54 protein-coding genes (2 of these 54 running past the window's edge) are annotated in these 56,907 nt (G+C 67.1%); 27 read left to right on the top strand and 27 right to left on the bottom strand.

Translation table 11 applies throughout. The annotated features are described in order from the left end of the window. A protein-coding gene (locus EV646_RS39525; RefSeq protein ID WP_199237201.1) for an AHH domain-containing protein crosses the window boundary here: on the bottom strand, positions 1–342 show its 5' portion. 249 nt of this gene lie to the left of the window's left edge; only the first 342 of its 591 coding nucleotides appear in the window; its start codon is at positions 340–342; the stop codon falls past the left edge of the window. Between the two features lie 1,814 nt (positions 343–2,156). Between EV646_RS39525 and EV646_RS26350 the strand changes: the two genes are divergently transcribed. Together EV646_RS26350 and EV646_RS26345 are read left to right on the top strand one after the other, a co-directional pair. Continuing rightward, positions 2,157–2,720, top strand: a complete 564-nt coding sequence (locus EV646_RS26350) for a TIGR03086 family metal-binding protein (protein ID WP_158291018.1) — start codon at positions 2,157–2,159, stop codon at positions 2,718–2,720. After that, positions 2,717–3,367, top strand: coding sequence for a YybH family protein (locus EV646_RS26345; protein WP_132153051.1), 651 nt, complete (start codon positions 2,717–2,719; stop codon positions 3,365–3,367). Before EV646_RS26350 ends, EV646_RS26345 begins: the two co-directional genes overlap by 4 nt. A 95-nt stretch (positions 3,368–3,462) precedes the next feature. Here EV646_RS26345 and EV646_RS26340 read toward each other — a convergent pair whose 3' ends face one another. After that, a complete protein-coding gene (locus tag EV646_RS26340) occupies positions 3,463–3,621 on the bottom strand; it encodes a MerR family transcriptional regulator (protein WP_199237200.1) in 159 nt (52 codons plus the stop codon). Positions 3,622–3,811: 190 nt separating this feature from the next. On the opposite strand from EV646_RS26340, the gene EV646_RS26335 reads away from it, so the two are divergent. Beyond that, positions 3,812–4,159, top strand: a complete 348-nt coding sequence (locus EV646_RS26335) for a GntR family transcriptional regulator (protein ID WP_132153049.1) — start codon at positions 3,812–3,814, stop codon at positions 4,157–4,159. A 254-nt stretch (positions 4,160–4,413) separates the two neighbouring features. Here EV646_RS26335 and EV646_RS26330 read toward each other — a convergent pair whose 3' ends face one another. Then, positions 4,414–5,556: a hypothetical protein gene (locus EV646_RS26330; protein ID WP_132153047.1), complete on the bottom strand. Its 1,143-nt coding sequence runs from the start codon at positions 5,554–5,556 to the stop codon at positions 4,414–4,416. 426 nt (positions 5,557–5,982) lie between these two features. Between EV646_RS26330 and EV646_RS26325 the strand changes: the two genes are divergently transcribed. From EV646_RS26325 to EV646_RS26300, 6 genes are all read left to right on the top strand, one after another. After that, entirely contained in the window at positions 5,983–6,243 is a 261-nt protein-coding gene (locus EV646_RS26325; RefSeq protein ID WP_132153045.1) for a helix-turn-helix transcriptional regulator, read from the top strand. A gap of 101 nt (positions 6,244–6,344) precedes the next feature. Further along, the gene (locus EV646_RS26320; RefSeq protein ID WP_132153043.1) at positions 6,345–6,485 is read left to right on the top strand and encodes a prevent-host-death family protein; all 141 of its coding nucleotides are present in this window, start codon (positions 6,345–6,347) and stop codon (positions 6,483–6,485) included. A 121-nt stretch (positions 6,486–6,606) separates the two neighbouring features. Beyond that, entirely contained in the window at positions 6,607–6,732 is a 126-nt protein-coding gene (locus EV646_RS39520) for a type II toxin-antitoxin system RelE family toxin (protein ID WP_199237199.1), read from the top strand. A gap of 412 nt (positions 6,733–7,144) precedes the next feature. Then, a complete protein-coding gene (locus EV646_RS26310) occupies positions 7,145–7,606 on the top strand; it encodes a DUF4429 domain-containing protein (RefSeq protein ID WP_132153041.1) in 462 nt (153 codons plus the stop codon). Between the two features lie 48 nt (positions 7,607–7,654). Then, the gene (locus EV646_RS26305) at positions 7,655–8,275 is read left to right on the top strand and encodes a hypothetical protein (protein WP_132153039.1); all 621 of its coding nucleotides are present in this window, start codon (positions 7,655–7,657) and stop codon (positions 8,273–8,275) included. Between the two features lie 480 nt (positions 8,276–8,755). Further along, positions 8,756–9,337 carry a hypothetical protein gene (locus EV646_RS26300; protein ID WP_132153037.1) on the top strand — a complete coding sequence of 194 codons (582 nt, stop codon included), beginning with the start codon at positions 8,756–8,758 and terminating at the stop codon, positions 9,335–9,337. Between the two features lie 54 nt (positions 9,338–9,391). Here the strand turns inward: EV646_RS26300 and dnaG are convergent, their stop codons facing one another. The 5 genes from dnaG to EV646_RS26275 are packed head-to-tail and all read right to left on the bottom strand — an operon-like array spanning position 9,392 to position 15,688. Continuing rightward, complete coding sequence (gene dnaG / locus EV646_RS26295) at positions 9,392–11,299, bottom strand: DNA primase (protein ID WP_132153035.1); 1,908 nt, start codon at positions 11,297–11,299, stop codon at positions 9,392–9,394. 58 nt (positions 11,300–11,357) lie between these two features. Beyond that, positions 11,358–12,599 (bottom strand): NAD(P)/FAD-dependent oxidoreductase, encoded by a 1,242-nt coding sequence (locus tag EV646_RS26290; protein WP_132153033.1) that lies wholly within the window; start codon positions 12,597–12,599, stop codon positions 11,358–11,360. A 10-nt stretch (positions 12,600–12,609) separates the two neighbouring features. Next, on the bottom strand, positions 12,610–13,440 hold the full coding sequence (locus EV646_RS26285) for a carbohydrate ABC transporter permease (RefSeq protein WP_132153031.1): 831 nt from the start codon (positions 13,438–13,440) through the stop codon (positions 12,610–12,612). Continuing rightward, positions 13,437–14,324: a carbohydrate ABC transporter permease gene (locus tag EV646_RS26280; protein ID WP_132153029.1), complete on the bottom strand. Its 888-nt coding sequence runs from the start codon at positions 14,322–14,324 to the stop codon at positions 13,437–13,439. Before EV646_RS26280 ends, EV646_RS26285 begins: the two co-directional genes overlap by 4 nt. Further along, a complete protein-coding gene (locus EV646_RS26275; RefSeq protein WP_241996332.1) occupies positions 14,321–15,688 on the bottom strand; it encodes an ABC transporter substrate-binding protein in 1,368 nt (455 codons plus the stop codon). Before EV646_RS26275 ends, EV646_RS26280 begins: the two co-directional genes overlap by 4 nt. Positions 15,689–15,809: 121 nt before the next feature. Between EV646_RS26275 and EV646_RS26270 the strand changes: the two genes are divergently transcribed. Further along, complete coding sequence (locus EV646_RS26270; RefSeq protein WP_132153027.1) at positions 15,810–16,490, top strand: FadR/GntR family transcriptional regulator; 681 nt, start codon at positions 15,810–15,812, stop codon at positions 16,488–16,490. Positions 16,491–16,570: 80 nt separating this feature from the next. Then, complete coding sequence (locus EV646_RS26265) at positions 16,571–18,544, top strand: sialidase family protein (RefSeq protein ID WP_199237198.1); 1,974 nt, start codon at positions 16,571–16,573, stop codon at positions 18,542–18,544. A 50-nt stretch (positions 18,545–18,594) separates the two neighbouring features. Here EV646_RS26265 and EV646_RS26260 read toward each other — a convergent pair whose 3' ends face one another. Then, positions 18,595–19,821, bottom strand: a complete 1,227-nt coding sequence (locus tag EV646_RS26260; protein WP_132153025.1) for a deoxyguanosinetriphosphate triphosphohydrolase — start codon at positions 19,819–19,821, stop codon at positions 18,595–18,597. Positions 19,822–19,932: 111 nt separating this feature from the next. On the opposite strand from EV646_RS26260, the gene EV646_RS26255 reads away from it, so the two are divergent. Beyond that, positions 19,933–20,700 carry a DUF899 family protein gene (locus EV646_RS26255; RefSeq protein ID WP_132153023.1) on the top strand — a complete coding sequence of 256 codons (768 nt, stop codon included), beginning with the start codon at positions 19,933–19,935 and terminating at the stop codon, positions 20,698–20,700. A 222-nt stretch (positions 20,701–20,922) separates the two neighbouring features. On the opposite strand, the gene EV646_RS26245 is transcribed toward EV646_RS26255, so the two are convergent. Next, positions 20,923–21,540 carry a TetR/AcrR family transcriptional regulator gene (locus EV646_RS26245; RefSeq protein WP_132153021.1) on the bottom strand — a complete coding sequence of 206 codons (618 nt, stop codon included), beginning with the start codon at positions 21,538–21,540 and terminating at the stop codon, positions 20,923–20,925. 85 nt (positions 21,541–21,625) lie between these two features. Between EV646_RS26245 and EV646_RS26240 the strand changes: the two genes are divergently transcribed. Beyond that, on the top strand, positions 21,626–22,462 hold the full coding sequence (locus EV646_RS26240) for an alpha/beta hydrolase family protein (RefSeq protein ID WP_132153019.1): 837 nt from the start codon (positions 21,626–21,628) through the stop codon (positions 22,460–22,462). Here EV646_RS26240 and EV646_RS26235 read toward each other — a convergent pair. Then, on the bottom strand, positions 22,427–23,953 hold the full coding sequence (locus EV646_RS26235; protein ID WP_132153017.1) for a helix-turn-helix domain-containing protein: 1,527 nt from the start codon (positions 23,951–23,953) through the stop codon (positions 22,427–22,429). The genes EV646_RS26240 and EV646_RS26235 overlap by 36 nt on opposite strands. 154 nt (positions 23,954–24,107) lie before the next feature. Between EV646_RS26235 and EV646_RS26230 the strand changes: the two genes are divergently transcribed. Continuing rightward, positions 24,108–25,319 carry a hypothetical protein gene (locus EV646_RS26230; RefSeq protein WP_132153015.1) on the top strand — a complete coding sequence of 404 codons (1,212 nt, stop codon included), beginning with the start codon at positions 24,108–24,110 and terminating at the stop codon, positions 25,317–25,319. Between the two features lie 72 nt (positions 25,320–25,391). On the opposite strand, the gene EV646_RS26225 is transcribed toward EV646_RS26230, so the two are convergent. The 7 genes from EV646_RS26225 to EV646_RS26195 all read right to left on the bottom strand — a co-directional run bounded on the left by EV646_RS26225 (position 25,392) and on the right by EV646_RS26195 (position 34,891). Continuing rightward, positions 25,392–25,670 (bottom strand): YciI family protein, encoded by a 279-nt coding sequence (locus EV646_RS26225; RefSeq protein WP_132153013.1) that lies wholly within the window; start codon positions 25,668–25,670, stop codon positions 25,392–25,394. A 446-nt stretch (positions 25,671–26,116) separates the two neighbouring features. Next, entirely contained in the window at positions 26,117–26,407 is a 291-nt protein-coding gene (locus tag EV646_RS39515) for a class I SAM-dependent methyltransferase (RefSeq protein ID WP_199237197.1), read from the bottom strand. Positions 26,408–26,491: 84 nt separating this feature from the next. Beyond that, on the bottom strand, positions 26,492–29,146 hold the full coding sequence (gene ppdK, locus EV646_RS26215) for a pyruvate, phosphate dikinase (RefSeq protein WP_132153011.1): 2,655 nt from the start codon (positions 29,144–29,146) through the stop codon (positions 26,492–26,494). A 323-nt stretch (positions 29,147–29,469) separates the two neighbouring features. After that, on the bottom strand, positions 29,470–31,431 hold the full coding sequence (locus tag EV646_RS26210) for a vWA domain-containing protein (RefSeq protein ID WP_132153008.1): 1,962 nt from the start codon (positions 31,429–31,431) through the stop codon (positions 29,470–29,472). 1 nt (position 31,432) lies between these two features. Next, positions 31,433–32,830, bottom strand: a complete 1,398-nt coding sequence (locus tag EV646_RS26205) for a sigma 54-interacting transcriptional regulator (protein ID WP_132153006.1) — start codon at positions 32,828–32,830, stop codon at positions 31,433–31,435. A 45-nt stretch (positions 32,831–32,875) separates the two neighbouring features. Then, positions 32,876–34,156 carry a serine hydrolase domain-containing protein gene (locus EV646_RS26200; RefSeq protein ID WP_132153004.1) on the bottom strand — a complete coding sequence of 427 codons (1,281 nt, stop codon included), beginning with the start codon at positions 34,154–34,156 and terminating at the stop codon, positions 32,876–32,878. Between the two features lie 9 nt (positions 34,157–34,165). Further along, positions 34,166–34,891 carry a Clp protease N-terminal domain-containing protein gene (locus EV646_RS26195; RefSeq protein ID WP_132153002.1) on the bottom strand — a complete coding sequence of 242 codons (726 nt, stop codon included), beginning with the start codon at positions 34,889–34,891 and terminating at the stop codon, positions 34,166–34,168. Between the two features lie 64 nt (positions 34,892–34,955). Here EV646_RS26195 and mug point away from each other — a divergent pair, with 64 nt between their 5' ends. Then, a complete protein-coding gene (gene mug, locus EV646_RS26190) occupies positions 34,956–35,468 on the top strand; it encodes a G/U mismatch-specific DNA glycosylase (RefSeq protein ID WP_132153000.1) in 513 nt (170 codons plus the stop codon). Here the strand turns inward: mug and EV646_RS26185 are convergent. Continuing rightward, entirely contained in the window at positions 35,449–36,378 is a 930-nt protein-coding gene (locus EV646_RS26185) for an alpha/beta hydrolase (RefSeq protein WP_132152998.1), read from the bottom strand. The genes mug and EV646_RS26185 overlap by 20 nt on opposite strands. A gap of 108 nt (positions 36,379–36,486) precedes the next feature. Here EV646_RS26185 and EV646_RS26180 point away from each other — a divergent pair, with 108 nt between their 5' ends. Continuing rightward, positions 36,487–37,059 carry a TetR/AcrR family transcriptional regulator gene (locus EV646_RS26180; RefSeq protein WP_132152996.1) on the top strand — a complete coding sequence of 191 codons (573 nt, stop codon included), beginning with the start codon at positions 36,487–36,489 and terminating at the stop codon, positions 37,057–37,059. A gap of 26 nt (positions 37,060–37,085) precedes the next feature. Next, positions 37,086–40,421, top strand: a complete 3,336-nt coding sequence (locus EV646_RS26175; RefSeq protein ID WP_132152994.1) for a hypothetical protein — start codon at positions 37,086–37,088, stop codon at positions 40,419–40,421. Between the two features lie 35 nt (positions 40,422–40,456). Here the strand turns inward: EV646_RS26175 and ligD are convergent, their stop codons facing one another. Further along, positions 40,457–41,437, bottom strand: a complete 981-nt coding sequence (gene ligD / locus EV646_RS26170) for a non-homologous end-joining DNA ligase (protein WP_132152992.1) — start codon at positions 41,435–41,437, stop codon at positions 40,457–40,459. Between the two features lie 166 nt (positions 41,438–41,603). Between ligD and EV646_RS26165 the strand changes: the two genes are divergently transcribed. Together EV646_RS26165 and EV646_RS26160 are read left to right on the top strand one after the other, a co-directional pair. Beyond that, complete coding sequence (locus EV646_RS26165; RefSeq protein ID WP_132152990.1) at positions 41,604–43,406, top strand: HNH endonuclease signature motif containing protein; 1,803 nt, start codon at positions 41,604–41,606, stop codon at positions 43,404–43,406. 317 nt (positions 43,407–43,723) lie between these two features. After that, the gene (locus EV646_RS26160; RefSeq protein ID WP_241996331.1) at positions 43,724–44,227 is read left to right on the top strand and encodes a VOC family protein; all 504 of its coding nucleotides are present in this window, start codon (positions 43,724–43,726) and stop codon (positions 44,225–44,227) included. 320 nt (positions 44,228–44,547) lie between these two features. Here the strand turns inward: EV646_RS26160 and EV646_RS26155 are convergent, their stop codons facing one another. The 5 genes from EV646_RS26155 to EV646_RS26135 all read right to left on the bottom strand — a co-directional run bounded on the left by EV646_RS26155 (position 44,548) and on the right by EV646_RS26135 (position 48,756). Beyond that, the gene (locus EV646_RS26155; RefSeq protein WP_132152988.1) at positions 44,548–44,820 is read right to left on the bottom strand and encodes a hypothetical protein; all 273 of its coding nucleotides are present in this window, start codon (positions 44,818–44,820) and stop codon (positions 44,548–44,550) included. Positions 44,821–45,201: 381 nt separating this feature from the next. Next, on the bottom strand, positions 45,202–46,323 hold the full coding sequence (gene dusB, locus EV646_RS26150; RefSeq protein WP_132152986.1) for a tRNA dihydrouridine synthase DusB: 1,122 nt from the start codon (positions 46,321–46,323) through the stop codon (positions 45,202–45,204). A gap of 1 nt (position 46,324) precedes the next feature. Further along, positions 46,325–46,993, bottom strand: coding sequence for a hypothetical protein (locus EV646_RS26145; RefSeq protein WP_132152984.1), 669 nt, complete (start codon positions 46,991–46,993; stop codon positions 46,325–46,327). A 2-nt stretch (positions 46,994–46,995) separates the two neighbouring features. Continuing rightward, positions 46,996–48,381 (bottom strand): glycine--tRNA ligase, encoded by a 1,386-nt coding sequence (locus tag EV646_RS26140; RefSeq protein ID WP_132152982.1) that lies wholly within the window; start codon positions 48,379–48,381, stop codon positions 46,996–46,998. A 75-nt stretch (positions 48,382–48,456) separates the two neighbouring features. Beyond that, positions 48,457–48,756 carry an antibiotic biosynthesis monooxygenase family protein gene (locus EV646_RS26135; RefSeq protein ID WP_241996330.1) on the bottom strand — a complete coding sequence of 100 codons (300 nt, stop codon included), beginning with the start codon at positions 48,754–48,756 and terminating at the stop codon, positions 48,457–48,459. Between the two features lie 210 nt (positions 48,757–48,966). Between EV646_RS26135 and EV646_RS26130 the strand changes: the two genes are divergently transcribed. Beyond that, positions 48,967–49,269 carry a DUF6703 family protein gene (locus EV646_RS26130; RefSeq protein ID WP_132152980.1) on the top strand — a complete coding sequence of 101 codons (303 nt, stop codon included), beginning with the start codon at positions 48,967–48,969 and terminating at the stop codon, positions 49,267–49,269. Here EV646_RS26130 and EV646_RS26125 read toward each other — a convergent pair. Then, the gene (locus EV646_RS26125; RefSeq protein WP_241996329.1) at positions 49,266–50,528 is read right to left on the bottom strand and encodes a YibE/F family protein; all 1,263 of its coding nucleotides are present in this window, start codon (positions 50,526–50,528) and stop codon (positions 49,266–49,268) included. The two genes, EV646_RS26130 and EV646_RS26125, sit on opposite strands and share 4 nt — an antisense overlap. Before the next feature lie 56 nt (positions 50,529–50,584). Between EV646_RS26125 and EV646_RS26120 the strand changes: the two genes are divergently transcribed. The 7 genes from EV646_RS26120 (at position 50,585) to EV646_RS26090 (ending at position 55,863) form a co-directional block, all read left to right on the top strand. Next, positions 50,585–51,535, top strand: a complete 951-nt coding sequence (locus EV646_RS26120) for a metal ABC transporter substrate-binding protein (protein WP_132152978.1) — start codon at positions 50,585–50,587, stop codon at positions 51,533–51,535. Beyond that, a complete protein-coding gene (locus tag EV646_RS26115; RefSeq protein ID WP_132152976.1) occupies positions 51,532–52,290 on the top strand; it encodes a metal ABC transporter ATP-binding protein in 759 nt (252 codons plus the stop codon). The genes EV646_RS26120 and EV646_RS26115 overlap by 4 nt, the downstream gene beginning before the upstream one ends. Next, positions 52,275–53,291 carry a metal ABC transporter permease gene (locus tag EV646_RS26110; protein WP_241996328.1) on the top strand — a complete coding sequence of 339 codons (1,017 nt, stop codon included), beginning with the start codon at positions 52,275–52,277 and terminating at the stop codon, positions 53,289–53,291. Before EV646_RS26115 ends, EV646_RS26110 begins: the two co-directional genes overlap by 16 nt. Positions 53,292–53,352: 61 nt before the next feature. Further along, positions 53,353–53,745, top strand: a complete 393-nt coding sequence (locus EV646_RS26105) for a Fur family transcriptional regulator (RefSeq protein WP_241996327.1) — start codon at positions 53,353–53,355, stop codon at positions 53,743–53,745. A gap of 50 nt (positions 53,746–53,795) precedes the next feature. Then, the gene (locus EV646_RS26100) at positions 53,796–54,221 is read left to right on the top strand and encodes a MerR family transcriptional regulator (protein WP_132152972.1); all 426 of its coding nucleotides are present in this window, start codon (positions 53,796–53,798) and stop codon (positions 54,219–54,221) included. A gap of 81 nt (positions 54,222–54,302) precedes the next feature. Further along, positions 54,303–55,283, top strand: a complete 981-nt coding sequence (locus EV646_RS26095; protein WP_132152970.1) for an aldo/keto reductase — start codon at positions 54,303–54,305, stop codon at positions 55,281–55,283. A gap of 85 nt (positions 55,284–55,368) precedes the next feature. After that, a complete protein-coding gene (locus tag EV646_RS26090; RefSeq protein WP_132152968.1) occupies positions 55,369–55,863 on the top strand; it encodes a GNAT family N-acetyltransferase in 495 nt (164 codons plus the stop codon). Here the strand turns inward: EV646_RS26090 and EV646_RS26085 are convergent. Then, a protein-coding gene (locus EV646_RS26085; protein WP_132152966.1) for an S-(hydroxymethyl)mycothiol dehydrogenase crosses the window boundary here: on the bottom strand, positions 55,860–56,907 show its 3' portion. It continues 47 nt past the right edge of the window; 1,048 of the gene's 1,095 nt are visible here — the last part of the coding sequence; its start codon lies off the right edge, out of view — the gene reads right to left on this strand; the stop codon is at positions 55,860–55,862. The two genes, EV646_RS26090 and EV646_RS26085, sit on opposite strands and share 4 nt — an antisense overlap.

The following is a 56,907-nucleotide window of genomic DNA, read 5'->3' as shown; positions in this document are numbered from 1 at the left end:
TCGCTCGGTTCGCGACTTGTCAGATGCCAAATGATGGTCCTGGATCGGGAGTCTCTCCAGAAACGCGTGCCAATCGCCGCTCGGCTCGGTAAGTCCCGGCATCCGGCCTTCCCCGGCTCGCTCTGCGGCGACAGCGGCCGCGTGGCACGAGGCACATAGTCCTCCAATGGTTGCGGGACCGTCGTTGTTGGCGCACCGATTGGCGAACTCCTTGTTGAACCGGGTCGCCTCGCTCGCCCGGCGCATCTCTTGGCGAGCAATCTCATCGCGCTCGAGTTGGCGCTGCTGTTCACGGCGCTGCTCATCCCGCATAGACTCGAGCCGCTGTTCATCGTAGTTCATTACTTCATCCCTTCTTGAAGAAACTTGTCTCGGGAGCAGAAAGCTGATGCTCGCCTAGAACCCACCTAGCCAGGGGTGCTCGAACCGCTCGGCCTCGTAAGGGTCGATATTGGCAGAGTACGGCCAACGCCCCCTTGGCCCTCCCACCGGAATGGGATCCAGCCTGGATTCAGATGGGACGATGTACACGGGGTATTGGCCGTATAGGGCGAGTCGCGTGTTCTCGTCAGGAATCAGGTGACGTCGACCATCAGCGACATTGGCTTTCTCGCCGGGTCCGTTCGGTTTCTCCCACAGCCAGATTCGACCGGTGTCATTGCATCTAAAGATCGTCCAAGCCATTGCAGTCTCCTTATCACTGGCGTCCACTTGTCTCCCATGATCAGTTGGTTGGGCGCTTGTGCGCTTCGGGGTGGGGCCCTAGCGTCTGGGCAGAGCCACCGCCCTCGCCTCACTGCCGGCGTCTCTGCCCAGATACCCCTGACCCCGGATCCACCGGCGTCGGCCGTGTGGGCCGGTGACTGGTGCGTCGGTAGGCCGTCGTTTGCCGGGTACGTGGGACCGCCGGCCAGTCCGCCTGTTCACCTTGGCCGGCAGCACGGCGTAGCGTGAGCGCAGGTCCGCATCGAACGAGCCAGACTATGGCGCCCGGGGACTGGTTCGGAGACTGAACTCCAGGTGAAGTACACACTCAGAGAGGTCTCCCGAGCGTGCTGGAGTCGGCCAGAGATCGACGAGCGCAGGCGTGCTGTAGGCACCGGTGCTTTGATGAGGGTTATGGTGCCGTTGTTTCGGGCCCGCCAGCCGGTCGCTGGGCCTGGTGCTGAGCGGGCCGGCTGGGCGGACAGTTCACCGAGGGCGGTGCTGTGCGGCGGCTGCCTGGCTGGGCCGGGTCCAAAGGCGAAGCCAGCTAGCTCGGCGAGCAGGACGAGGGCTAACCGGCGGTCCGCCGCCGAGACTCGGCCTGCGCGGGGGGTCATTCAAGCGACTGCTTCGGCGCCCGCACGGCTGACACAGCGCTGACGCGCCAACGCTCCGATCTGCTCCTGGGAATCTCTCTGGGAATCCAGCGCCGGCTTCTGATCTCAGCCAGAGTCAACAGCAAGCGGGACTGCAGTAGGTCAGAGTTGCGCGATGCGGGGCGTGATGACGAGGTCCGTCCACCTTCTAGTCCGTCGGTCAGCGGTGCGATTCGGTCTCCAACGCTCAGCCTTGGGTTCTGCAGACAAATGTCGGTCCCGCCCTTGCAAGACTGGTGCAGAAGTGCGGGGTCGACCCAGCCGGGTCGGCGCCGGCCGCTCCATAGGTGCACCCGGTAGCCGCGAAGCCGAGCACGACCAGGGCGGCAAGAAGGGTGCTCACGCGACCTTAAGCCACCGCCGAGATCTCGTCCGCCACGCGTAACGGGTCAGCCTCATCTCAGTCGCTCCGAGCTGCACGAGTTGGGCCAACGATCAGCAGTTCAGCGTGGGAACACCGTGGGAACAAAGAGGCGTCGATCCGAGTCAACTCGAGTCAAGACCAGCCGAACTGGAGTTGGCTGCTACGCCTGGAGGGGCCCGTGTCGGTGGAGTGCGTCGGTTTCCTCAGCCGTGCGTCATCTGCTGAGATGCCCGCCGGCAAATGCGCCGGCGGGCAGATGCAGTCTCTTGACCCGATCCGCCAATCACGTACGCATGGATAACCGGGCGACATGCACATCGATCCCGGCCATTCCGGAGGGGTCGTCGCCTGGTGAGGCCACCCTTGTCGGCCGGGCGGCCGGGTGCCACAATCCGGATGTGAGCGCGACGAGAGATCCTCTCGAACTGCTCGTGGCGGCCAACGACGAGTTCGCACAGCGGCTGCGATTCGTCGGACCCGACGACTGGCGGCGACCAACGCCATGTACCGAGTGGGATGTGCGCGCGCTTGTCAACCACGTCGTCGGTGGCAACGTTCGCTACCAGCTGTTATTACGCGGCGCACCGACTGAACAGGTCGAAGCGACGCGCACCATTGATCACCTTGGCGACGACGCGCTGGCGTCGTTTGTCGCGACGGCGGACGGCGTTGTCGCGTGCTTTCACGAGGACGGCGCGCTCGAACGCATCGCACATCACGCGAGGGGCGATCGCACCGGGCGCGAACTGTTGTCGATGCGAATCCTCGACGCCGCGATCCATGCCTGGGATCTCGCCCGGGCGATCGGCGCGGACGAGACCCTCGCTGACGATGTCGTGGCCTTCCTCCTCGCAGACACAGCCGATCTTGATCTCGGCCCTCAGCAACGTGCGTTCGCGCCGGCGGACGGCGACGTTCCGCGTAACGCGTCACCACAAGCTCAGCTGCTCCACCGGCTCGGCCGCCACCCGAGCATCACCCAGGAGGACCAATGAGCGACACCAAGCAATTCCTCGACGAGATGATGCCGCGCATTCATGAGGCCGAGACGGCGCTGCACAACGGCGACGCCGGTCCGCGCTTCGAGATGTGGTCCCACACCGATCCGGTCACCGTCTTCGGCGCTGCTTTCAGTCCGATCGGGTGGGCCGAGGTCGGTCCGATGTTCGAGAGGCTCGCGTCGAACTTCTCGAACTGCAGTTCGTGCGAGTGGGAAGTGGTTGCCGCCGGCGTAGGCGAAGACTTTGCATATCTGCTCGCGATCGAACGGACGACCGCGTCGGTTGGCGGCTCCGAACCGACGCCGTACATGCTCCGCAGCACGACGATCTTCCGGCGCGAGAACGGCGAATGGAAGATCGTGCATCGCCATGCGGATCCGATCGACGACTCCGCAGAGTTGCTCGCCCGTATGCATCTTGGCCACCTCGTCCGCGAACGGGTCATAGGCGGGGAAAAACACGGCTCGGACATCCGGCGCCGGCAGCTCGGGGTGGTCGGCCACGGACGCGGCCAACTCGAACAATCCCCGGATCACCGCCGCGTGCTCCGACGGCAACTCCTCCAACATCCCGAATCGCGGCACCCACTCCGTGCCGCCATGTACTGCGTCAGTCATGCTGTAGACCTCTCGAACTCGTAGCTGAGTGATGGGAGAACCGGCCCTGTTCTGGTTGGCGCCCGTGCGGGGCCGGTCCGAAGTTGATTGCTCGTCGCTGGTGCGGTTGGTGGTAGCGGTCACGACGCTTCGCCACAGAATTCGGCCGCCGTAACCACACGTCCGGTCGAGATGGCGGCCTCCCCCATGCGATCCAGGACCCTGGCGGGGATGACCAGACGCCGCCCGATCCGTACGGCCGGGAACTCCCCTGCGGCGATCGCCCGGTACAGAGTCATCTCGGCCATCCCAGCTCTGCGGCCACATCTGCGACGTTCAGCCACTGACGCTTGCCCTCGTAGGACTCCTGCATTTCCGTTCTCCTCTCGAACAACTCTAGTTTAGTCTAGCCTAGACTAGACTGTTGTTCTCAACAACACCTCGCGGGTAGACATGACTAGCTGATCTAGCCCGGACTACCGTTCGGGTATGAAGTTGGATGACAAACTTGCCGGTCCGGCGTACCTCCAGGTCGCGTCCGGCATTCGCGAAGCGATCACGAGCGGCGAGCTAACGCCCGGCGAGAAGCTGCCGGCCGGACCGAAGCTCGCGTCAACCTTCGGCGTTGCCCTGATGACCGTCCGGCGCGCTATCGAGACGCTCCAATCGGAGGGGCTTCTCCGATCCGCGCCAGGCGTCGGCGTGTTCGTCGCTGCCGCAGGTACCGACGATTCAGACCTCGCGACTTTGCGGGCTGACTTCGAGGCACTCCAGCGGCGCGTCGAGCAGCTTGAGCAGCTGGTGCTCGACGCTTCCCAGCGGTCGGGAGCCGAGTGATTCACCGAAGATTCGTCACCTCTGGTTGCCATGTGAACCAGTGGACACTGGAGTTGTCTCCGCGACCCGGACAAACTGTCCGGGTAGTCCGCACACCCGCTGACCTATCGTCTTCTGACGCCTAGAGAGGCTGGTTGCTAGGGCATCATTGCCCCTTTTAATCCGCAGGCATCTGCCCTTAGGTAGCCATGCCAGCAAGGACGCGCCCACCAGGCTGCGATACGCCCGCCACGAGCTGACCTGCAGGATTCGAATCAGTCAGTCTCCAGTAGCGCGGCGACGACAGAGCGGACGGCCGCCTCCAGGTGTACGGCGTTGCTGACGACGGCGCCCGGCGCGAGGGTCCATCCGCGGATGACGGCGGGCTTTGCCTCGCTAGCACCAGGGAGTGCAGCCAGCCGTCGGGAGTAGTCATCGAGGGCAGCGCGGCCTGATCCGGAGAGGTCGAGTCCGCTCGCATCTTCGTACCAGCCGAGTGTTACGTCGGTGAGCCCCATCCATCGTGGCGGGCCTGGGGGAAAGATCCAACCGACGGATAGCGGGCTCCGATTGGGTATGGCCACCCGCAGTGAGCACCCGGTGGTACCCCAGTAGACGGTGAGCCCATCAAGATTCAGCAGTGCCTCGAAGAGGTCTTGTAGGCAGTGTCGATACTCGTCGTCGATGATTGAGGCGAGCAGCTCGTCCACGCCGGCCAGCGCGGTCTTGCTGGTGCCAGTGGGGCCCTTCACCGGTTCGGCGCCGGCCATGAATCGTGCCTCGAACGCGGCATGGTCGGCTCCTTTGAACCGTACGAGCTCGACTGCGGAGAACCGCGACGACTTCATCGCCGAGTTGAGGTACTGCAGAGTTCTGAGCACAGACGGTGTGAAGCGTTGCGCCACCGCCACATAGTGAAAGGCGCCATCACGTAGCTGCGCTTGCAGACGCTCACGCCAGTCCACGGGGTCGTCGACTGCGGTGCCCCATGCACTAGTCAGCACTTGCTCGAGGGAAGCGTCGATCGGCACAGTCCCTTGCGGGCAATATGGACCGTTGAAGTATTGCTGGGCGACGCGAGTCTCGAAGTCCTCCAGGGACATGCCCCAGAGGTCAGAACCGTAGTCCAGGAGTTGCGCCAGGCATTCTCGGAAGTCTGGATTCTGGGGGCCTGTCTTGAATTCGACGAGCGCCAGATCGCCTCCGTTGCCTAGCAGAACAAGATCAACTCGCCCGGAATCGAGACTCGATTCGCGCCCTACAACGACGGCTGGGCCTACCAGCCCCAGCTCTCCCAATGGCAGCAGCTCGGGATATCGCTTCAGCTGCTCCTGAAGCTGAAGCTCGTTGTCGGCTGGAACCTGTTCAAGGAACTGTCGGGTCCCGTCGGCTAGCTCCACCACCAACTTGCGCCCCATGCACCGCAGCGTTTCATCTGCCCGGCGTGATTGCGACACCAGAGGGCTCGAGACGCGTCGATAGTTGACAAGCGCGGACTCCGGTCGCTGGGCCCGAAGCGCGGTTGCGTATCGCGACGGTGAGTTGGTTCGGACGTCCCGCGGAGCGGTTGCCGGGACGGTGGATGGCGGGGGCAGCGCGAGTCGCACGCCACGCTCACGTACCGGCCGTTTCCGAGGCTGTCCGCCTTCACCACGCTCCTGTGCTCGACGCACATCTCGCCCGCGCGCGGGTCCGCCCACCACTCGCTGCCCATGACTGATCTCCTGACTTGGCGCTCTGAAATCAAGCATAAGGCGCATTATCGGAGTGAGTAGAAGGTTTGGACTACACGACGCCTGATTTCGCGCCATGACGACCGATCACTGAGCAGGCAGGATGCGGGCGTGAAGCCGGAGGATCTGGACGCTTTGATCGCGGGCAACGTGCGCGCAGCGCGAGCTCGCGCTCGGATGCGCCAGGAGGACCTCGCCGACGAGCTCGGCTGGTCCAGGCCTGTGGTCGGGACACTCGAGGCCGGCAAACGCAGGGTCACCCTGGCGGACGCCGTACTGCTCTGCCGAGCCCTCGACATCACCCTCAATGAGCTGCTGCAAGGAGTGCCGAACGAGGTATTCCGTTCACTGGGCCTGACTGAGGCTCAGTGACGACCTGAGGCACCGCAACGGTCCCCTCACGGGTTACCGGATGGCACAGGCCGAGTCGATCTGGTGATTTGACGGTCCGGGCCGAACTCGCGGGAGCCGCGGTGATCATCAACGCCCAGGAGCTGGCCGACCTCGAAGACGACCTCGCGGTCGCCCAGTACCGCGCGGAGCAGGCGGAGGGGACGCTGCGGACGGTCCCGAATCGGGAGGTTCGCCAGCGGTTGGGCCTGACTGAGGCGTGACGTACGAAGTCATCTGGAGCGAACGCGCGCTCGACCAAGCCGCCGGCTTCCTCAAAGAGGACCCAGCAGGGTTGGAACAGCTCCTCAGCACGGCGACCTCCTCGCCGACGATCCTCGACCGGTGGGCACAACCGAATACGGCTCACCAGACCTACGGCGCCTTCACGTGGGCCGGTACCGCGTCCTGTACGACGTCAATGACGCCATCGTCACAGTGGTCGTGATCCACGCCGGCCGGGTCGGGTAGCACCTCTCAGCCCAGCTCAGCTCGACATCAGATCTTGGGCGCCTGTGGAACAGATTGTGGAACGAACTGGCGAGTAGCAGAGTTTCTGGAGTCGATTAGGTTCGGACTCAGGACGGCTCTTGAGGCTCAAGTCGGCTCCTGCCCACCTGGTCCGGCGGCCTTCTAATCCGGGCGTCGCTCCGACGCTGCATCCCACCGGCATCTCGCCAACACAGCGAGGTGTCCACGTGTTCCAGACCGTGCTTGATTGCGGTTCCTGAACCTGTATTCGAAACATCTGACACGACCCGTAGCCACAGCGCTTTGTGGCGGCCGACAGGCCGTCGTAACGCCGGCCGCCGCGGGCGCGATAGACCAGCGAAGGGGCACTGTGTAGTGCGGCGGCTCCAGCTCTGGTGAAGGGAAAGGTTCTATGGAGGTTAAGGGGCACAACGGGACGGTGGTCTGGGACGGTGCCTTCGTGACGATCAGGAGGACTGGATTCCTGGCTCGGGCCAGTATCGGCAAGGGCGAGAAGCGCATCCCCATGACGTCCATCTCCGCAGTTCAGTGGAAGCCCGCCGGCGCACTGGTAAACGGCTTCATCCAGTTCACGGTGGGGGGCGGCAATGAGTCGCGGTCGAAGTTCGGATCGCAGACTACGGATGCCGCCAAAGATGAGAACAGCGTGATCTTCCTCAAGAAGCAGATGGCCGAGTTCGATGCCCTTCGGACGGCAATCGAGTCCGCGATCGTGCAGCGCAGCAATCCGCCGGTATCCCCTGCTCCGGACAACCTCGCGCAACTGAAGCAGCTGGGCGAACTGCGCGACGCAGGCGTCCTATCGGACGACGAGTTCAATGCCAAGAAGTCAGAAATCCTAGGGCGCATGTAACGCCTTCGACGCGGGTGTCCGAACGTGACGAGGTGAGGGACTCGGACCATGACGACGAGTAGCACGCCAAGCGGAGCCGGGAGTCGCGATCGGTTTCACGACGATTTGATGGCGGAGTATTGCCGCCTTGCTGACACGGTCGCCGCCTTCGACCAGCGCCTTCTGACGATCAAGAGCTGGGGCGTCACGTTCTCGTTCGCCACGCTGGCCCTTGGATTCCAGCAGAATCACTACGGTCTCTTCCTGGCAGCTGCTGCCGGCGCGCTGGGATTCTGGTTCATCGAGGTATCTACCAAGGTGCACCAGATGCGTTACTACCCCCGCATGGGCGACATCGAGGCGCTCGCATACGAGCTCTTCGGTGAGAAGACCGCCGGCGGTCTCGCGTCCTCGCCGCTCATCGACTGGGCCTGGTCGTCTGCGGCGCAGCGGATCTGGGGCGTTGATCCGAAACGCAATCGAACCGCGGTGCTCCTGAGCCTGAAGCCGACAAGAATCAGGCAGAAGGAGCCGCAAGTTCCGAAGCGCTGGGATGTTGTGAACGGGGACCCTGGAGTCATGAACTACATTTTGCTCTGGCCGCCCATTGCGCTACCTCATGCCATTGCGGTCGTGCTTGGGCTGGTCTTGTTCGCGCTCGGTTTGTTTGGCGTCTTTGGGTCCATCTGAACACCTTGGACCCGATTCCGGCCGCGCTGGACAGCTTCTCGCACGTAGAGATCGCTTGAGCGAACCGCGGCGGCGAGCGAACCTCCCCTAGCCGCAGACGGCCTCCGCGTGACATGACTCGTGACATGAAATCGCGTCAAACAGAGTGGATTCAGTCAGCTAGAGCTGCCGAATCCCGAACTCACGCAGCCTGAAGTTGACCAGCGTGGCAAGTGGCGTGGCGCTCATAATCCTGGGCCGCGGGTTCGAGTCCCGCCAGCCCTCCCCGCATCACCGCAGGTTACGAGGTGCTTCTACCTCTTGACCTGCGCCACAGCCGCGTGCGGACCATGCGGCCCCCATTTGCACGTCACGGCTCAGCCCAATGCTCGGCAGTTCAGCTTGGGAGCGCACTCTGGGAACCAAGACGGGTCTATTCGAGGCAACTCGCGTGCGACCGGCACCAGCTAACCGGAGGCCCGCAGCAGATCAGGAGACAGCATGCCCGAGGTCATCACGCAGCGCGGCATCAAGATCGCCGGCGAGAATCCGATGATCATTCTCTATCGCCCAGGCAGCAACGACATCGTCGTCCTGGTGAGCATGTGGACAGCGCGATACTCGCCCGTCGGCTCCGGTCGCGCGCTGGTGATCTGGACCGATCCCGCCGAGTCCGGACTCGGTTCCGGCGCGCCCATCGGGATCTACACCGACAACCCGGACCTGGCCGCGTACGTCTGGGAGCACTTCTATCGCGACTACGACACGATCCGTGGCCGCGGCATCGAGACCGGGCCGCCGATCCCGGCCAGGTTCGCCGAGCTCCCCGGCGGCGACCAGTTCCACCGGATCACCTGCGTCGCCGCCACCACCACGATCGAACTCGAATGGCGCGACGTGCTCGATTGCTTCCAGGTGACAACCCACCTCACCGGCTTCGAGACCTCAGCCGTCGCCTGCCCATGCGCCGCAGCCGAGGTCCGAATCAACGGCATCACGGCACACGGCGAGATCCACCAACCGGAAGGATGGTTCGGCAGCTCCGCGGCCCTCGCATTCGCCGAAACCTGGCGCGAGACCTGACCCACACCGGTTCGCCTCTTCTCGCGAGTTCCCCGGCGCTAAGGACGGTAGGGGTTAGAGGGCGCCGGAGATGGCTCGTTTGCGGAGTTCGGCGCGGTAGGCCTCGAGGGCTATGAGTTCGCCGAACATGCGGTTGTAGTCGTCGGCTCGGTCGATGGGGTTGGTTCGCTGGAGTTTGGACTTGAGGTCCTGGATGCGGCGGGCGCAGGTCAGCTCTTGCAGTCGCGCCAGCAACGCCAGCGCGTACGACTCGTCCGGCTCGCGACCCAACCGCAACGGATCGACGGCCAGCGCACTGACCACCGCGGCCGCCGGATCGTTGCCAATGGCATCGCGTACGGCGACCACCCACGCCTCACCCGCCGGAGCCGCCGAAGGCCCACCAGCCTTCGCCATTGCAGCCCGTACGGCGGCCAGCCACGGATGGGTGAAGTCGTGATCATCCAGCTCGTCGAAGGCGACACCGACCAGCAGCGGGTGCTGCATCGCGACCTTCAGCACGTCCCACTCGATCACGAACCGCTGGTCCCGCGGCGACGGCACATCAACCTTCGGCGGAGCAGCCGGAGCTTCCGTCTGTACGACGACCGGCCCGCGCTCAGCAGGTCCAGAAGGAGCAGCAGCAGGTCGCGACGCGGCCCGGTGAACCTCCGTGCGTACCTGGTCGACCTCCATCCCCAGATGTCCGGCCAGCTCGCGGGTGAACGCGTCCACCTTCGACCGGTCCCGGATGCTCACCACCAGCCGCGCGGCGTCGCGCAGCGCGTCGATCCGGGTGTCGGCGCGATCCAGGTCGTACTTCGACAGCACGTTCGACAGCACGAACCGGTACAGCGGAACCCGTCGGCCGATCAGTTCCCGGACTGCGGCGTCGCCCTTCTGCAACCGCAGGTCGCACGGATCGAGCCCGTCCGGCTCCACCGCGACGTACGTCTGCGAAGCGAACGCCTGGTCACCGGCGAACGCCTTCAGCGCCGCCCGCTGCCCGGCCTCGTCACCGTCGAAGGTGAAGATCACCTCGCCGCGGAACTGGTCGTGGTCGAGCAGGAGCTGCCGCAGCACTCGCGCGTGGTCGTCGCCGAACGACGTACCACACGTCGCGACAGCCGTCTGCACGCCGGCCAGGTGGCACGCCATCACGTCCGTGTAGCCCTCGACCACCACGGCCTGCCGGCCCTTCGCGATCTCGCGGCGGGCGAGGTCGACGCCGTACAGGACCTTGGACTTCTTGTAGATCGGGGTCTCGGGGGTGTTCAGGTATTTGGCTTCGATCTTGTCGTCGTCGAAGAGCCGCCGGGCGCCGAAGCCGATCACGTCCGACGAGGCGTCCCGGATCGGCCACATCAGCCGGCCGCGGAACCGGTCGTACAGACCGCGCTGCCCCTCCGCCGAGAGCCCGGACGCGACCAGCTCGGCATTGCTGAAGCCGCGACTCCGCAGGTACGACGTCAGCGCCTCACCACCACGTGGAGAGAATCCGACCCCGAAATGTACGGCGGCGTCCCGGTCGAAGCCGCGCTTGTCCAGGAACTGCCTGCCGAGCGTCGCATCGGCCGCGCCGAACAGCTGCTCGACGTAGAACTCGGCCGCGACCTTGTGCGCCTCGACCAGCCGCGGGCGCTGGTTGGAGGGGCCGCGCTGGATCGGGGCGCCGGAGTCCTCGTACCGGAGCTGGATACCGACCTTCGCGGCCAGCGTCTCGACCGCCTCGGAGAAGCTGATCTGGTCGATCTTCTGGATGAAGTCGATGACGTCGCCGCCCTCTTGGCAGCCGAAGCAGTAGAAGAACCCGCGGGCCGGGGTGACGTTGAACGACGGTGACTTCTCGTCGTGGAACGGGCACAGCCCCTTCAGCGATCCCCCGCCGGCGTTCTTCAAGGTCACGTAGGAGCCGACGACGTCGTCGATCCGGGCCCGCTCGCGCACCAGCGCGATGTCCTCGTCCTTGATCCGGCCTGCCACCCCGTGAGTCTACGATCATCGGCAAGGAATCCAGCAAGTGGCAAGGAACCCCGCCGAGCTACACGTCGGACAGCTCCACCGAGGTGTCGGCCAGCCGGGCCGGATCGAGCTGCTTCTGAGCCCGGATCAGCTCCTGTACGGCGTCGATCGCACCCCACGTGTTGACGTGCATCCCCGCCAACAGCCGACGGTCGTCGTCGAGCCAGAAGGCCAGATACGCACCCGAGGCCGGATCACCGCGCAGCACCACCTCGTAGGACGCCCCGCGCGGGACGTAACCGGCGTACTCCATCCCGAGGTCGTACTGGTCGGTGAAGAAGAACGGGATCGCGTCGTGCGCAACCTCCTGCCCGAGCATCGACTTCGCGACAGACTTCCCGGTGTCCTTCGCGTTCTGCCAGTGCTCGACCCGGACAAACCGGCCGAACAGCGGGTGGTCCCACTGCACCACGTCGCCCGCCGCATAGACATGCGAGACAGAGGTCTGCAGGTCCGCTCCGGTGATGATCCCGGAGCCGTTCTCGCGGGTGGCGACCTCGATGCCTGCGTCCGACGCCAACTCGGTGTTCGGCTGTACGCCGACGCCGACGATCACCAGGTCCGCCGGGATCACCTCGCCGCCGGAGGTCCGAACCCCGGTCACCTTGTCGGTTCCCTCGAACCCGTCCACCCCGGTATCGAACCGAAGGTCTACCCCGTGCTGCCGGTGCAGGTCGGCGAACAGCTCCCCCACCTGCTCACCCAGTACGGCGGCCAGCGCCGTCGACTGCGGCTCGACAACCGTCACCTCACAACCACGCTCACGCGCGGCCGCCCCAGCCTCCAGACCGATCCAGCCCGCGCCGACCACGACCACCCTCGGCTTGGCGGCGTACGCCTCCGTCAGCGCCTGCGACTCCTCGATCGTGCGCAGGTAGTTGATGCCGGCGAGGTCACCACCCGGTACGTCGAGACGACGCACCCGGCTGCCGGTCGCAATCAGCAGCTTGCCGTAGGACACAGTCGAGCCGTCGTCCAGCGTGATCGTGTGCGTGGCGCTGTCGATCGCGGTGACGGTTGTCCCGAGCCGGAGCTCGATGCTGTTGTCGTCGTACCACTGCTGGTCGTGCAGTTGCGCGACGTCGGGCTGGTCCTTGCCGAGCAGGACACCCTTGGACAGCGGTGGTCGCTCGTACGGCAACTGATTCTCGCTGCCGATGAGCACGATGCCGCCGGTCCATCCCTCCGACCGGAGCGTCTCGGCCGCGGTCGCACCCGCGAGGCTCGCGCCGACGATGACGATCTGCTCTGCATCAGTCATGCCACCGAGATTAGACCTTCAAGCTTCCTTGAGTCAGGCCGGAGCGCCAGTACCGCTGCAGAACGACCATCAGGATCATCAGCGGGATCACGGACAGCAGAGCGCCGCCGACAGTGAGCTGGTAGAGGATCGGCGCCCGGTCGGTGTACCCGTGCCACGAGGTCAGCCCCAGCGTCACCGGATAGAGCTTCTGATCCGACAACATCACCAACGGCAGGAAGAAGTTGTTCCAGATGCCGACGAACTGGAACAGAAAGACGGTCACCAGCGCCGGCGTCATCACCCGCAGCACGATCCGCCCGAAGATCGCCAATTCCCCCGCTCCGTCGATCCGCGCCGCCTCCAGCAGGCCGTCGGGTACGGCGGCAGCGGCATAGATCCGGCACAGATACACCCCGAACGGCGACACCATGCACGGGATCAGCACCGCGGCGTACGAGTTGGTCAGCCCGATCTTGTTGAACAGCAGGTAGAGCGGCAGCGCCAGCGCGGTCGCCGGAATCAGCACCCCGGCCAGTACGACGTTGAACACCGTCTCGCGACCGGGGAAGCTGAACTTGGCCAGCGCGTAACCGGCGGCCGAGGAGAGCAACGTCGCCGCGGTCGCACCGACTCCGGCGTACAGGATGCTGTTCAGGATCCAGCGGCCGTAGATGCCGTTGTCATAGTCAAGCACCATCCGCAGGTAGCGGATCGGATGCGGATCGGCGAACCAGAAACCGTTCGACCCGAACAGTCCGGTCGTGTCCTTGGTTGCCGCCAGCACCAACCAGTAGACCGGGACAAGGAAGTAGACGGCCGCTACGGCGAGCAAGGAGGCGACGATGATGCGGTACTTCATTCGTCCTCCTGCCGTCCGACCAGGCGGAGGAATCCGAACGAGAGCACGCAGGCGACCAGCGCGAGGAGGACGGCCTCAGCTGCGGCCAGGTTGTAGTTGTTGTTGACGAAGGCCTGCGTGTAGGCGTTCAGGTTCGGCGTGTAGGTGTCGTTGACCGCGACTGTCAACGGCCGCAGTACGAGCGGCTCGGAGAACAGCTGCAGCGTGCCGATGATCGAGAACACCGTGGTCAGCACGATGGCCGGGCGGGCCATCGGCAGCTTGAGATACCGGGCCAGCTGCCAGGCATTGGCCCCGTCGATCTTGGCTGCTTCGTAGAGCTCCAGCCGCACAGCCTTGAGCTGCGCGATGACGATCAGCATGTTGTAGCCGGCGAACTGCCAGGTCACGATGTTCGCGATCGACCACAGCACCGTGCCGCTCGACAGGAAGTTCACCTGCAGGCCGAGGTCGTCCAGCAGCTTCACGATCGGGCTGATCCCGGGGACGTACAGAAAGCCCCAGAGGATCGACGCGATCACGCCCGGCACGCCGTGCGGCAGGAAGAACGCCGAGCGGAAGAACGGCACCCAGCGCGCCGACGCCGATTCCAGCAACAACGCCAGTACCACCGCGAGCACGATCATCAGCGGGACCTGTACGACGCCGAACAGCAGCACCCGTACGACGCTGCCGGTGAACTCGTCATCGCGCAGCGCGGCCGCGTAGTTGGCCGCCCCGGCGAAGACCGACCGATCACTGCCAAGGCCGAGCGGACCGCTCCGCTCGACCTTCAGCAGACTCTGATAGAGCGCGTACCCGATCGGCGCGAGGAAGCAGCCCGCGAAGAGCAGGCAGAACGGCCCGAGCAGCGCTAGTACGGCGAGAGTGCGGTGGCGCCTCACGCAGTGGCCACCTTCAAACCCTTGGCCGTCAGATCTGCAACGGTCTGCTGCTGGACCGTTGCGATCGCGTCGGCGAACGACGTCTTCTTCGCGATCGCCGCGGTGATCGCGTCTCCGAGGTGCCGGTGGGTGTCGCTGATGGTCGGGATCCACTTCCAGCTCTTGTCGATCAGCTGGTCGGACTTGGCGAACACCTCGTTGTACTTCGCGTTCCCGAAGAACGGGCTGGGCTTGTCGAGCGCCGAGCCGCTGAACGCGTCCTTCGCCGCGGGCCAGCCGTAGCCGCCCTGGATCAGCAGGTCCACGCTGGCTGGATCGGTGTTCAGCCAGAGCGCGAACTCCAGCGCCTCCTTCGGATACTTGGAGCCGTTGAGGACCGCCGTGCTCGAGCCGCCCCAGTTCGAACTGGCCGGCTTAGCCAGATCCCATTGCGGCATCTGCGCGACTCTCCATTTGCCGGACGTGTTCGCGGCGTTGCCGGCCAGGATCGCGTCACCCCACTGCGCGGCGACCCAGCAGCCGATCGTGCCGGCCTGGACCTCGGCGAACCAGCCGCTCTGCTGGTCAGGCTCGGGCTTGACCAGGTCCGCCCGGATCAGCTTCTCCCAGTACGTCGCCACCTGGCGGGTCTGCTCCGAGTCGATGTTCACCACCCAGTCGTCACCGCGGACATCGAACCACTTCGCGCCGGCCTGCCAGCTCATCGCGCTGAACCAGCCGCCGGAAGTGGGCGGGAAGCTGCAGATGTACGACTTCGGGTCCGCCTTGCGGATCGCCCGGGCGGCGGTCTCGAACTCGTCCCACGTCGTCGGCGGCTGCACACCCCAGGCCTTGAAGCGGTCCTCGCGGTAGTACATCCCCATCGGCCCGGATGCCTGCGGTACGGCGTACACCCCATCACCGAAGACGCCCTGCTGCCATTGCCAGTCGACGAACTTGCCGGCGTGGTCGTTGATCCCCAGCTTGGTGAGGTCGGTCAGGCCCTCCTCCAGCAGGAAGGAGGGGATCTGCTGGTACTCGACCTGGCCGAGATCCGGCGGGTTCCCGGCCTTCAGGGCGGCGAACATCTTCGGATAGGCGCCCTTGTTGCCGGCGATCACCTTCTCCAGCTTGACCTGGACTTCCGGATTCTTGCTGTTCCAGAGGTCGACCGACTTCTCGATGCCGGGCACCCAGGACCAGAAGGCCAGGGTGATCTTCTCGCCCGGTTTGCGGCTCGGCGGCGCCGCCGCCTCGTCGGTACTGGACGAGCAGCCGGCCAAGGCGAGCCCGGCGGCAGCGGCCGTTCCGGTCAGCAGGGTACGGCGGGTGAGCTTGGCTGGTGCCATCACGAACTCCTGAGGCGGATGTGTCCCTGTGGACATAGGACGTAGGATGTCCATGGACCGTAGGACACCGGTTTCAGCCGGTCAAGGGGTGACCCGGTGTAGATTTGCGCGGAATCGCCGGCTCTCCGGCTCCCCGGCGACCGGCACAGGAGGCGCGATGCGGATGCGGCCGGGGGCAGCCCTGGAAGAGCGGATCGTCGAACTGATCCACGAGCGCGGCCTCGAACCGGGCGCGGCGATGCCGACCGAGCCGCAACTGATGGACCTGCTCGGCGCCAGCCGGAACAGCGTCCGCGAAGCGATCCGGGCACTGCAAGCACTCGGCATCGTCGACATCCGGCACGGCTACGGCACCTTCGTCGGGCAGGCCGAGCTGCGGTCGTTGTCCGCGTCGCTGGCGTTCCGGATCCGTTCCCGTGCCGGCCAAGGCGTCCGTGCACTGCACGATCTGGTCGAGGTCCGCGAACTGCTCGAGTACGGGCTGATCGGCGAGGTCGCGACGGCAGGACCCAGCGAGGCAAGGCTTTCCGCGCTGGATGCCCTCGTCACGGCGATGGCCCACGACCCGGGTGCGGATCGGGCCTTCCATGCACTGCTCTACGAGAACTGCGGCAACGAACTGGTGCTGCAGCTGATCGGCCTGTTCTGGGACACGTACCACGACGTCGAGCACATCCTCGGCGAGCCGGTCGACCGCACCGAGGCCATCGTCGCAAACCACCGCCGGATCGTCACCGCCCTCCGGACCCGCGACGCCACCGCCGCCCGCGACGCGATGCGCCTCCACTTCCGCGACGTCCGCCTCCGGATCGCCCGCGCTGGCACAGCCGCGTCCTGAACTCTTGCCGCACCCCGGCCAGGTCGTTACCTTGTCGGAGGACATCCCACGTCCTATTACCTCCGCCCAGGGAGAGTGTCATGCGCAAGACCACTCCAGGTCGCCTCGCGACCGCCGCCCTGCTCGCCGCCGGCGCACTGCTGGCAACCGTCGGCGCCTCCCCACCAGCCTCCGCGCGCCCTGTCCCGGAGTCACCACCGACCGCGGCATCCGCCGCCTCGAGCGCGGCGAACCCGACGAGCCAACAGGCATCGCCGGCCGCGGCAACCGAGTCGGCGCCGTTTGTTGACGACAATGTCTTGTTCCAGCAGAAGACGAACGGGTACGCGTGCTTCCGGATCCCGGCGATCGTGCGGGCGACCAACGGCACCGTGCTCGCCTTCGCCGAGGGCCGGGTCGCGGACTGCGGTGACGACGGCGACATCGACGTCGTACTGCGGAGATCGTCCGACGACGGCAAGACGTGGGGACCGCTGCAGGTGGTATCCGAAGGCAACGGCAGTACGCAAGGCAACCCGGTTCCAATTGTCGACAATCGGACCGGCCGGATTGTCCTCGTCACCACCCACAACGGACCCGACCCGTGCCCGAACGGCTGCGAGCGCGACCCCTACGTCCAGACCAGCGACAACTTCGGCGCGACCTGGACGGCACCGCGCGAAATGACCGAAGGCAAGCTGCCGAGCTGGAACTTCTGGTACGCGACCGGCCCGATGCACGGCATCCAGCTCCAGCACGGTCAACATGCCGGTCGTCTGATTGTCGGCGCCAACTTCGAGACGTACGACGGTGTCGGCCCGCACGTCTACGGCACCCACCTGCTCTACAGCGACGACTCCGGCGAGACCTGGCACATCGGCGCGACCACCTCCCGCGACGACGGCACGGTGATCGCCCAAGAAGTCACCGTGATCGAGCTGACCGACGGCCGCATCTACGCCCTGGCCCGCGAACGCGGCACCGACCCCGGCAACCGCGCGTACGCGATCAGCAGCGACGGTGGCGAGACCTTCGATGCCCCCTTCAAGACCCTGCCCAAACTCGTGATGCCCGATGTCCAGGGCTCCCTGCTCCGCTTCAGCGCCCGCAACGAGGGCGACCGGCGCAACCGGATCCTGTTCTCCGCACCGGCTCACCCGGCCGCCCGCGAAGTGATGACAATCCGATCGTCCTACGACGAAGCGCGGACCTGGGACACCTGGCAGCAGGGCAAGGTGTTCTGGTGGGGACCGACGGCGTACTCGGACATGGTCCGGCTCGACGGCGACCAGGCGGCCCTGCTCTACGAGGCGGGCGTCGCGACGCCGTACGAGACGATCCGGTACGCGCGCTTCAACGAGGCCTACCTCGCAACGCCGAACGGCACTCCCCCGGGCATCCCCGGCCCGCCCGCTCCAGGCCCGTTGACACCTGACGTCGGTCCGGCGCACAACCCGGCGTACGTGCGCGGCGGGGCGACAGTTGCCGAAGGCAAGTTCGGGAGCGGACTCGCGCTGGACGGTGTCGACGATCGGGTCGAGGTGCCGTTCGACCGTTCGATCGACCTCGGCGCAGACGATTTCACCCTGATGACGTGGATCAAGTACGGCGACACCACCGGATCACACGCCATCCTGTGGGCCTACCGCACCGGGTCCGGCACGACACCCCAGGTCTGGCTCCGAGCCGAACCGGAAAGCAACCGGATCCGCGCGCTGCTCGCGGTCGATCGCTTCAACATCACCGTGCAGTCGGCCTCCGCGTACAACGACAACCAATGGCACCACGTCGTCCTGCAACGCGCCGATGGCAAACTCAAACTGATCGTCGACGGCATCGAGGTCGGCTCAGCCACCGCCCCACCCGGTTCGGTAACAGCCGGCAAGGAATTCGGTGTCCAAGGCATCCACGTCGGCCAGCGGGTGGATGGGGTCAACCGCTTCCACGGCACAGTCGACGAGGTCCGCGTCTACCGCCGCGCCCTCTCCGCCGCCGAACTCGACCAAATCCGCCAAACCAACAAGCCCAGCTATTACCAACTAGGCCTAGACCTCCCCTTCACCACCATCAACTAACCCAGCCGTTGCCCGCGCCGACCCGCACCGCAGGCGGGCCGGCGCGGCGGTCAGTTGATGAGCTGCGCGTGCCAGGCCTGGGCTGATGGGTCGGTGAGGGAGGCGACCTGGTCGACGATGACGCGGAGGCGGGCGCGGTCGTCGGTTGCTTCGGTGAAGTCGGCTTTGAAGGCAGCATCGAGGTGCACCGGGGCCGATTTCCACAGGGCCTCGACCAGTTCGGTGAGCAGCTCACGCTGGGACGCGCGCCGGGCCTGGCGTTCCGGTGAGTTCAGCACGTGGAACATCCCGACGCCCTTGAGCAGCCCGATCTCGACGCCGATGCCGTCCGGGACGACCAGGTCCGCCTCGTATCGGATCAGTCGTGACCGGCCGAACACCGCGTGCGTCGCCTGCTCGGCCGCCGTACAGAACCGGCCGATCAGCTGACTGGTCAGATCCTTCAACCCGCCGAGCGCCCGCCGGCTGTCGTCGAACGCCGCACTCGGCCAGTACGGCAATTCGGTCAGCCGCCGCCACCCGTCGTCCAGCTCCGCATCTGTTGCCTCCGGCAAATACAGCCGCCGGACGATCTCCCAGTACTGCGCCCGGTCCGCGCCGACCGCGGCGAGATCGATGTGATGGGCAACGATCCCGTCCTCGACGTCGTGCACCGAATAGGCCACGTCGTCGGCGAAGTCCATCACCTGCGCCTCCAGACAACGCCGCTCGCCGACCCCCTGGCGCAACCACTCGAAGACGGCCAGATCGTCGTCGTACACACCGAACTTCCGCTCGCCGGCACGCCTCGGCCATGGGTACTTCGTCGCCGCGTCGAGCGTGGCTCGGCTGAGGTTGAGGCCCACGCTGCGACCGTCGGCGTCAAAGGTCTTCGACTCCAGCCGGGTCAGGAGTCGCAAGGTCTGTGCGTTGCCCTCGAACCCACCGATCTCAGCCGCGACCTGATCGAGCGCTCGCTCGCCGTTGTGCCCGAAGGGTGGATGCCCGAGATCGTGCGACAGGCAGGCCGCGTCGACGATGTCGGGATCGCACCCGAGCGTCAAGGCCAGCTCCCGGCCGATCTGCGCGACCTCGAGACTGTGCGTCAGCCGGTTGCGGACAAAGTCGTCACTACCGGCCGTCACCACCTGCGTCTTGGCCGCCAGCCGTCGCAGGGCGGCACTGTGCAGTACGCGCGCACGGTCGCGAGCGAAGGCCGTCCGCCCCGGCCGCTTGACCGGCTCAGCCACCCATCGCTCGGCGTCATGCTCGTCGTACCACTCATGCTGCTTCCTCATTACCGCTCACAGTAACCGCCGCCACCGACAGTTTCGTGAACACCACCGAGGGAACCCGGAAAGAGCACAGGGCCAGGTCGAGACCGACGAACCGGCTCCGACGTCCCGATCATGACCGAGAACGAGAAGCAACGACAGGAAGCCGTCATGACGGACGCCAGCACGGCCACCAGCCTCCCTTCGGTCGTCGACCGGGAGACCTTCGAAGCAGAGCTAGCGGAACTGCGGGTCCGGGAGAAAGCGCACACCCACGAAGGTGATGCGATCGCTGCGGCCCGCCGCCGACTGCCCATGGTCGAAGTGGACGCGAGCATCCAACTGATCGGACCCAAAGGGCCGCTCACCCTGCTCGACGCGTTCGAAGGCCGTCGGCAACTCATCGCCTACTACTTCATGTGGCACCCCGGCCATCCCGCGGCCGAGCAATGCCAGGGCTGCACGTGGTGCAACGGCCACGTCTCCGAACTCTCCTACCTGCACTCCCGCGACATCACGTACGCCGTGTTCTGCCAGGGCCCGTACGACGAAAGCCGCCGCTACCACGACTTCATGGGCTGGACGATGCCGTGGTACTCGGCCGAGGCCTCGCTCGACCAACTCCTGGTCGGGCGCCGGATCGGGATGATGCATCTCGTCTGCTACGTCCGCGACGGCGACCGGGTGTTCGAGACCTGGTGGACGACCATCCGCGGCGTCGAGGTGATGGACAACAGTTACTCACTGATGGACCTCACGGTGTACGGGCGCCAGGAGGAGCACGAGGACTCCCCCGCCGGCTGGCCGCAACCCTGGGAGGTCGGCGGCCTGACCGCCAACGGACGCCCCATTTCCCAGTGGTCCCGCGTCGAAGCCGGCCGCTCCGACGACCTCACCGGCTGAATTCGTCGCCGCGGCAGCAAGCGGTGGAGTCGCCGGAGCCTTCATCGGCCGCCGCCTCGCCACCCGCTTCGGCACAGCGCGAGCCCTCCTCCTGTGCGAACTGGGCCTCCCGACCCTCGGTGGAACCGCCGGCCAACTACTCGGCCTCACGCCAGCACTGTGGATCACCACAGCCGGAGTCCCGCTCGCCGGTCTCGTTCTGCTGCTCTCCCCGATCAGGAGTCAGCGCGACTTGCCGACCCGCGCCGACTCGAGCCGCGCCCGGATGGACTGACGAGCCTGCTCGTACGGCGCCTCGTCGTTGTGCAGGATCGACGCGAGATTGGCCGCCTCGTAGTACGCGTTCAGATCAAAGGCGAGCTGCGCAGGATCCACGTCCACCTCGCCACGCTCAACCGCCTCGCGTACGACGTTCTCGATGAGCCCCATCCACTCCTGATGCGCCCCGGCCAGCGCCTCCTGGACAGCGCCACCCCGAGCGGCGTACTCATGCGACACCTTCTGGAAGAAGCAACCACCGGGAAACACCCGGCTCCGCGAGTACTCCAGCCAGCTCTCGCTCAGCGCAAACAACCGCCCAAGCCCAGGCTCGACCTCATACGCCGGCGTCACCACAGCGTCGGCGTAGATCCGCCGCGCGGCGCGGATCGTCGCGAGTTGCAGCTCTTCCTTCGAGCCGAAGTGAGCGAACAGCCCGCTCTTGCTGATCCCGAGCTCACTCGCCAGCCGCCCGATCGACAGCCCTTCGAGCCCGTCGACCGACGCGATGTCGACCGCCCGGCGCAGCACCGCGCGCCGCGTCTGGTCACCCCGCACCAACCGCCCGTCGACCTTCTCCACGACCCGATCCTATTCGCCTTGACCCCACACTCGTTCCAAACTAATAATACGACCGTTCGTATTGTTTGCCAGACCAAGGAGTGCCATGAAGAAGCTGATCCGGGCAGGATTGTCGACAATCGGAATGTTCTCGCCGCCACTGGCCGGGCGAATCGCCTTCGAGCTGTGGCGCCGGCCCCTGGCCCGCGGTCAGCTCCGCGAGGCCGAGCGCGCGATCCACGAGGCCGCCCGAGTCGAGGTCATCGACGGGATCGTCACCTACGCCTGGGGCGACGGCACCCGACCGGTCCTGCTCGTCCACGGCTGGCGCTCGCGCGCGTCGAGGTACGCCGGTTTCGTCGAGCGGCTCCTCGACCTCGGCTACAGCCCGATCTCGTACGACGGCCCTGGCCACGGCGACACCACCAGGCCGATGGGCACGATCCTCGACCACCAGCGCATCATCACCAGACTGGCCGGGAGGTACGGCGACTTCGAAGGCCTGATCGCACACTCGCTAGGCGTGCCGTTCGCCCTGTACGCCGTCAGCCAGGGAGTCGCCGCGGGCAGGATCGTCTCTATCAGCGGCTTCGCGGACTTCGGCTACCTGGTCGACAAGTTCAGCCTCGAGCTCGGCCTGAGGCCGAGTGTGCAGGCCGCGTTGAAGCGGTCCATCGAACGAGAGCTGTTCGACGGTGACCCGGAGATCTGGACCAGATTCTCGGTCGGTCCGGGTGATGCCGAGCTACTCGTGATCCACAACGACGTGGACGACGTGGTGGACCCGACGCAGGTCGACGTACTGCTGGCGTCGTACGGATCGAAGGCCCAGTTCTCCGGCAAGACCGGGCTCGGCCACGGCCGGATCCTGTCGGACCCGGCCGTGATCGAGGAGGCAGTCAGCTTCTTAGATGTCCCGGAAGGTCTCGATCTGAGCGCCTAGCGAATTCAGCCGGGTGGCCAGGTCCTCGTAGCCGCGGTTGATCACGTAGACGCTGCGCAGTACCGATGTACCCTTCGCGGCCATCATCGCGATCAGTGTGACCACGGCCGGGCGGAGCGCCGGCGGGCACATGATCTCGGCGCCGGACCAGTGCGTCGGGCCCTCGACCATCACGCGGTGCGGGTCGAGCAGCTTGACCCGGCCGCCGAGCTTGTTCAGGTCGGTCAGGTAGATCGCGCGGTTCTCGTAGACCCAGTCGTGGATCAGCGTCTGCCCGGTCGCCGAGGCCGCGATCACCGCGAAGAACGGCAGGTTGTCGATGTTCAGGCCCGGGAACGGCATCGGGTGGATCTTGTCGATCGGCGCGTGCAGCCGGGACGGCCGGGTCACCAGGTCGACCAGCCGGGTCCGGCCGTTCTCGGCCAGGTACTCCTCGGAGCGGCTGTAGTCCAGCCCCATCTCCTCCAGCAGCGCCAGCTCGATCTCGAGGAACTCCACCGGCGCCCGCCGGATGGTGACCTCGGAGCCGGTCACGATCGCGGCGGTGAGCAGGCTCATCGCCTCGATCGGGTCCTCCGACGGCGCGTAGTCGACGTCCACGTCGATGTCGCGCAGGCCGTGCACGGTCAGCGTGGTGGTGCCGATGCCGTCGATCTTCACGCCGAGCAGGTCGAGGTAGAAGCAGAGGTCCTGGACCATGTAGTTCGAGCTGGCGTTCCGGATCACCGTGACACCGTCGTACCGGGCCGCGGCCATGATCGCGTTCTCGGTCACCGTGTCGCCGCGCTCGGTCAGCACGATCGGCTTGCCCGGCGTCACCGCCCGGTTCACCATCGCGTGGTACTCACCGCCGGTCGCCTTCACGTCCAGCCCGAACGGCCGCAGCGCCGCCATGTGCGGCTCGACCGTCCGCGTGCCGAGGTCGCAACCACCGGCGTACGGAAGCTGGAAGGTGTCCTCGCGGTGCAGCAGCGGGCCGAGGAACATGATGATCGACCGGGTACGACGTGCCGCGGCCGCATCCATCGCGGCCAGGTCGAGCTGCGCCGGCGGGACGATCTCCAGGTCACCGGCGTCGTTCAGCCAGGTGGTCCGGACGCCGATCGAGTTCAGCACCTCGAGCAGCCGGTTGACCTCTTCGATCCGCGCCACCTTGCGCAGCGTCGTACGGCCCTTGTTCAGCAGGCTTGCGCACAACAGCGCGACGCCGGCGTTCTTGCTGGACTTGACGTCGATCGAGCCGGACAGCGGTCGTCCGCCCACCACACGGAGGTGGACCGGACCGCCACCGAGAGAGACAATTTCGGAGTCGAGTGCCTCGCCGATCCGGGCGAGCATCTCGAGGGTGAGGTTCTGATGACCCTTCTCGATCCTGTTCACCGCGCTCTGGCTGGTGTTCAGTTGCTCCGCGAGCTGCGTCTGCGTCCAGCCGCGATGCTTACGGGCGTCCCGGATGAGATTCCCGATCCGGCTGAGATAGTCATCAGTCATGCGCGGGACCTTATCTCACATGTGAGATACCACTGCGCCGACCCGCCGGTGTCAGCGTAGCCAATGTCACGCAGACCCTACCGGCCACCCCCGGTCGAACTGCCGCCCCCTACAGTTAGCGCAACTCCCGCCGCCACCCGGAGAGGACCAGCAGATGCCCGACGACACGTCCGCCGCGGTGGTCAACGAGTTCGAGGCGGAGTCGTGGCCGCTCGAGGCCGCCGCCGACAGCCTGCACCAGGTGATCGACGGCTTCCAGAACGGCGACACCCGGCCGCTCGTGATCGGCGACGGCGACCAGCCGGTGCTGGTCGTGCTCGCGATTGCGGACCTGGCCGATTTCCGGGCCCGGATCGCGGAGCTGCTCGCCAACCCGGTCGACGCCGGCTGGCTGCGCTACTACCTGCGCTCCCAGTTCGACATGAGCTCGGAGCGGCTGATCGAGCTGCTCGGGGTCGACACCGACCACGGATTGTCCTCGCTGGCGAGTCAGGTGAACGTCGAGCAGGCCGCCGTACTGATGCCGGATCACTTGCGCCGGACCGAGGCCGGCGGCAACCCGCTGATGCTGATCGGCGACGGGATGATGGCGACCGCGGCGCTGGTCGCGTTCCCGGCGTTCCAGGTGCTGCTGGCGATGGACAACGAGGGCAAGGTCGACGACGACTCCTGCGCGCATGACGACGAGGAGAAGCCGACGACGCCGCTGGAGGTGCTGGCCGAGCGGCTCGGGCCGGTGTCGACCCAGCTCGTCGCGCAGATCAACACCGGTCGCGAGCCCGGGCTGCCGCGGTACGAGCTGCACTTCGAGGACGACCTGGTCGAGCACCTGCGCGACCTGGAGCAGCGTGCGCAGAAGGCTCCCGGCGGGGGCGCGTACGACGAGCTGAACGGCCTGCTGCATCAGTTCGACCAGATGCGAAGCGGCCTGGTCCCGGTCGAGGAGGAGGAGCCGACCGAGGCGCCGTACCTGGAAGCGGCCGACCTGAAGGCGGCGCTGCCGGAGCTGCGGGACAACTACCGCGACGGCGCCGACGATCCGTACCTGATCGGCATCGACGGCCGCCCGCTCGCCGGGCTGATCACCTTCGACCTCTACGAGGAACTGCAGAAGGTCTCGGTCGAGCTGGACGGCACCGACGAGGCTCCGGTGCTACCGCTCCCCCATCCGCGCTGGGAGAACGGGCCGGACCTGCTGCCGTTCGAGATCGCGCTCGAGGCGTGCGACGCGGTGATCGAGGACATCTCCAACGGCGAGGGGTCGATGATCTTCATCGCCGACGAGGACGGCGAGCCCGAACTGGTCCTCGCCCCCCTCGTCTGGCTCTGGGCCTACGTAGACCACCTCGACCTGACCACCGCCTAGCCCAACGGGAACAGCGGCTGCCACTCCGCCAGGGTGGCGATCTCGTAGACGTCCTCGGCCCCACCACAGCAATTAACTCAGTGGGAACAGGGGCTGCCACTCGGCGAGGGTCGCGATCTCGTAGACGTCCTCGGCGGTGTACGGGTCTTTGGCGAGGATCTCGCGGAGTTCGGCCTCGTCGGCGACGTCGTAGATGAGCAGCGCGCCGGTCTGGTCGGCGAAGGGGCCGGCGGCGACGAGCTTGCCGGCGGCCTTGAGCTCGGTGAGGTACTCGCGGTGGGCCGGACGGACCTTCATCCGGCGCTCGGTCTCGGCAAGGTCGAAGCGCAACTGCACGACAAATTGGGCCATGACAGAAACCCTACACGGCCTGTAATACAAGGGATTTGGTGCGGGAAGGGAGTCACGAGCCGCCACAGCGGCTGGTTCGAGTCAGACCCGAAAGTCGACGAGTGATCGCCCTTCCCGCCCGGTAATAATGACCGTTCTTTCAGCTCTCATGCAAGGGGTTGTGCAGACAAATTGCTGCGGAGAGTTGGAACAGGTAACGCTTCGTGACAGAACCACTAAACCGATCCATGAGAGCGCTGATACACCTATACAGTCCGTCACGCCGCTCCCCTGTCAAGGACAGATTCCCCGAGTACGACGACAACAAGTCGAGGTACTCCGCGGTCGTATAAGCCGCCTCCCACTCATACCGCCGAAACTCCACAGTCCCGAACCGCCCCGACGCATCGAACTCCGCCGAGTCCTTCGCAATCTCGTCCGCCGCGGGCAGCCCGCGCTCATCCGGATCATCGGTGAACCGCCGATAGCAGTCCTGCACCTCGACCCAGAACTGCTCGCTTCGCCTGCGCCACCCGGGCCAGGTCAGGACTCAGCTCGACCGCCGTCACCGACCACCCGCGCGCGACCATCGGCGCCGTCGCCTGACCGGTCCCCGGCCCGATCTCGAGCACCCGCGGCCGCGGATTCCCCAGCAGTCGAGCGAGGTCGTCGTACATCTCGGGCGGGTACGTCGGCCTGACGCGGTCGTACAACTCCGCGACCTCACCAAACGTCGTGCGCAGCAGCTCCCTACTCACTCCAGGCACGCTAGCTGGCGACGTTGAGAAGCCACCAACCATTTCCTCCGCCGCGAAATGGTCGGTGGCTTCCCAAGGTCGGGGTCAGTCGAGCGAGGCGCGGCCGGCCTCCAGGCGGGCTACGGGGATGCGGAACGGGGAGCACGAGACGTAGTCCAGGCCGGCTTCGTGGAAGAAGTGGATGCTGTCCGGGTCGCCGCCGTGTTCGCCGCAGATGCCGAGCTTCAGCTCCGGCTTGGTCGCGCGGCCGCGATCGACGCCGGTCCGCACCAGCGCTCCGACCCCTTCACGGTCGATCGACTCGAACGGCGACACCGCGAAGATGCCCTTCTCCAGATACCGCGAGAAGAACGCGCCCTCGACGTCGTCGCGGCTGAAACCCCAGGTGGTCTGGGTCAGGTCGTTCGTACCGAACGAGAAGAAGTCGGCCGCCTCGGCGATCTGGTCCGCGATCACCGCCGCGCGCGGCAGCTCGATCATCGTGCCGATCGGGATCTCCCCCGCCACGCCGACCTCGGCGAGCACGCGTTCCACCTCGTCCCGCGCGAGGTGCAGCTCCTGAACAGCGCCTACCAGCGGGATCATGATCTCCGGCTGTGGGTCCTTGCCCTGCGAGCGAAGCTCCACCGTCGCCGACGCGATCGCCCGTACCTGCATCGCGAACAGACCGGGGACGACCAGCCCGAGCCGCACTCCGCGCAGACCGAGCATCGGGTTCTCCTCGTGCAGCCGCTCGACTGCCACCAGCAAGGCCGCGTCGTGCCCCGGGTCCTCGCCGCGTTCGCGAGCGAGCGCGACCTTGACCGCCAGGTCCTCCATCGACGGCAGGAACTCGTGCAGCGGCGGGTCGATCAGCCGGATCGTCACCGGTACGCCGTCCATCGCCGCGAGCAGCTCGAGGAAGTCGCCACGCTGCAGCGGCTCCAGCTCGGCCAGCGCGCCCTCGCGCTCCTCGTCGGTCTCGGCCAGGATCAACCGCTCGACCGACACCCGCCGCTCCCCCAGGAACATGTGCTCGGTCCGGCACAACCCAATCCCCTCGGCGCCGAACCGCAGGGCCCGGGCCGCGTCTTCCGCGGTGTCCGCATTGGTTCGTACGCCGAGACGCCGTACGTCGTCCGCATGCGAGATCAACCGGTGGACCGACTCCACCAGTTCGTCGCCGGCGTCCGGAGCCAGCGATCCTTCGAAGTACTGCACAACCGGCGACGGGACGACCGGGACCTCACCGCGGAACACCTCGCCGGTGGTGCCGTCGATCGAGATCATCTCGCCCGCCTCGATCACCGAGCCGTGGACCTTGATGGTGCCTTGGGCAACATTCACGTCGAGTTCCTCGGCGCCGCAGACACAGGTCTTGCCCATGCCGCGGGCGACCACCGCCGCGTGCGAGGTCTTGCCGCCACGGCTGGTCAGGATGCCTTGCGCCGCGATCATGCCGTGCAGGTCGTCCGGGTTCGTCTCGCGCCGTACCAGGATGACTTTCTCACCGCGCTCCGCCGCCTCGACCGCCGCCGCGGACGTGAAGACGACCTTGCCCGACGCCGCGCCCGGCGAAGCACCGATGCCTTTCGCGATCTTCTCCTTCGAAGCGTCCGCGTCGAACCGCGGGAACATCAGCTGCGCGAGCTGCGCACCCTTCACCCGCCGGAGCGCCTCGTCGATGTCGATCACGCCTTCGTCGACCAGGCTGGTCGCGATCCGGAACGCGGCCGCCGCGGTCCGCTTGCCGACGCGCGTCTGCAGCATCCACAACTTGCCGCGCTCGACCGTGAACTCGATGTCGCACAGGTCGCGATAGTGCCCTTCGAGGGTGGCCATGATCCGCATCAGATCGTCGTACGACGCCTTGTCGATCTGCTCGAGGTCCGCCAGTGGGACCGTGTTGCGGATGCCGGCGACGACGTCTTCGCCCTGCGCGTTCTGCAGGTAGTCGCCGTACACGCCCTGCTGGCCGGTGGATGGGTCGCGAGTGAAGGCGACGCCGGTGCCGGAGTCCATGCCGAGGTTGCCGAACACCATCGAGCAGATGTTGACCGCCGTACCGAGGTCGGCGCCGATGCGCTCCTGGCGGCGGTAGAGGATCGCGCGCTCCGAGTTCCAGGAGCCGAAGACCGCCGCGATCGCGAGGTCCATCTGGGTCCGCGGGTCCTGCGGGAACTCGCGGCCGGTGTGCTCGTGTACGGCGTGCTTGAAGTTCTCGACCAGGGCCTTCAGGTCGTCGGCATCCAGGTCGAGGTCGCTACGTGCGCCCTTGGCTTCCTTGGCCTTCTCCAGCGCGTCCTCGAACACTTCGCCTTCCATGCCGAGCACGGTCTTGCCGAACATCTGGATCAGCCGCCGGTAGGCGTCCCAGGCGAACCGCGGGTTGCCGGACTGGTGCGCGAGGCCGTTCACCGAGTCGTCGTTGAGGCCGACGTTCAGGACCGTTTCCATCATCCCGGGCATCGACGCCGCCGCACCGGAGCGGACCGACACCAGCAGCGGGTCGTCGGCCTGGCCGAGCTTCTTGCCCATCCTCCGCTGCAACTCGTCGACGTGATGGTCGATCTCGTCGGCCAGCTCCGGCGGGACCGAGCCGGTCTTCAGGTAGACCTTGCAGGCTTCGGTGGTGATGGTGAAGCCCGGCGGGACGGGAAGGCCGAGATTGGTCATCTCGGCCAGGTTCGCCCCCTTTCCACCGAGCAGATCCTTCATGTCCTTGTTGCCTGCGGCGAAGTCGTAGACGAGATTCGGCACGATCACTCCCTGGGTTTCAGGTGGTGCTGGAGCGCGGTGAGGTGGCCCGCTGGCCCATCGACTCCGGCGGCGGGGGCGTGTTTTCAGAGTAAGCCAAAAAAACAGTCCAGTTGAACACTGGTCTCACAGCACGAACGTGACTCTGCCCACAGGTCGAAGGCCGGAAAACCCTTGCCTGGTTGACAACGCGAGACAAACAGCACGTTGACCGCGGAATCTGCAGCCGACCGCGATCCGCACTCGACGGAGGTGCGGACAAGAAAACGGGACCTCGGACATCTGGTCAGATGTCCGAGGTCCCGAGGTGGTGTCCGAGGTGCTTGCTAGAGCTTGCGGCGGGTCCTCAGGTAGTCGCCGACGACCGCCGCACCGAGCCCATCGGGGTCCGGGGCGAGCACCCGGCCGCCACTGCGCCGGGCGAGCAGATCGACGAACGCGTTCAGCCGCGGATCGTCGCCGAGCCGGAACACCGTCAGCGACGCGCCGAGCTTCGCCAGCCGGTCCACCTCGAAGATCGTCTTCCGCAGCGTCGCCGGCTCGGGCGGATACGAGAACTCCGCCGTACCGTCCGGCTCAAGGTGAGCGGTCGGCTCGCCGTCGGTCACCATCAGAACCACCGGCTGCGCATCCGGATGGCGACGCAGGTGGCGTCCGGCCAGGAGCAGCGCGTGGTGCGCGTTCGTGCCCTGCTCCCAGGTGCCTTCCATGCCGATCAACTGCGGCAGTTCGACGACGCCGGCGTACCGGCCGAACGTGATCAGCTGGAGCGCGTCGTTGCGGTAGCGGGTCGAGATCAGCTGGTGCAGTGCGAGCGCCGTACGTTTCATCGGCAGCCAGCGGCCCTCCTGGACCATCGACCACGACGTGTCCACCAGCAACGCGACCGCGGCACGCGCCCGATGCTCGGTCTCGGCAATCTCCACGTCCGCGACGTCGAGCTTGACCGATCGTGAGCCGACCCCCGCAGTCCGCAGTACGGCGTTCCGCACCGTCCGGGGGACGTCCCACGGCTGGGTGTCGCCGAACTGCCACCGGCGAGTCGAGCCACTCAGCTCACCGGCCGCACCCGCGTTGGCCGCGTCGCGTTCACCCGAACCCCGGGCACTCCGCAGTACGTCGGCCAGCGCGGTCTGACCCAATTGCCGCAGCGCCTTCGGCGACAACCGCAGCGAACCGTCGGGCGCACGCTCGATCAGCCCCTGCTCGCGCAGTTGCCGCTCCAGCTCCGACAACCGACGAGCATCGACCGTCGCCTCGTCCCCGAGTTGACGGGTGAGGGCATCGAGATCAATGTCCTCCAGCCGCGCCCCCGGATACGACTGCGCCAACTGCTCGGCCAGCGCATCCAGCTCGGCCAGATCCGACATCGCTCGAGCGCCTTCGGCAAGACCGAGGGGATCGTCGCCACTCATGCGCTCCGATCCGGACCAGTCCTCTCCTGGCCGCAGCGACTGCAACTGAGCATCCAGCTGCGCCAGCTGCTGCGCGAGCTGCGGACTGCCGAACGCTTGCTGCGACAGTTCCATCAACTCGGCCCGCTGCTCGGCCGTCATCGAGTTCAGCATCCGCTGCGCCGCGGCCGCCCGTTGCGCCAGTACGTCGATCAGTTCGTCGACGTTGCGCGGATTCTCCGGGAAGAACTCGCCGTGCTTGGCCATGAACTCGTCGAACAGCTGCGGCACGTCCGGCCGGCCCTGCGCATGCGCCGCCAGCAGCGCATTGAGGTCGGTCAGCATCTCGTTGATGCGTTCCACGTCCTCCGGCGTGGTCTGCTGCAGCGCCTCCTTCATGCCCTCGAACCGCGACCCCAGCAGCTCGCGCCCGAGCAACTCGCGAATCTGCTCGTACTTCTCCCGGGCCTCCGACGACTCCCACTGATAATTGGCCAGCTCCCGTACGGCGGCCGCCGTACCAGCCGGAAGCGCGTCGAGCTCGGCCTCCTTGAACCGGGCGTCGTCGGACGGGTTCGGGAACAACTCACGCCGCTCGGCCGCGAGCGCCTCGTCGAGCAGCCGCTGGACGTCGCGCAGCGTCCCGTCGAGGTTGTGCCGCCGCTGGATCTCGCGGCGGCGTTCCCACAGCCGGCGGGTGAGATCGTCCAGGCCCTGCGTGTTCCGGGTGCCGCGCCGGAGCATCTCCTCCAGCGCGGACCGCGGCGACGAACCGTTCATCACGTCGCGGCCGATCTCGTCCAGCGCGTCGCGCAGATCCACCGGCGCGGCGAGCGGATCCGGCCCGTCATGCCACGGACCGTAGGACCAGCCTTCCGGTATCGACGCCGACATGTCAGACCCCGTAGATGGTCGTGTCGTTGTCGGCGTCCTTGGCGACACGTTTGGACAGGTAGAGCATCTCCAACGCGAGCTCGACCGCGGCGGCGATACGGCCGGGCGACTCGTTCGGTTCGACACCGGCCCGGGCCGCGACGTCGTGCAGCACCGGCAGCTCGGGCAAGGCCGCGAGTACGTCGCGACCCGGCACCCGCTCACCGGTCGTCACAAGGTTGCCGTCGGCAATCGCATGGGCGAGCGGACTGAGGTCGAGACCGGCGAACCGCTCCCGCGCGGTGTCCGCAACCGACCGCCGTAGCAGGTACTCGAGCAGCTCGATCTCGCGCCCTTCCTCACCCGGCTCGAACTCGAGCTTGCCCCGCAGTACGGCGGGCACGGCTTCGAGGTCGACCGGACGCGCGACGGCCGGCTCCTCACCGGTGATCGCACTCCGGCGCAACGCGGCCGCGGCGATCGTCTCGGCCGCGGCCACCGCGAACCGGGCGGACACACCCGACCGCTGGTCGATCGCGGTCGACTCCCGCAAGTGCCGGACGAAGCGCGCGAGTACCTCCAGCAGCGGCTCACCCACCTCGGCGGTGAACTCGGCCTCCTGCCGGATCACGTCCACCTCGGCGTCGATGTCGAGCGGGTAGTGGGTCCGGACCTCGGCGCCGAACCGGTCCTTCAGCGGCGTGATGATGCGGCCGCGGTTGGTGTAGTCCTCCGGGTTGGCCGTTGCCACCAGCAACACGTCGAGCGGCAGCCGCAGCGTGTACCCGCGGACCTGGATGTCGCGCTCCTCCATCACGTTCAGCAACGCGACCTGGATCCGCTCGGCCAGGTCCGGCAGCTCGTTGATCGCGACAATCCCGCGGTGCGACCGCGGGACCAGACCGAAATGGATGGTCTCCGGATCTCCCAAGCTACGTCCCTCGGCCACCTTGACCGGGTCGACGTCACCAATCAGGTCTCCAACAGACGTGTCCGGAGTCGCGAGCTTCTCGGCGTACCGCAGATCGCGATGCAGCCACGCCACCGGCAGGTCATCACCAAGCTCGGCGGCCCGACGCCGCGATTCCGGAGTGATCGGGTCGAGCGGGTGCTCGGGCAGCTCCGCCCCCTCGATCACCGGCGTCCACTCGTCCAGCAGGCCAACAAGCGTGCGCAGCAGTCGCGTCTTGCCCTGACCGCGCTCACCCAGGAGTACGACGTCATGCCCCGCGAGCAGGGCGCGTTCGAGTTGCGGAATCACCGTGCGGGTGAATCCGACGATCCCCGGCCAGGGATCACGCCCGGCGCGGAGTTCTTTCAGCAGGTTGTCTCGGATTTCGGCCTTTACTGACCGTGGTAGATACCCGGCGGCCCGGAGGTCACCGGCCTTACGGGGAAGTTCAGCAGGTGCACTAGTCACCCTGAAGACGTTAGCTCGGTCACCCCAGCGAACGCTCGCGATATCTCACCTTCTCGGCGTCACCCGGCCCGAGGTGAACAGGTAACCCGGCCTGAAGGTCATAGGCACCCACGGGTTCAGCGGTGACTCCCGGGTGACGAAATGGTCGCCGTCGGCGGGCGCCGTCGGATGCAGCTCGTACTCCTGCTCAGGCTCCTCCGCGAACGCCAGCCGGTCCCCGGTCGCGTGGGCGAGCACCACCAGCCGATCATCTCGCCGTACGACGTCCAGCCGCACACCGGCTCGTTCGTACCGCCCGACGTGACGGTCGTCCAGGATCGGCATGTCGATCGGCTGCGGCGGCGCCGGGTGCTCGACGCCCACGTAGTGGCTGAAGATCTCCGAGACCAGCGGTTCGAACAGACCCGGACCGTTGCCCGAGTTCGTCAGCAGGCAGACGGCCAGGCGTGCCTCGGGATCGATGCGCAGGAAGGCCAGCTGCGAGATCGTCGTACCGTCGTGGCCGAACAGCTTCCGGCCTTGCCAGTCGTAGATCCGCCAGGTCAGGCCGACGCCGGTCATCCCGGCGGCCCCGCCGGGGTTGACGACCTGCTGCTCCTGCATGTCCTTGAACCGGTCGTCGGTGAGATGCAGCTCGGCGAACCGCAGCAGGTCGCCTGCGCTCTGGGTGATCAGCCCGCACGGACCGATGCTTCGCGGCAGCTGCCAGGTCTTCACGAGCGAACCGTCGGTCGCGAGATGGCCGGCAGCTGCCCGGTGCAGGATCGCTTCTTCGGGCAGGGTGACGGTGCTCTTGAGCCCCAGCGGTTCGATGAGGCGCTGCTTCAGCGAGTCGTCCCAGGTCCGGCCGTCCAGGACCTCGATGATCCGGCCGGCTACGACGAATCCGGCGTTGCAGTAGGAGTACGCCGTACCCGGTTCATAGAGGAGCTCCGCGTCGGCGAGGAGACCGACGTACTTCTCGACGCAGTCGTCGCCGCGGCCGGTGTCGGTGAACACGTCGCCGTCGATCCCGCTCGTGTGGGTGAGCAGGTGACGGACCGTGACCCGCGGGTCGATCGGCGCCTCGGGCAACAGCTTGACGACGGGATCGTCCAGCCCGAGCCGGCCCTCGGCGGCCAGCTGCACGATCATCGTCGCGGTCCACGGCTTGCTGATCGACCCGATCTGGAAGACCGAGTCCTCGGTCGTCTCGACCTCGGTGTTCTTGTTCAGCACGCCGTACGGCGTGATCGTCGTCTCGCCGTCGTGCCAGATCCCGAGCACCGCGCCCGGGACCTTCGCCGTACCCGCCAACTCACTCAACCGCACAGACCAGTCAGGCATGCGCCCAACTTACTTCGCCAGTTCCTCGAACAACCCGCGCAGTGTGGACCAGGCGGCATTCTCGTCGAGGCCTTGCTCCTGGAGGATCTGGGCCGCGACCCCGGCCGAGTCCCGGTAGAAGGCGAGCAGCAGATGCTCGGTGCCGATGTAGTTGTGGCCAAGTGTCAGCGCCTCCCCCAGTGCGCCTTGCAGGACATGCGCGGTACGACGGGTGTACGGCGGATCCTCGGCATCCAGCGCCTTCTCGACCGTCTCCGCATCCGCCGGCGCGCCGGCGGGGCTCTTGGCGTCGACGGCGGCCCGGACGGAGTCCTCGGTGATGTTGTGAGCGAGGAGCACTTTTGTCGCCAGCGACTCGGGCTGCGAGAACAAGGCCAGCAGCAGGTGCTCGGTTCCGATGAACGCGTTGTTCCGTCCGCGCGCGACATCCTTCGCGGCGTCGAGGACGGCCTTCGTCCGGGTGGTGTAGCGGCGGAAGCCGGGCTTGCTGGTCCAGGAGTCGGCGAACCGCTTGTGCGCGGCTTGCTTGCTCACGCCGAGCACCGCGCTGATCTCCACCCAGGACTTGCCCGCGCCCCGCGCGCGGTCCACGAAGAACCCGAGCGCTGCGTCGCTGGTGCTGGTCAGTTCGCTGATCGTCGCCGCAGCGGCCGCGAGCTGCTCGAGCTCGTCGTCGCTGCCGGCGTCGGCCTTGATCGTGTTGATGAGTTCCTGCAGATCAGGTCCGGGAGTCATGCGTCAACCCTAGGTTGACAGCCACGCGCCCGTCAACCCTGGGTTGACGATTAGGGTGCGCGGCATGCAGGTGGTGCCGGATGTGATCAGCGGCGGGTTGCGGGTGCTGTTCTGTGGGATCAATCCGGGGATGATGTCGGCCGCGACCGGTCATCACTTCGCCAAGCCCGGGAACCGGTTCTGGCCGGCTCTGCATCTGAGCGGCTTCACCCCGCGCCAGCTGCAGCCGGCCGAGCAGGCGGAGTTGCTGAGCTATCGCCTCGGCATCACCAACGTCGTCGATCGTCCGTCCGCGCGGGCCGATGAGTTGACCCGCGCGGAGTACGTCGCCGGTGGGGAGAACCTGGTCTCGAAGGTGCTCGAGTACCAGCCGGAGTGGCTCGCGGTCGTCGGCGTGACGGCGTACCGCGATGCTTTCGGCGAGCGTACGGCCAAGATGGGCAAGCAGGATCGGATGATCGGCGCCACCCGGGTCTGGATCCTGCCGAACCCGAGCGGCCTCAACGCGCACTACACGCTGCCGAAGATCGCCGCGGCCTTCTCCGAACTCGAGGTGCTTACCGCAGCGCGTTCTTGAGGGTCGAGATCGCCAGGTCGATCGCGGCGTTGGCGGCGTACGTGTCGCGCAGCGCGTCCAGCATGACGAAGTCGTGGATGATCGCGCCGAACCGTACGGCGGTGGTCGGAACGCCCGCCTCGAGGAGCTTGGCGGCGTACGCCTCACCCTCGTCCCGCAGTACGTCGGCCTCACCCGTGATCACCAGCGCCGGCGGAAGACCCTGAAGCTGCTCCGTCGTGGCGCGCAGCGGCGACGCGGTGATCTGGTTCCGCTCGTTCTCGTCTGTCGTGTACTGATCCCAGAACCACTTCATCCCGTCCAGCTGAAGGAAGTAGCCCTCGGCAAATTCCTTGTACGACGCCGTGTCGAATGACGCGTCGGTGACCGGGTAGAACAGCACCTGCTGAACGAACGGCACGTCGCCGCGCTCCTTCGCCAGCAGCGTCACTGCCGCGGTCATGTTGCCACCGACCGAGTCGCCCGCGATCGCCAGCCGGGTCGCGTCCAGGCCGTGGTCCTTGCCTGAGGCGATGATCCAGCGGGCGACGGCGTAGTTCTGCTCGAGCGCGTGCGGGTAGCGGACCTCCGGCGACAGGTCGTACTCCGGGAACACCACCGCGGCGCCGGCACCGACGGCGAGCTGACGGACCAGCCGGTCGTGGGTGTGCGCGTTGCCGAACACCCAGCCGGCGCCGTGGATGTAGAGGATGACGGGCAGCACGCCGGTCGCGCCCTTCGGCTTCACGATCCGGGCCTTGGTGCCATCGGCCGCGGTCACCCATTCCTCGTCGATCTCGAGCTTCGGGTAGTCGGTGGTCTGCACCTCGTCGACCAGCTTGCGGCCTTCCTCAGGCGCCAACTGGAACAGGTACGGCGGGTTTGCGGTCGCGTCGGCGAAGGCCTGGGCAGCGGGTTCCAGCACGGTCATGGGGATCTCCTCGTGGGTGGAGAACGGGCGTTCTCCTGCGATGTCCGCTACTCTAGGAGAACGATGATTCTCCGCGCAAGGTGGCGCGGGTCACCCGGGAGGCGACAGATGGTTCTGGAGACGGCGACGGCACAGCAGCAGGTGCTGGACGCGGCCGACGCGTTGTTCTACGAGCGCGGCGTGCAGGCGGTCGGGATGGACGCGATCCGGTCCGCGTCAGGGGTGTCGCTGAAACGGCTCTACCAGCTGTTCCCGTCGAAGGAGAACCTGATCGAGGCGTACCTGGACCGCCGCGACGCGCTCTGGAAGTCGATGCTCGCGTCGCACGTCGACGCCGCCACCGATCCCCGCTCGCGGATCTTGGCGGTGTTCGAGTTCCTGCACGACTGGTTCCGCCAGCGCGACTACCGCGGCTGCGCGTTCATCAACTCCTTCGGCGAGCTCGGCACGGTCTCACCGCGCGTTGCCGAACTGGCTCTCCAGCACAAGGAAGGCTTCCGGCAGGCGTTGATCCAGTTGTCGACCGAAGCCGGCGCCGCCGACCCCGAGCGCCTCGCCGACCACCTCATCCTCCTCAGCGAGGGCGCCATCACCCGCTCCGCCATCTCTGGCTCCCCCGACCCGGCCCTGCGCGCCCGCGAAGCCGCCGTGCTCCTCCTGGACGCCTCACTGCCCAGCTGAGCCCGTGCGGTTGGCAGGATGTCCGCATGCGGGCTAGTGAGCTGGTGGGGTCGGATCTTCCGTACGGCGAACGTATGCGGCAGGCCGCGCTGGAGGGGCGGCGACTGCGCGGCACTACCGAGCTGACCGAGCTACTTGGTGAGCTAGGCCGAGGTACGGCGTACGAGCGGACGCTCGGGCTGACGATCGCGCAGGCGGCTGGGTCGGTCGACTACGTGACTCGGCTGCTGCGCGACCCCGATCCGACAGTGCAGAGCCGCGCGCTCTCCGCGGTCCGCCGCAGCACTGCGGTCTCGGACGACGACCTGCGGATCCTGTACGACGACGCGCCCGCCGCACTGCGGACGAAGCTGCTCCATGTGGTCCGCGCCGGCAAGCGATCGCATCTGGCGGCCCGGCTGATCGACGAGCACCGCGAACGCTGGGGCGACCAGGCCGCTGCCGGACTGCTCAGCACCACGGACGACCAGACTGTCGAGCGACTGCTCCCCGACCTGGCGTACTGTCTCAGCACCGGCGAGTGGCAGCGACTCGGCGAGCGGCACCCGAAGGTCGTCCTCGCCTACGCGAGCAGCACGCTCCCGAGCGGGGCCGACCGCGACGAGTGGTGGCAAGGTACGGCGTACGGCGTCGTCGGCGCACTGGACCATGACGAGGCACAGGTCGCCGGGCTGCTCAAGACCGCTCTGCCGGACGATCAGTTGCCGCTGGCAATCATCTCGATCCTCGGCCGGCTGATCGACGCCGATCCGGCCGGGGCTCTAGCCATCCTGCTGACACCGTCACGCGCCGCCGCTCTTGGCGCGGCGCTCACCCCCGCTGTCCGCCGCAGGCTGCACAGGTATTCCGACTACGACCTCATCGCGCTCGGGCGGCTGCTCTGGCCGGACCTCACGCAGCTCCTCTCGGATCTGCCACCCTCCCGGCGGGCGACCATCTTCACCGCCGTCACCAGCACGGTTGAGCTGGGCCAGACCGTCCTGCCGACCGAACTGCTCGCCGTACTCCCGCGGGAGCTCCGTTTCGAGCAAGCCCGGCGGATGCTGACGCTCGCCCCGATCGCCGAGACCGCCCGCGAACGCTGGCGAATCACGGCCTTCCTCCCGTACGACGAGGCGTTCGCCCTGCTCAGGCCGGAGATCACCCAACCGGATGCTGACGACCGCGCCTGGGTCTACCGGGCCGTGATCGGTTCGGCGGGCTATTCCCGGCAGTCCGCACATGTGGAGAGCGCACTCACCTGGGCCACGCGTGCGCGCAACGAGCGCGACACCGTGCGCCAAGGCGTGGTCAGAGCGACCAACGAGCTGCCGCCGTCGACGTACACCGACCTATTGGTGGCGCCGCTGCAGACGCTGCTCACCGATGCGCTGGAGGCTCGCGACACCTCCTGGTATACCCGGTCTCTGCTCGGCCACATCGCGGAAACCGCCGTACGGGAAGGTGCGCTGCGGCAGCAGGAGCAGCTGCTGGAGTGGGGACTGCAGGCGCACGCCCGGATCACCGAGAACCAGGGCACCATCCAGCTCTACGGAATCATCGACGGTCTCCCACGCGGCCAGGAGAACGCCGTGTACGACGTACTGCGCGAGTACGTCGATGCCGCCGTCGCGCGGCGCGAGTTCATCCTGCCGATGGGAATCGCCCGGGCGTTCGGCAAGCGCGGCTGGGGCAACGAGCACCTGCACCACGCGCTCGAGCAGGCGGTGTGGTCCAACCAGGAACCCACCGTCGGCCAGGCCACAGAGCTCTGGCTCGAGCCCACAGCGACCCGGTCCGAGCGCATCGAACGGATCATCGGCCGCGATGTCGGCATGGCCCGGTGGGACCCGGTCTGGGCTACTGTCACCGAACTGCGCACCGATCTGCTGGATGCGGTGCTTGCAGCACCTGAGCGGATCCGGCGGTTCGAGCGCAACCACGCCGCGTGGCAGGTCTCCAGTGCGGCGCTACGCCGCTGGCTGCCGCGCCAGCACGCTCGGTACGCCGAGCTGCTCGCCGCTGCGGCTTCGGACGCGAACATGCCGGCGTGGGCTCGGGCCAACGCGGTATCGGCACTCGGACGAGTGCCTGGGGTGGGATGCACGGCGGTTGAGGCGTTCCTGAGCAGCGATGCCGTGCTGCTGCAGGAGGCTGCACTGAGTGCGCTCGCCTGGACGGACTCGCCGGAGCAGGTGTTGCCGGTACTGCTGGAGAACGTTGGTGACGACCGTGCGCGGGTCGCCATCTACGCGGCAAGCCGGGCAGCGCGGTTCGTCCGGCCCAGTCGGCTCCCGTCGCTACTGCTTCCAGTCCTGATCGGCGCCGGGGTGAAGGTGACGTCGCGGAAGGAGGCGGCTCGGATGCTCGGCCAGCTCCGCGTACCTGGTGCGAGCGTCGTACTCACGGAGGCGTGGAGCTCGGCGCACCGCGATGTGAAGGCGGCTATCACCAGCGCTGCTTCGCAGTACTTGCTGCATGAGCCAGCTAGCTGGGCGCTGCTGCAGCAGGCGGTGCACGACACTGCCGCGACTGCGAACGTGCTGACGCAGCGGTCGTCGTACGGGATGGCTGCCAAGTACAGGTCACGCTATGCGGACCTGCTGATTGCGGTGACGAACCGGCCGGAGCCTGAGGTCGTGCGGCGGGCCCTGCTATCCCTGCGGCGCTGGGGCCGGTGGAACCCGTCCGCCGCACCTGTCTGCGCCGGCTTCATCACCGACCTCACCACGCGCGCTTGGAACGACGCCACGACTGCACTGGTCGGGTTGGTCGCGACGGATCCACAGCTCGGGCTGGACGACCTCATCTCGGTAGTGCGGTTGCTGGTGCGCTTGGAGAGCGATCCCAATCTGCCCAACGCACTTCCCGACCGCGACCATCCTGCGCGCCAACGCCTGACCGCCGTCGTACACGGCCTGACTTCGTCCTTCAACGCCAAGCCGGCCGAGTCCCGCCAAGTCCTCAAAACCGTCGCCGCTGAACTCACCGATCCAGACTTCCTAGGCCTTCGGCTGCAGCTACTGACCTACGCCATCGACTGGGCTGACCTGTCCACCGAACTCGCCACCCTGGCGACCGCCGTAGCCGACCGCCCCCTAGCCGCCCTCACCGCCACCGACCTCCTCCAAACCCGCCTAGCCGCGACCGAACCTCAGTGGACCCCCGATTCCCTAGAACCCGCCACCACCAATCTCCTCACGACAGCTGTCGACCATGCGGGTCTGAACGAGGGCCTCTTCGCCTGCGCTCTGGTCTCGGCCGCAGGCCCGCGCTCCGGCTGGGCACCGTCCTGGCGCAACCTACTGGTTGCCCTGCGCAACCACCCGGCCCTCGACGTACGTCAACGAGCTCTGGACCTGACCACCACTCCCGAGACCTAACCATCCTCGCGAGCAGGCGTACCGGCGTACCGGCGTCACTCGCCCGGCGCGCCTTCCTCCGCGGCTCGCTTGGCTCGGGCTCGGCGCTTGCCTTCGTGCATGGCGACGACGCGCGCCACCGGGATCGCCCGCCCCTCCTCGAGCAGATCTTCCGGGAGCGCCTGCGGAGCCGGCAGCTGATCCGCCCACCGATCCGCATCACCCAGCAACCCCGGCGCGGTGCGGACTGTGAAGTCGCGCGGCGTCACCCGGTCGAGGTCATCCCAGCCGACCGGGAACGACACCGGCGTACCAGGCCTGACGCGCGGGCTGTACGCGGCAACAACAGTCGCTCCACCGGACCGCGTCGAGTCCACGAACACCTTCCCGCCCCGATCCTCCTTGATGTACGCCGTCGTCGCGACGTCCGGGTCGATCCGCTCAGCCCGCGCCGCGATCGCCCGGGTGGCGGCCGCCGCATCCTCGATCGACACGGCATCGTCGATAGGCACGAAAACGTGGACCCCCTTCGCGCCACTGGTCTTGACCGCACCAGCTAGACCGGCGTCGGTCAGCGCCTGCCGCACCAAGAACGCGGCCTGCACCGCCTTCGCAAACGTATCCCCCTCCGGCGGATCGAGATCGAGCACAAGATGCGTGACGCGATCCCAGCGATCTGCCCGCATCAGCGTCGGGTGGTACTCGACAGCCCGCTGGTTGGCGAACCACAACAGCGTCCGCCGGTCGTCGCACAACGCGTACGACACTTCCCGCTTGGACGCCTCCGCCCACACCTTCGTCGTCTTCACCCACTCAGGCGTGTACTTCGGCACGTTCTTCTGCATGAACGCCGGCTGTCCAGGCCGGATCCGGATCACCGACAGCGGCCGCTCCCGCAACTCAACCAGGATCCGCTCGTGTACGGCGTCGAGGTAGTCGACCAGATCCCGCTTGGTCGCCTCGGCCCCATCGAACAACGGCTGATCCAAATTGGTCAGCCCCACCCCATCCCGCACCTCATCCGGCTCACGCGCCATCCCCCGAGCTTAACCGCGCAGCCGCCAGTCTCCCCCTCAGTTCACCGCCCACCGCTTGCCTATCACTTTCTGACCGGTCTTGAGTGTGACGTTTCCCCTTGTGGATAAGGGGATTCCGGCCTTGGCTGACTTGCCTCGGCATCCAATCGAACATATGCTCGGATACATGTTCGACGATGATCTGGATGAGCTCGACACCGCAGACCTGCTGGTCGCCGCGGCGCAGTTCGTCGACATCCAAGAACACGCCGCGGTACGGCTCCTCGAGGCCGCACTCGCCTACGCCGACCGCCACGCCGTCGTCAACTACGACAGCGGCGAGGTGCTGCCCGGCACCGAACGATTGAAGGTGTACGGCGGTGACGGCTGCCCCGGTGTGGCCGAGTTCGCCCCGCTCGAGTTCGGCGCCGTCACCCGGATGTCCACCGGCGCGGCCGCCTCCTTCATCGGTGAGGCGTTGGCGTTGCGGCACCGCCTACCCAGGATCTGGGCCGCCGTGCTGGCCGGGAACGCGGTCGCGTGGCGGGCCCGCAAAATCGCCCACGCCTGCCTGTCCCTGTCGCTGGAGGCGGCCGCGATCGTCGACCGCCGCGTCGTCGGCATCGTCAACACCGTCACCCCCACCAAACTGGCCACCATCGTGAAGGCCGCCATGTGGGAAGCCGACCCCGACCTGGCCAAAGCCCACGCCGAAGCCGTCGCCAAAGCCCGCGGCGTCTACGTCGGCCCCTCCGACGACCACGGCACCAAACGGTTCTGGGTCCGCGCCGCCGCCGGCGACGTGATCCGCTTCGACGCCACCATCAACGACATCGCCCACGCGTTGAAGATCCTCGGCGACCCCGACACCCTGGACGAGCGCCGCGCCAAGGCGATCGGCTGGATCGCCGACCCGGCCGCCGCCCACCACCTTCTCCAGGTCGCCCGCTACCTCGCCCGCACCCGCCCCCACATCCCCGACGACGACCCTGCCCGCCACAGCAGCGGACAGCCCGCTGCCGACACTCACCGCAACGCCACCGACGTGCACGACGCACATACCCGCGACCAGGCCGACGTCGGCGACTCCTGCGCAGGCACCGATGCTGACGTCGGCGACTCCTGCGCAGGCGCCGATGCTGCCAACGGGCGGCCCGCCGGTGATGACTTGCCGGCTCCGGACGACGACCAGGTTCTGGATGACGACGAGGTTCTGGACGACGACCAGGTTCCGGACCATTGGACCGCGTCGCGTGACGAGATGGCTCCCGATGACGATCCCGACCCGGACGACTGGCATCCGCCGATCGACGACCGCGCGGCGACCGACACCGGTGCGCCGAGTCGGCCTGGAGGCGACCTCGAACTGGACGCATTCGCCCGAGCGATGCTGGCTGACTCGCTCCCGGCGCGGCTCGCAGCGATCAAGCAGCACGCCTACAGCCACGGCCTCGCCGCCGACACCGGGCAACGCCCCAACCGGCACACCCTCTACGTCCACCTCACCGACAAAGCACTCGCCACCGGCAACGGTGTGCTCCGGGTCGAAGAACTCGGACCGCTGCTGCTCAACCAGTTGAGCGAACTCCTCGGCCACGACCACATCGTCGTCAAACCGGTCATCGACCTGCGCGAACAGGTCAATGTCCACAGCTACGAAATCCCCGACCGGATCCGCGAACGCGTCCGGCTCCGGCACCCGGTGGACATGTTCCCCTACGGCGCCGCCGAAGCCACCACCCGAATGGACCAAGACCACATCACCCCCCACAACCGAACCGGCCCACCCGGCCCACGAGGCCAGACCGACCCCGACAACCTCATACCACTCGGCCGACTCCACCACCGCGCCAAAACCTTCGGCGGATGGCAGAGCCGCAGGCTGCCCACCGGCGGCATCGAATGGACCAGCCCGCACGGGTTCCGCTTCCACGTCGACCACACCGGCACCCACCCGCTGTCCCCGATCACACGGCCGTCCGAACGCTAGCCTCCACAATCCACCCATCGCAGCCCGCCAACGGCTCACCGGCGCGAGCGACCCGGAGGCGGAAGCCGAGAGCGAACGCGGAGGCAGAGCCGGCGGCGAACGCGGAGGTGGAGGCGGGTGGGGCGGACGCGGAAGCCAAGGTGGAGGGGACGGGAACGGGGACCGCGGCTGGGGTTGGGTGGCATGGCTGGGGTGTGTTTCACAGTCGGGTTCGTCTGCTGCATGGTCGACGGTCTTGGCTGGCTGCGCGGATTGGGGCGGCGCTGTAATCAGTTCGCTGGTCATCGGCTCGTCCGGTGCGGTCGCGGGGTTGTGTTGTGGCATGTCGGATCAGTGAACTGGTGCCCGGTTGCCGCGACCCTGAGTTGCTGAGGCGGTTCTGGTGCGAGGTTCTGGACTTCGTCGTACTCGATCGCGAGGACGACGGCTCGCTGGAGATCGGGCCGCGCGAAGGGTTCGGTGGTCCGCAGCCGACGATCATCCTCAGTCGCAGGGATGAACCGGAGAAGGGGAATTCCCGGCTGCACATCGACGTCAACGCCACCGACCGCGACCAGGACGCAGAGCTCGAACGCCTGCTGGAGCTCGGTGCACGTCCGGCCGACATCGGCCAGACAGGCGACGAACCCTGGCACGTCCTGGGCGACCCCGAAGGCACGAGATCTGCCTCGTCAGGGCCCGCCTCGCCCCACTCTGACGCTCATCGGCCACGCCTCGGCACCAGCCACCTAGGTCTGCCTCGAAGTCCGGTACGACGGCGCGTCGTGATGGTGAAGTCAGTGAGGCCCCGGTCGAGGGTTCATCGACCAGGAAGAACCTGAACACCCGAGAGCTCCAGACCACACCCCTCGCGGTGACGAGCCGGCTTGACCCCGACCTATGAGCGATGAGCGGTGGGCGCAGCCGGACCGCTGTCTGCTGTGCCACACGGTCGGTTCGGCCCATGGGCCTGGCCGAAACGGCCGCTGATCGAAGCGACCAGCTCGTGGGTGCGGCCTGTGCGCCCTGCCGGGACGTCCCGGACTGCCCCGGCTCCCGGTGGCGGTGCGTGCGCTGTTCCGGCGGTGGGAGCGGGCCAGCCCTCGACCGTGTCCAGCTGGTCTTCCTCGAGCAGGCTCTTGCCGACCTCGTGGCCCTGTGGCTAGCGCGTTGGCGCCAGGTACAACGTCTGACCGGCGTACACCTGATGCAGTTCGGGCCCCGGCTGCAGCATCGACGCGACGATCCAGGGCGGCGAGGCGCTGAGCCCGCGGCAGCAGGTGGACCGGATCAGCAGCGCCATCAGCACCTCGTACCCGGACCCCTTGGCGCGCCAGTACAGCGACGCGTAGAAGATCCTGGTCGACTGCAGTCTGGAGCGGGCGACCGAGCTGGCCGGTAGGACTGGTTCGCGTCCAGCCCCGAGCGCAGGCACCCGCGCAGCTCCCGGGTTGCCAGCGATTCGGCACCGCCGCGTCGACTCTTGGCAGGCATGGGGCACAGATCGTCACCGCTGTGCAAACCCGCGGCGGATGCGGCCGGACCGAGCACCTGGGACGTCAGCGCGGACTCAACGATCGCCCGGGCGCACCAGCACCAGCCGACACTCGGAGCTGCAGCAAGAGCCGTCCGATGGCATCACGGCAGAACCAGACGACCACGCGCTGGGACGCCCGCGGCGGATGCGGCCGGACCGAGCACCTGGGACCTCAGCGTGGCCTGGGATATGACGACGCGGTGTGTGCCGCTACGCGCTTGGGCCTGTGGAGCGAACTGCGCCCCTGCGGGGCTCGTTGGCGGTGGGTGGTTGCGGGAGTTAGCCGCCTGACACGCCGATTTCGGCTGCGGCTAGGTCGGCTGAGAGGCCGTCTGTGTCGTTGAGCCAGCCTTCGGGGAGGACTATGTGGTCTCGGGGGCTTCCTTGGCGGCCTCGGGGGGCGCCTAGTTCGGCTACTGGGAAGGGGATGGTGGGGTCGAGTTGGGCGAGGAGGTCGTCCAATTGACTGAGGGACTCGACCATGCCCAGGGCGGCTCGGAGGTCGCCGCCGGCGGGGAAGCCCTTGAGGTACCAGGGGACGTGTTTGCGGAAGTCTCGGAGGCCGCGGGGTTCGCCCATCAGGTCGGCAAGTAGTTCGCCGTGGCGGCGCATGACCTGGGTGACCTCGCCGAGGGTCGGCAAATTCAACGCTTCCCCGCCGGCGAAGGCGACTGCCAGGTCGCGGAAGAGCCAGGGGCGGCCTAGGCAGCCGCGGCCGACGATGACGCCGGCGCAGCCGGTTTCGGCGACCATCCTCAAGGCGTCGCCGGCTTCCCAGATGTCGCCGTTGCCGAGCACGGGGATGTTCACATGAGAAACCAGCGCAGCGATCGTGGTCCAGTCGGCCTGGCCGGAGTATGCCTGCGCCGCCGTACGGCCGTGCAAGCCGATCGCGGCGGCACCCGACTCCTCGGCGATCCGGCCGGCGTCGAGATAGGTCTGATGCGCGGAGTCGATGCCGATCCGCGTCTTCATCGTGACCTGCACCCCGTACGGCGTCGCAGCCTGGACCGCGGCACGCAGGATCGCGCCGAGCAGGTTGCGCTTCCACGGCAGCGCGGCTCCCCCGCCCTTGCGCGTCACCTTCGGGACCGGGCAGCCGAAGTTCAGGTCGACGTGCGCGACGCCGTACTGGTCGCAGAGCAACTGGACCGCGCGGCCGACGTACACCGGATCGACGCCGTACAGCTGCACCGACCGCACGGTCTCACGAGAGTCGAACGTGAGCATGTCGAGCGACTTCTGATCGCCCTCGACGATCCCGCGCGAGGTGATCATCTCGCACACGTACAGCCCGGCGCCCTGTTCCGCGCAGAGGCGCCGGTACGCCGCGTTCGTGATGCCGGCCATCGGCGCCAGCACCACGGGCGTGTCGATCGTCAGATTGCCCAGCTTCAACATGTCAGGCCTTTGCCACCAGGACCTGGCCGTTGCCGGAGACCTGAGCTTTGTAAGGCTGTACGGCGTTCGCCGTCGTCGTCACGTCGCACGCGATACCGGCGCCGGAATGCTTGACCACAGCAACATCATCCATCGTGCAGGTCACCTTGGCCGCATCGGGTGCGGTCCGCAGTACGGCGTCGATCACCTTCGGCTTCACGATCGCGACCGACTCGGAGGTGAACTTGTACGACGCGCTGTACTGCTTCGCGTCGACGGTCAGCGCGCCGCTGTACGACTTCCCGGCGTACGTGACCGTGCAGGTCAGCGAGTGCTTGCCCGGCGTCTCGATGTCCGCGATCCCCGGGCACTTCACGGAAGTGGTAGCAGCCTTGCCCGCCGCGATCTGCGCCCGCTTGGCGATCTCGAACTGGATCCGGTCCGCCAGCGGCGCGTCGCTGGAAGGCGCGCCGGTCACCTTCGGCGTCGGCCACGGCTTCGACGGCGTCGGCAGCGGAGTCAGCGAGGGCGTGGATGCGGTGGGGATCGGAGCGCTGGAGCTGCTGCGGCCAGCTGAGGATGGCGCCGACGACGGCGGACTGTCGGAGCACGCGCTCAGCGCGAACACCACGACCGCGGCGACTCCGAAGACAGCCAGCCCGAACCGCAGCTGCGACCCCCGAAACGCCATCGTCAGCAACCGACCAGGTGCTGGGCGAGGTAGCCGGTCACCTCGGTCAGCGCGACGCGCTCCTGCTTCATCGAGTCGCGCTCCCGGATCGTCACCGCCTGGTCCTCGAGGGTGTCGAAGTCGACGGTGATGCAGTACGGCGTACCGATCTCGTCCTGGCGGCGGTAGCGACGGCCGATCGCACCCGCGTCGTCGAAGTCGACGTTCCAGTTCTTCCGCAGCTCGGCGGCCAGATCGCGAGCCTTCGGGGACAGATCCGCGTTGCGCGACAGCGGCAGTACGGCGGCCTTGACCGGAGCGAGCCGCGGGTCGAACCGCAGCACCGTCCGCTTGTCCACGCCGCCCTTGGCGTTCGGCGCCTCGTCCTCGGTGTACGCGTCGAGCAGGAACGCGAGCACGTTGCGGGTCAGGCCGGCCGCGGGCTCGATCACGTACGGCGTCCAGCGCTCGCCCTTCTCCTGGTCGAAATACGACAGGTCGGCGCCGGAGTGCTTGGAATGCGTGGACAGATCGAAGTCGGTCCGGTTCGCGATGCCCTCGAGCTCGTCGAACTCTTTGCCGCCGAAGTTGAACTTGTACTCGATGTCGACGGTGCGCTTGGAGTAGTGGCTGAGCTTCTCCTGCGGGTGCTCGTAGAAGCGCATGTTGTCCGGGTTCAGGCCGAGGTCGACGTACCAGTCCCAGCGGGTCTTCAGCCAGTACTCGTGCCACTCCTCGTCGCTGCCGGGCGCGACGAAGAACTCCATCTCCATCTGCTCGAACTCGCGGGTCCGGAAGATGAAGTTGCCCGGGGTGATCTCGTTCCGGAAGCTCTTGCCGACCTGGGCGATGCCGAACGGCGGCTTCTTCCGCGCCGTACCCATCACGTTGGCGAAGTTGATGAAGATGCCCTGCGCGGTTTCGGGGCGCAGGTAGTGCAGGCCTTCCTCGGACTCCACCGGGCCGAGGTAGGTCTTGAGCAGGCCGTTGAACATCCGCGGCTCGGTGAAGGTGCCCTTGTTTCCGCAGTTCGGGCAGGCGATCTCGGCCAGCTTGACGTCGTCGGCGTCCTTGTTCTTCCGCCGCGCGAAGTCCTCCCGCAGGTGGTCGTCACGGAACCGCTTGTGACAGGACTGGCACTCGGTCAGCGGGTCGACGAACTCGGACAGGTGCCCGGACGCCTCCCACACCTTCGTCGGCAGGATCACCGACGAGTCCAGCCCGACGATGTCGTCACGGCTTGTCACCATCGCCCGCCACCACTGGGTCCGGACGTTGTTCTTCAGCTCCACGCCCAGCGGCCCGTAGTCCCAGGCCGACTTGGTACCGCCGTAGATCTCGCCGCACGGGTACACGAAGCCTCTCCGCTTGCTGAGGCTGACGACGGCATCGACGGTTTCCACGGGCACTTTTCGACTCCACTAACAAACACAGTTGGCAGTACGGAAGGGTCCAGGCTATCGGTCCGGGCCCGGGGTGTCGCATCAGTGCTGCGGCAGGTACTCAGGCAGCAACTCCTCGTACGCGGTCGGCTCGTCGATCGCCTCGGAGAGCAACGGCACAGCGGCCAGTTTCACCTCGTAGGGCGACAGTGCCCGGCGATAGCTGCCGATGTTCTCCCACTCCAAGGTCAACGCCAGCAACTCAGGGTCGTCGACATTCCGCCCGGCCCGCGCCGCGACGAACCCTTTCTGCTTCCCCAGTACGTCGAGCGCCGCCTGCAACCGGACCGCGAACTCCGCCTGCGCCGACTCCCCCACCCGGAACCTGATCACCACGAACACCCGGGACACACTAGTGCCTCGTGAAGGAACGTTGGTGCCTTTAGCGGTGGTCCAGGCGTTCGCTGGCAAGGCGGAGGAGGAGAGCAATGCGGAGCATTGCGCGACGACGACAACGCCGCCAGCGGGCGTCTGGGGCGCCGATAAAGGTGCCGAACGTTTCTTCACGAGGCACTCGGCGATCCCGTTGGACCGACCTGGAACAATGGCCGAATGAGCAGCAGTCAGCCGGTGAGTCCCCTACGGCAGCGGATCACCAAGATCAGTTACCCGTACGTGGCGAAGCTGCACGGGATGCCGAAGCTCACGCTGCCCGGAATCACCCTGGTCCTCGCGCTCGCGGGAATGTTCGCTCCGGTCCCGCTGGGGGTCCCCGCGCTGCTCCTGCTCGCGCTGCTGCTGTCCTGGCTCGGCTTCCTGTCCTGGCCGGTCGTCACCAACGGCCAGCGCGCGCTGCGAGTGTTCTCGGTCCTGGTCATCCTGCTCTTCGCGGTCTCCCGCCTCGCCAACGGCTAGGCGGCGACCAGGTCGCGGGAGCGGTCGGCGACGGCCATCGCGGCCAGGGCGGTGGTGAGCGGGACGGCCGCGATGATGCCGAGGCTGCCGACCAGACCGCGGACGACTTCCATCGCGACGATCTCCGTCGAGATCGTGTACTGAGCCGGGATGCCCTGGATGGCGAAGGTAATCAGGACGGGCATCGCGGCACCGGCGTACGCGAGGACGAGGGTGTTCACCACCGAGGCCACGTGCGTACGGCCGATCCGCAGGCCCGCGGCGACCAGCTCACGTCGGCTCGCCGACGGGTTCGCCGCGGAGAGCTCCCACACGGCCGCCGCCTGGGTGACGGTGACGTCGTCGAGTACGCCGAGCGCACCGATGACCATGCCGGCCACCAGCAGGCCGACGAGGTCGACGTTCGGGAAGAACTGCTTCACTGCCGAGGCGCTGTCGCTCGCCAGACCGCTGAGCTGACAGAACTTGGTGAAGAACCAGCCCAGCAGCACCGTCAGCCCGAGCGCCGCGATCGTTCCGGACAAGGCGATCGAACTCTCGGCATTGATCCCATGGGTGAGGAACAGCGCGATCGCCATCACCACCGAGCCGCCGACCACCGCGACCAGCAGCGGATTCGAGCCGCTCAGGATCGCCGGCAGGATGAACTGGGTCAGCATCACCGCGGTGACGGCAAGTGCGATCAGGGCGGCGAATCCTCGCCAGCGCGACAGCGCGACCACCGCGACCGAGAAGATCAGCGCGAGAATCAGCAACGGTTTGGTGCGGTCGTGATCGACGTACTGGTACCGGTCGGCGATGTTCTTCGCGTCGGTCTGGACGCCCAGCATCACGGACTGCCCGGCCTTGACCGACACCGTGATGCCCTGGGGCACCTGGACCGTCGTCGTCTTGCCCTTGTCCGGACCGGTGCTCAGCTTGATCGTCGCCTCGTCGCACTTGTCCTTCGGATTCGGGCACGCCTTGATCGTGGTGACCTCCGCGCGCGCGGTGTCCGTCTGGTACGACGCGACCTTCAGATTGCTGTCCGGCCACATCACCACCATGGCGATCACGGCCGCCAGGATGAGCGGAGCCAGGATGGCGGCGACCACTATCCGAACGCGCCGGGCGACGATCGCGTCCGAGTTCACCACCGACGTGTCGACTACGTGATCGCCGTGACCATGCCCGTGACCATGGCCGTGACCTGCGGGAACGTCGAGTTTACGACGGCGTGCGGCCCGGTGGTCGGCGCGCCGTCGGCCTTGGCTGGCCATGCTCAGGTCAACTCCCTGTTTTGACAACCACTTCCAACTAACTGAAAATGATTGTCATGAGATCTTCTGTTCGTGCTGTCCTCGCCGGCGCCACCGCCCTGGCCGCCGTCACCCTGGCCGGATGCGGCGACTCGTCCGCCAGCGGCTCCGGTGGCGACAAGCTCGACGTCGTCGCTTCGTTCTACCCGTTGGAGTTCATCGCCCGCACAGTGGGGGGCGACGCGGTGAATGTGACCACGCTGACCGCACCCGGCGTCGAGCCGCACGACCTCGAGCTGACCCCCAAGCAGGTCGGCGAAATCGCCGGAGCGAAGCTGGTCGTCTACGAGAAGGACCTGCAGCCCGCGGTCGACGAAGCGGTTGCGCAGAACGCCAAGGACGCCGGTTTCGACGTGGCCCCCGCCGCCAAGCTGGAGGCCACCGGCGCGGACTTCGAGGAGCACGAGGAAGGCGAGGCGGCCGCGCCAGCCGCGCACAACGACAAGGCGCTCGACCCACACTTCTGGCTCGACCCGGTCCGGTACGCCGCCGTCGTCCAGGCGGTCACCGACAAGCTGGTCGCCACCGACGCCGCCAACGCCGACGGCTACAAGGCACGGGCCAAGACGCTGCTCGACGAGGTCGGCAAACTCGACTCCGAGTACAAGTCCGGCCTGTCCGACTGCAAACTCAAGACGTTCGTGACGAGTCACGAGGCCTTCGCGTACATGGCGAAGCGATACGGTCTGACGATGGTCGGCATCGCCGGGTTCACCCCGGACGCCGAGCCGACCCCGACCCGGATCAGGGAGGTCCAGGACATCGTGAAGGCCCAGCACGTGACCACGATCTTCTACGAGGAGCTGGTCAGCCCGAAGGTGGCCGAGACGATCGCGCGCGACGTCGGCGTGCAGACCGCCGTACTGAGCCCGATCGAAGGTCTGTCGGATGCCAACTCCAAAGAGACCTACCTGACGCTGATGCGGGAGAATCTGCAAGAGCTCCGGAAGGCGAACAGCTGCGCGTGACACGTTCAGAAGACACTGCGAAGGCCGTTCAGGTCACCGATCTCTCGGTTGACCTGGGCGGTCGTCCCGTCTTGCGCGGGGTCGATCTGCAGATCCGCCAGGGCGAGGTGGTCGCCGTCCTCGGCACCAACGGCTCCGGCAAGTCGACCCTGATCAAGACCGTCGTCGGGCTGCTCTCCGCGGCACGCGGTGAGGTCCGCCTTTTCGGTACGCCGGTTCCACGCTTCCGGCAGTGGCGACGCGTCGGTTATGTCCCGCAGCGCATCACGGCGGCCGGCGGCGTACCGGCAACTGTGTATGAAGTGGTGTCGTCGGGGCTGCTCTCGCAACGGCGGATGTTCACTCCCCTGCGGGCTGCGCAGAAGCAGGCGGTCGATGAGGCGCTGCAGCTCGTGGATATGCCCGATCACCGAAAGGACGCGGTCGCGGAGCTGTCCGGCGGGCAGCAGCAGCGGGTCCTGATCGCGCGGGCGCTGGTGTCCGATCCGGACCTGCTGATCCTCGACGAGCCGACCGCCGGGGTCGACCTGGCCAGCCAGCAGATCTTCGCCGACGCGATCCGCGAGCGAGTCGCCCGCGGCACCACCGTGGTGATGGTCAGCCACGACCTCGGCCCGATGGACGCGCTGATCGACCGTTCCGTCGTACTGCGCCGTGGCCGGATCGTGTACGACGGTCCGCCGCACGCCTCGCAGACGCACGCACACGTCCACCCGCATACCGGTGGCGACGAACCGGGATGGCTCTCCTCATGACGATGTTCCAGCTCGAGTTCATGCAGCGGGCCTTGATCGCCGGGCTGCTCACCGGTCTCTCCGCTCCCGCGATCGGCACCTACCTGGTCCAGCGCCGGCTGTCGCTGATGGGCGACGGCATCGGCCACATCGCGATCACCGGTGTCGCCCTCGGTCTGCTCACGGGCAGTGCGCCCGTCCTCACCGCGATCCTTGTTTCCATCGCCGGCGCCACCGCGATCGAGCTCGTCCGCGCCCGCGGCAAGGCCAGCGGCGATGTCGCCTTGGCCCTGCTTTTCTACGGCGGTATTGCGGGCGGCGTGCTGCTCATCGGCCTTGCTGGTCAGGGCGCGGCGACGCTGAATACCTATCTGTTCGGCTCGCTCACCACTGTGTCGCCCAGTGATCTGTACGTCGTCGTCGGCCTGGCTGTGACTGTTCTCGTGGTGGCAATCGGGCTCGGACCGCAGCTGTTCGCGGTGTGCCAGGACGAGGAGTTCGCGCGCGTCACCGGGCTGCGGGTGCAGTTGCTGAACCTGGTGATCGCGGTGATGGCCGCGGTGACTGTGACGGTGGCTATGCGGACCGTGGGGTTGCTGCTGGTGAGTGCGCTCATGGTCGTCCCGGTGGCGACGGCACAGCAGGTGACGCGGTCGTTCCGCAGTACGTTCGTGACGGCTTGTGTGATCGGTGTCGTCGCGTGCCTGGCCGGCATCGTCACGTCGTACAACGCGAATGTGGCTCCGGGCGCGACCATCGTCGTACTGGCGCTGGCCGGGTTCGTGGTGGCGGCGACGGCTGGGACGCTGATCCGGCGGCGGCATCGCCAGGTCGCTCCGCTGCCGGACGAGGAGCCGGAGGTCGGCGTACCGGTGCCGGAGCCTCACGTGGTGAGTGCCGGGCATCCGCACCAGCACGACCCGAGGTGCGGCCATACGAAGGTGGAGCACGGGGATCACGTGGACTACGTGCACGACGGGCACCTGCACGCGGCGCACGGCGATCATTGGGACGAACACTGACTTCTGAGAGAATTGGGCGCGGTTACCGGCAAAATTCGGTGACGGAATGACAGGAGGAACGGTGGCCATCGGAACACGCTCGACCCGTCAGCGCGCGGCGGTGGCGTCGGCGCTCGACAATCTCGACGACTTCCGGACGGCCCAGGAGATCCACCAGGAGCTCCGGTCCGCGGGCGAGGCCGTCGGCCTGACCACTGTCTACCGGACCCTCCAGGCCCTCGCCGACTCCCGCGAGGTCGACGTACTGCGGACCGCCGACGGCGAGACGGCGTATCGGCGCTGCTCGAAGGGTCACCATCACCACCTGGTCTGCCGCAACTGCGGCCGCACTGTCGAGGTTGAGGGCCCGGCGGTCGAGCGCTGGGCCGACAAGATCGCGGCCGAGCACGGGTACGCCGACATCAGCCACACGCTGGAGATCTTCGGCACCTGCTCCGACTGCCAGCAAGCGTGACCTAAGTCACCTTTGCCTTTGAGCGCGCTCTAACCCGTACTGTCGAAGACATGACCACGACCGAGCTCATCGACCGGGAGCTGCTGGGCCTGCTGGATCTCCCGGCCGATCTGCCGGAGCAGCTCACCATCGCCGAGGCCGCCGAGCTCACCGGCCTCACCGCCCACACGCTGCGGTACTACGAACGGGTCGGGCTGGTCCACGTGGGTCGCGACGCCGCGGGCTACCGCAGTTACGACCGGCGGGCGATGGCGCGGATCGTGTTCGTCACCAGGCTCCGCGCGTCCGGGATGCCGATCGGCACGATGAGCCACTACCTGGACCTGGTCGAAGAGGGCGAGCACACCGAGCCGCAGCGGCTCGCCCTGATGCAGGAGCACCGGGCCAGGATCCAGCAGCAGCTGCGTGATCTGCAGCTCGCGCTCGCGGTGACCGACTACAAGATCACCGTGTACGGCGGCACCGCCGCTCCGTAACCAACCACCTTTCACCTGAGCCGGCGACCCTCGGAGGTCCGTCGGTGGGCGAAGCCATGCCATTTCGAAGGAGACAGACAGATGAAGCTGGGTAATGAAGGCGCTGAGGTCAGCCGGCTGGGACTCGGCTGCATGGGGATGAGCTACGCGTACGGCGCGACCGACGACACCGAGTCGATCGCGACACTGCACCGGGCGCTCGACTTGGGGATCACGTTCCTCGACACCGCCGACATGTACGGCTTCGGCGCGAACGAGGAACTGGTCGGCCGAGGCATCGCGGACCGCCGGGACGAGGTGTTCCTGGCGACCAAGTTCGGCATCACCGGTGATCCGCGTAATCCGGCGGTTCGTGGCGTGAACGGATCGCCCGAGTACGTGCGGTCGTCGATCGACGGATCGCTGAGCCGGCTCGGGCTCGACCACGTCGATCTGTACTACCAGCACCGGATGGATCCCGCCGTACCGGTGGAAGAGACCGTTGGTGCGATGGCTTCGTTGGTCGAGGCCGGAAAGGTGAAGTACCTCGGACTGTCGGAGGCGTCGGCGGACACCATCCGGCGGGCGCACGCCGTACATCCGATCACCGCGGTGCAGACCGAGTGGTCGGTGTTCAGCCGGGACATCGAGGACGAGGTGCTGCCGACGTGCCGCGAGCTCGGCATCGGGATCGTGCCGTACTCGCCGCTCGGGCGCGGGATGCTGACCGGCGCGGGGCCGCGGGTGTCGGAGCTGGCGGCTGACGACTACCGCCGGACGCTGCCGCGGTTCTCGGCCGAGAACGAGGAGGCGAACCTGGCGCTGGTGGAGGAGATCCGTTCGGTCGCCGCCCGCTACGACGCGACGCCCGGGCAGGTCGCGCTCGCGTGGGTGCTTGCGCAGGGCAACGATGTCGCCCCGATCCCGGGGACGAAGCGGCGCAAGTACCTGGAGGAGAACGCTCGCGCCGTCGACCTGGTGCTGTCGGCCGAGGATGTCGAGGCACTGTCCAAGCTCACGCCGGTCGGCACGCGGTACCCGGACATGAACTGGGTGGCCGGGAAGACGGCCCCGCTCGGCTGATAAACTGTGCAGCAGTGAGCCTCCCGCTTCCCGCGGGAGGCTTTTCTGCGTTCTCATCCCCTGTTGTTCCTGTCTGAGGAGACCCATGTCTGATCTCGTCGTACGGCGTACCACCGCAGCTGACCGGGAAGTCCTGGAGCGGCTGTGGCTGATGTTCCGTCATGACCTGTCCGAGTTCCAGGGGCAGTTGCCGCGGCCGGACGGCGGGTATCGGACCGAGTGGTTGGAGAAGGTGCTGACCGGCGATCCGGAGTGGGCCGGCTACCTGTTCCACACCGGAGAGAACCCGGTTGGTTTCTGCTTCATGCGAGCGCTGCTGCAGCCGGTGCACGTGCTCAACGCCTTCTTCCTCGTGCGACCGGTCCGGCGCAACGGACTGGGTCTGCGCGCAGTGCGGGAGGTTCTGGCACATCACCCGGGGCCGTGCGAGGTGGCGTTCCAGGCCAACAACGAGAAGGCCGTCCGGTTCTGGCAGCGGGTCGCGACCGAGATCTCCGGTGACGTCTGGACGCAGGAACGCCGCCCGATCCCCGGCAAGTCCGAAGCGAACCCCGACGTGTGGATCTCCTTCAAGGTCTAGAAGACCACGACTGACCGCAGGACGTCGCCGTGGTGCATCTTGGTGAACGCGGCCTCGACCTCGTCCAGCGCGATGGTCTCGGAGACGAAGCGGTCCAGCGGTAGCCGGCCCTGGAGGTGGAGGTCGATCAGGAGTGGGAAGTCGCGGGTCGGCAGGCAGTCGCCGTACCAGCTGGACTTGAGCGAACCGCCGCGGCCGAAGAAGTCGAGCAGCGGCATCTCGAGGCTCATCTCCGGCGTCGGTACGCCGACCAGCACGACCGTGCCGGCCAGGTCGCGGGCGTAGAAGGCCTGCTTCCACGTTTCCGGCCGGCCGACCGCGTCGATCACCACGTCCGCGCCGAACCCGCCGGTCAGCTCCTGGACCGCTTCGACCACACCGTCCTGGTCGAGGTCCTTGGAGTTGATCGTGTGGGTCGCGCCGAGCTCCCGGGCGACGTCGAGTTTGCGCTGGTCGATGTCGATGGCGATGACTCGCGCGGCCCCGGCGAGCCGTGAGCCGACGACGGCCGCCGTACCGACTCCGCCGCAGCCGATCACGGCGACCGAGTCACCGCGGCCGACGTTGCCGGTGTTGATGGCGGCGCCGAGGCCGGCCATCACGCCGCAGCCGAGCAGCCCGGCGACCTCGGGCTTCGCGGCCGGGTCGACCTTGGTGCACTGCCCAGCCGCGACCAGGGTCTTCTCGGCGAAGGCGCCGATGCCGAGCGCGGGTGACAGTTCGGTGCCGTCGGCAAGGGCCATCTTCTGCTTCGCGTTGTGCGTGCTGAAGCAGTACCACGGGCGGCCGCGCAGGCAGGCGCGACAGTTCCCGCAGACCGCCCGCCAGTTCAGTACGACGAAGTCGCCCGGGTGGAGGTCGGTCACGCCCTCGCCCACCGACTCCACGATCCCCGCCGCCTCATGGCCGAGCAGGAACGGGAAGTCGTCGTTGATGCCGCCTTCGCGATAGTGCAGGTCGGTGTGGCAGACGCCGCACGCCTGGACTTTCACCACCGCCTCCCCCGGCCCTGGATCGGGGATGGTGATCTCCTCGATCGACACC

Origin of the sequence: Kribbella antiqua (genome assembly GCF_004345665.1) — a bacterium.
GTDB classification, from domain to species: domain Bacteria; phylum Actinomycetota; class Actinomycetes; order Propionibacteriales; family Kribbellaceae; genus Kribbella; species Kribbella antiqua.
Note: the sequence above shows the minus strand (reverse complement) of the source record. Positions and strands in the feature narration are given on the sequence as shown.

Excerpts from the sequence above, each read along its gene's own strand:
- EV646_RS26175 (WP_132152994.1), top strand. The coding sequence starts at position 37,086 with ATGCGGGCTAGTGAGCTGGTGGGGTCGGATCTTCCGTACGGCGAACGT.
- EV646_RS26120 (WP_132152978.1), top strand. The coding sequence starts at position 50,585 with ATGAGATCTTCTGTTCGTGCTGTCCTCGCCGGCGCCACCGCCCTGGCC.
- EV646_RS26145 (WP_132152984.1), bottom strand. The coding sequence starts at position 46,993 with ATGGCGTTTCGGGGGTCGCAGCTGCGGTTCGGGCTGGCTGTCTTCGGA.
- ligD (WP_132152992.1), bottom strand. The coding sequence starts at position 41,437 with ATGGCGCGTGAGCCGGATGAGGTGCGGGATGGGGTGGGGCTGACCAAT.
- EV646_RS26125 (WP_241996329.1), bottom strand. The coding sequence starts at position 50,528 with ATGGCCAGCCAAGGCCGACGGCGCGCCGACCACCGGGCCGCACGCCGT.
- EV646_RS26230 (WP_132153015.1), top strand. The coding sequence starts at position 24,108 with ATGCCCGACGACACGTCCGCCGCGGTGGTCAACGAGTTCGAGGCGGAG.
- EV646_RS26260 (WP_132153025.1), bottom strand. The coding sequence starts at position 19,821 with ATGAGGAAGCAGCATGAGTGGTACGACGAGCATGACGCCGAGCGATGG.
- mug (WP_132153000.1), top strand. The coding sequence starts at position 34,956 with ATGCAGGTGGTGCCGGATGTGATCAGCGGCGGGTTGCGGGTGCTGTTC.
- EV646_RS26210 (WP_132153008.1), bottom strand. The coding sequence starts at position 31,431 with ATGTCGGCGTCGATACCGGAAGGCTGGTCCTACGGTCCGTGGCATGAC.
- dusB (WP_132152986.1), bottom strand. The coding sequence starts at position 46,323 with ATGTTGAAGCTGGGCAATCTGACGATCGACACGCCCGTGGTGCTGGCG.
- EV646_RS26100 (WP_132152972.1), top strand. The coding sequence starts at position 53,796 with ATGACCACGACCGAGCTCATCGACCGGGAGCTGCTGGGCCTGCTGGAT.
- EV646_RS26200 (WP_132153004.1), bottom strand. The coding sequence starts at position 34,156 with ATGCCTGACTGGTCTGTGCGGTTGAGTGAGTTGGCGGGTACGGCGAAG.
- EV646_RS26240 (WP_132153019.1), top strand. The coding sequence starts at position 21,626 with ATGAAGAAGCTGATCCGGGCAGGATTGTCGACAATCGGAATGTTCTCG.
- EV646_RS26090 (WP_132152968.1), top strand. The coding sequence starts at position 55,369 with ATGTCTGATCTCGTCGTACGGCGTACCACCGCAGCTGACCGGGAAGTC.
- EV646_RS26265 (WP_199237198.1), top strand. The coding sequence starts at position 16,571 with ATGCGCAAGACCACTCCAGGTCGCCTCGCGACCGCCGCCCTGCTCGCC.
- EV646_RS26310 (WP_132153041.1), top strand. The coding sequence starts at position 7,145 with ATGGAGGTTAAGGGGCACAACGGGACGGTGGTCTGGGACGGTGCCTTC.
- EV646_RS26255 (WP_132153023.1), top strand. The coding sequence starts at position 19,933 with ATGACCGAGAACGAGAAGCAACGACAGGAAGCCGTCATGACGGACGCC.
- EV646_RS26180 (WP_132152996.1), top strand. The coding sequence starts at position 36,487 with ATGGTTCTGGAGACGGCGACGGCACAGCAGCAGGTGCTGGACGCGGCC.
- EV646_RS26235 (WP_132153017.1), bottom strand. The coding sequence starts at position 23,953 with ATGACTGATGACTATCTCAGCCGGATCGGGAATCTCATCCGGGACGCC.
- EV646_RS26195 (WP_132153002.1), bottom strand. The coding sequence starts at position 34,891 with ATGACTCCCGGACCTGATCTGCAGGAACTCATCAACACGATCAAGGCC.
- EV646_RS26185 (WP_132152998.1), bottom strand. The coding sequence starts at position 36,378 with ATGACCGTGCTGGAACCCGCTGCCCAGGCCTTCGCCGACGCGACCGCA.
- EV646_RS26345 (WP_132153051.1), top strand. The coding sequence starts at position 2,717 with ATGAGCGACACCAAGCAATTCCTCGACGAGATGATGCCGCGCATTCAT.
- EV646_RS26300 (WP_132153037.1), top strand. The coding sequence starts at position 8,756 with ATGCCCGAGGTCATCACGCAGCGCGGCATCAAGATCGCCGGCGAGAAT.
- EV646_RS26270 (WP_132153027.1), top strand. The coding sequence starts at position 15,810 with ATGCGGATGCGGCCGGGGGCAGCCCTGGAAGAGCGGATCGTCGAACTG.
- EV646_RS26335 (WP_132153049.1), top strand. The coding sequence starts at position 3,812 with ATGAAGTTGGATGACAAACTTGCCGGTCCGGCGTACCTCCAGGTCGCG.
- EV646_RS26290 (WP_132153033.1), bottom strand. The coding sequence starts at position 12,599 with ATGACTGATGCAGAGCAGATCGTCATCGTCGGCGCGAGCCTCGCGGGT.
- EV646_RS26095 (WP_132152970.1), top strand. The coding sequence starts at position 54,303 with ATGAAGCTGGGTAATGAAGGCGCTGAGGTCAGCCGGCTGGGACTCGGC.
- EV646_RS26275 (WP_241996332.1), bottom strand. The coding sequence starts at position 15,688 with ATGTCCACAGGGACACATCCGCCTCAGGAGTTCGTGATGGCACCAGCC.
- EV646_RS26330 (WP_132153047.1), bottom strand. The coding sequence starts at position 5,556 with ATGGGGCGCAAGTTGGTGGTGGAGCTAGCCGACGGGACCCGACAGTTC.
- EV646_RS26305 (WP_132153039.1), top strand. The coding sequence starts at position 7,655 with ATGACGACGAGTAGCACGCCAAGCGGAGCCGGGAGTCGCGATCGGTTT.
- EV646_RS26340 (WP_199237200.1), bottom strand. The coding sequence starts at position 3,621 with ATGACTCTGTACCGGGCGATCGCCGCAGGGGAGTTCCCGGCCGTACGG.
- EV646_RS26165 (WP_132152990.1), top strand. The coding sequence starts at position 41,604 with ATGTTCGACGATGATCTGGATGAGCTCGACACCGCAGACCTGCTGGTC.
- EV646_RS26130 (WP_132152980.1), top strand. The coding sequence starts at position 48,967 with ATGAGCAGCAGTCAGCCGGTGAGTCCCCTACGGCAGCGGATCACCAAG.
- EV646_RS26110 (WP_241996328.1), top strand. The coding sequence starts at position 52,275 with ATGGCTCTCCTCATGACGATGTTCCAGCTCGAGTTCATGCAGCGGGCC.
- EV646_RS26225 (WP_132153013.1), bottom strand. The coding sequence starts at position 25,670 with ATGGCCCAATTTGTCGTGCAGTTGCGCTTCGACCTTGCCGAGACCGAG.
- EV646_RS26285 (WP_132153031.1), bottom strand. The coding sequence starts at position 13,440 with ATGAAGTACCGCATCATCGTCGCCTCCTTGCTCGCCGTAGCGGCCGTC.